At 51.8% G+C, this 56293-nt stretch carries 61 protein-coding genes (2 of these 61 cut by a window edge); 26 read left to right on the plus strand and 35 right to left on the minus strand.

All coding sequences use genetic code 11. The features are described 5' to 3' along the window. From SIB68_RS05055 to ychF, 3 genes are all read right to left on the minus strand, one after another. Window positions 1-126: the 5' portion of a chlorophyll a/b-binding protein gene (locus SIB68_RS05055; protein ID WP_063400238.1), read on the minus strand. Its footprint begins 78 nt before the window's first position; 126 of the gene's 204 nt are visible here — the first part of the coding sequence; its start codon is at window positions 124-126; the stop codon falls past the left edge of the window. An 11-nt stretch (window positions 127-137) separates the two neighbouring features. Continuing rightward, window positions 138-281 (minus strand): high light inducible protein, encoded by a 144-nt coding sequence (locus SIB68_RS05060; RefSeq protein WP_011130525.1) that lies wholly within the window; start codon window positions 279-281, stop codon window positions 138-140. A gap of 941 nt (window positions 282-1222) precedes the next feature. Beyond that, window positions 1223-2314 (minus strand): redox-regulated ATPase YchF, encoded by a 1092-nt coding sequence (gene ychF, locus SIB68_RS05065; protein WP_063400328.1) that lies wholly within the window; start codon window positions 2312-2314, stop codon window positions 1223-1225. A gap of 154 nt (window positions 2315-2468) precedes the next feature. On the opposite strand from ychF, the gene SIB68_RS05070 reads away from it, so the two are divergent. The 4 genes from SIB68_RS05070 (at window position 2469) to cysS (ending at window position 9258) form a co-directional block, all read left to right on the plus strand. Further along, window positions 2469-3647 (plus strand): efflux RND transporter periplasmic adaptor subunit, encoded by a 1179-nt coding sequence (locus SIB68_RS05070; RefSeq protein ID WP_196757110.1) that lies wholly within the window; start codon window positions 2469-2471, stop codon window positions 3645-3647. Between the two features lie 24 nt (window positions 3648-3671). Then, on the plus strand, window positions 3672-6632 hold the full coding sequence (polA, locus tag SIB68_RS05075; RefSeq protein ID WP_063400236.1) for a DNA polymerase I: 2961 nt from the start codon (window positions 3672-3674) through the stop codon (window positions 6630-6632). Window positions 6633-7028: 396 nt separating this feature from the next. After that, window positions 7029-7688, plus strand: a complete 660-nt coding sequence (locus SIB68_RS05080; protein WP_063400235.1) for a Coq4 family protein — start codon at window positions 7029-7031, stop codon at window positions 7686-7688. A gap of 70 nt (window positions 7689-7758) precedes the next feature. Further along, window positions 7759-9258, plus strand: a complete 1500-nt coding sequence (gene cysS, locus SIB68_RS05085; protein ID WP_196757118.1) for a cysteine--tRNA ligase — start codon at window positions 7759-7761, stop codon at window positions 9256-9258. A gap of 157 nt (window positions 9259-9415) precedes the next feature. On the opposite strand, the gene SIB68_RS05090 is transcribed toward cysS, so the two are convergent. Continuing rightward, window positions 9416-10747, minus strand: a complete 1332-nt coding sequence (locus SIB68_RS05090) for a sodium-dependent transporter (protein WP_063400233.1) — start codon at window positions 10745-10747, stop codon at window positions 9416-9418. A 78-nt stretch (window positions 10748-10825) separates the two neighbouring features. Here SIB68_RS05090 and SIB68_RS05095 point away from each other — a divergent pair, with 78 nt between their 5' ends. Next, window positions 10826-12079: a 1-deoxy-D-xylulose-5-phosphate reductoisomerase gene (locus tag SIB68_RS05095; RefSeq protein ID WP_063400232.1), complete on the plus strand. Its 1254-nt coding sequence runs from the start codon at window positions 10826-10828 to the stop codon at window positions 12077-12079. Continuing rightward, the gene (locus SIB68_RS05100) at window positions 12076-12423 is read left to right on the plus strand and encodes a (2Fe-2S) ferredoxin domain-containing protein (RefSeq protein ID WP_063400231.1); all 348 of its coding nucleotides are present in this window, start codon (window positions 12076-12078) and stop codon (window positions 12421-12423) included. The genes SIB68_RS05095 and SIB68_RS05100 overlap by 4 nt, the downstream gene beginning before the upstream one ends. Before the next feature lie 19 nt (window positions 12424-12442). Here the strand turns inward: SIB68_RS05100 and SIB68_RS05105 are convergent, their stop codons facing one another. The 4 genes from SIB68_RS05105 to SIB68_RS05120 are packed head-to-tail and all read right to left on the minus strand — an operon-like array spanning window position 12443 to window position 16422. Continuing rightward, window positions 12443-13504 (minus strand): alpha/beta fold hydrolase, encoded by a 1062-nt coding sequence (locus SIB68_RS05105; protein ID WP_196757117.1) that lies wholly within the window; start codon window positions 13502-13504, stop codon window positions 12443-12445. Window positions 13505-13535: 31 nt separating this feature from the next. After that, window positions 13536-14975, minus strand: coding sequence for an NAD(P)(+) transhydrogenase (Re/Si-specific) subunit beta (locus tag SIB68_RS05110; RefSeq protein ID WP_063400229.1), 1440 nt, complete (start codon window positions 14973-14975; stop codon window positions 13536-13538). Beyond that, complete coding sequence (locus SIB68_RS05115) at window positions 14975-15280, minus strand: NAD(P) transhydrogenase subunit alpha (RefSeq protein WP_011130536.1); 306 nt, start codon at window positions 15278-15280, stop codon at window positions 14975-14977. The genes SIB68_RS05110 and SIB68_RS05115 overlap by 1 nt, the downstream gene beginning before the upstream one ends. Further along, a complete protein-coding gene (locus SIB68_RS05120; protein ID WP_196757109.1) occupies window positions 15280-16422 on the minus strand; it encodes a Re/Si-specific NAD(P)(+) transhydrogenase subunit alpha in 1143 nt (380 codons plus the stop codon). The genes SIB68_RS05115 and SIB68_RS05120 overlap by 1 nt, the downstream gene beginning before the upstream one ends. Before the next feature lie 125 nt (window positions 16423-16547). Between SIB68_RS05120 and SIB68_RS05125 the strand changes: the two genes are divergently transcribed. Next, complete coding sequence (locus SIB68_RS05125; protein WP_063400228.1) at window positions 16548-17126, plus strand: hypothetical protein; 579 nt, start codon at window positions 16548-16550, stop codon at window positions 17124-17126. Window positions 17127-17132: 6 nt separating this feature from the next. Here SIB68_RS05125 and SIB68_RS05130 read toward each other — a convergent pair whose 3' ends face one another. Beyond that, window positions 17133-17309, minus strand: coding sequence for a hypothetical protein (locus tag SIB68_RS05130; RefSeq protein WP_196757108.1), 177 nt, complete (start codon window positions 17307-17309; stop codon window positions 17133-17135). Between the two features lie 124 nt (window positions 17310-17433). Between SIB68_RS05130 and SIB68_RS05135 the strand changes: the two genes are divergently transcribed. Together SIB68_RS05135 and SIB68_RS05140 are read left to right on the plus strand one after the other, a co-directional pair. Beyond that, window positions 17434-18855, plus strand: coding sequence for a DEAD/DEAH box helicase (locus SIB68_RS05135; RefSeq protein ID WP_413682027.1), 1422 nt, complete (start codon window positions 17434-17436; stop codon window positions 18853-18855). Window positions 18856-18949: 94 nt separating this feature from the next. Beyond that, the gene (locus tag SIB68_RS05140) at window positions 18950-19198 is read left to right on the plus strand and encodes a hypothetical protein (protein ID WP_063400326.1); all 249 of its coding nucleotides are present in this window, start codon (window positions 18950-18952) and stop codon (window positions 19196-19198) included. A 348-nt stretch (window positions 19199-19546) separates the two neighbouring features. Here SIB68_RS05140 and infA read toward each other — a convergent pair whose 3' ends face one another. Then, a complete protein-coding gene (gene infA / locus SIB68_RS05145) occupies window positions 19547-19816 on the minus strand; it encodes a translation initiation factor IF-1 (protein WP_006041809.1) in 270 nt (89 codons plus the stop codon). A 267-nt stretch (window positions 19817-20083) separates the two neighbouring features. Here infA and SIB68_RS05150 point away from each other — a divergent pair, with 267 nt between their 5' ends. Further along, on the plus strand, window positions 20084-20695 hold the full coding sequence (locus tag SIB68_RS05150) for a pseudouridine synthase (protein WP_236068923.1): 612 nt from the start codon (window positions 20084-20086) through the stop codon (window positions 20693-20695). Here SIB68_RS05150 and SIB68_RS05155 read toward each other — a convergent pair. The 5 genes from SIB68_RS05155 to SIB68_RS05175 all read right to left on the minus strand — a co-directional run bounded on the left by SIB68_RS05155 (window position 20664) and on the right by SIB68_RS05175 (window position 24258). After that, window positions 20664-21467 carry a methyltransferase domain-containing protein gene (locus SIB68_RS05155; RefSeq protein WP_063400224.1) on the minus strand — a complete coding sequence of 268 codons (804 nt, stop codon included), beginning with the start codon at window positions 21465-21467 and terminating at the stop codon, window positions 20664-20666. The two genes, SIB68_RS05150 and SIB68_RS05155, sit on opposite strands and share 32 nt — an antisense overlap. A gap of 81 nt (window positions 21468-21548) precedes the next feature. After that, complete coding sequence (locus SIB68_RS05160) at window positions 21549-21764, minus strand: hypothetical protein (protein ID WP_063400325.1); 216 nt, start codon at window positions 21762-21764, stop codon at window positions 21549-21551. A gap of 74 nt (window positions 21765-21838) precedes the next feature. Then, window positions 21839-22801, minus strand: a complete 963-nt coding sequence (locus tag SIB68_RS05165; RefSeq protein ID WP_063400223.1) for an NmrA family NAD(P)-binding protein — start codon at window positions 22799-22801, stop codon at window positions 21839-21841. 55 nt (window positions 22802-22856) lie between these two features. Beyond that, window positions 22857-22955 (minus strand): cytochrome b6-f complex subunit PetM, encoded by a 99-nt coding sequence (petM, locus tag SIB68_RS05170; protein ID WP_011130544.1) that lies wholly within the window; start codon window positions 22953-22955, stop codon window positions 22857-22859. 28 nt (window positions 22956-22983) lie between these two features. Continuing rightward, the gene (locus SIB68_RS05175; protein WP_063400222.1) at window positions 22984-24258 is read right to left on the minus strand and encodes a N2,N2-dimethylguanosine tRNA methyltransferase; all 1275 of its coding nucleotides are present in this window, start codon (window positions 24256-24258) and stop codon (window positions 22984-22986) included. On the opposite strand from SIB68_RS05175, the gene SIB68_RS05180 reads away from it, so the two are divergent. Together SIB68_RS05180 and ilvN are read left to right on the plus strand one after the other, a co-directional pair. Beyond that, window positions 24172-25179 carry an alpha/beta fold hydrolase gene (locus tag SIB68_RS05180; protein WP_081215503.1) on the plus strand — a complete coding sequence of 336 codons (1008 nt, stop codon included), beginning with the start codon at window positions 24172-24174 and terminating at the stop codon, window positions 25177-25179. The genes SIB68_RS05175 and SIB68_RS05180 overlap by 87 nt on opposite strands. After that, window positions 25176-25706 (plus strand): acetolactate synthase small subunit, encoded by a 531-nt coding sequence (ilvN, locus tag SIB68_RS05185; protein WP_063400221.1) that lies wholly within the window; start codon window positions 25176-25178, stop codon window positions 25704-25706. Before SIB68_RS05180 ends, ilvN begins: the two co-directional genes overlap by 4 nt. A gap of 25 nt (window positions 25707-25731) precedes the next feature. Here ilvN and SIB68_RS05190 read toward each other — a convergent pair whose 3' ends face one another. Next, window positions 25732-26436, minus strand: coding sequence for a peptidylprolyl isomerase (locus SIB68_RS05190; protein ID WP_063400220.1), 705 nt, complete (start codon window positions 26434-26436; stop codon window positions 25732-25734). 3 nt (window positions 26437-26439) lie between these two features. Then, a complete protein-coding gene (locus tag SIB68_RS05195; RefSeq protein WP_063400219.1) occupies window positions 26440-27015 on the minus strand; it encodes a photosystem I assembly protein Ycf4 in 576 nt (191 codons plus the stop codon). Window positions 27016-27205: 190 nt separating this feature from the next. Here SIB68_RS05195 and psbD point away from each other — a divergent pair, with 190 nt between their 5' ends. Continuing rightward, the gene (gene psbD / locus SIB68_RS05200) at window positions 27206-28261 is read left to right on the plus strand and encodes a photosystem II D2 protein (photosystem q(a) protein) (protein ID WP_011130550.1); all 1056 of its coding nucleotides are present in this window, start codon (window positions 27206-27208) and stop codon (window positions 28259-28261) included. Then, a complete protein-coding gene (gene psbC / locus SIB68_RS05205; protein WP_063396110.1) occupies window positions 28245-29639 on the plus strand; it encodes a photosystem II reaction center protein CP43 in 1395 nt (464 codons plus the stop codon). The genes psbD and psbC overlap by 17 nt, the downstream gene beginning before the upstream one ends. 234 nt (window positions 29640-29873) lie before the next feature. Here psbC and SIB68_RS05210 read toward each other — a convergent pair whose 3' ends face one another. Continuing rightward, on the minus strand, window positions 29874-30434 hold the full coding sequence (locus SIB68_RS05210; RefSeq protein WP_063400218.1) for a nucleoside triphosphate pyrophosphatase: 561 nt from the start codon (window positions 30432-30434) through the stop codon (window positions 29874-29876). A 38-nt stretch (window positions 30435-30472) separates the two neighbouring features. Between SIB68_RS05210 and SIB68_RS05215 the strand changes: the two genes are divergently transcribed. From SIB68_RS05215 to SIB68_RS05225, 3 genes are read left to right on the plus strand one after another with little or no spacing between them, the layout of a single operon-like run. Beyond that, the gene (locus tag SIB68_RS05215; protein WP_081215497.1) at window positions 30473-30883 is read left to right on the plus strand and encodes an Npun_F0494 family protein; all 411 of its coding nucleotides are present in this window, start codon (window positions 30473-30475) and stop codon (window positions 30881-30883) included. 11 nt (window positions 30884-30894) lie between these two features. Then, window positions 30895-32400, plus strand: a complete 1506-nt coding sequence (locus SIB68_RS05220) for a cobyric acid synthase (protein WP_063400323.1) — start codon at window positions 30895-30897, stop codon at window positions 32398-32400. Continuing rightward, window positions 32397-32642: a 2Fe-2S iron-sulfur cluster binding domain-containing protein gene (locus SIB68_RS05225; protein WP_063400217.1), complete on the plus strand. Its 246-nt coding sequence runs from the start codon at window positions 32397-32399 to the stop codon at window positions 32640-32642. Before SIB68_RS05220 ends, SIB68_RS05225 begins: the two co-directional genes overlap by 4 nt. A gap of 179 nt (window positions 32643-32821) precedes the next feature. Here the strand turns inward: SIB68_RS05225 and SIB68_RS05230 are convergent, their stop codons facing one another. From SIB68_RS05230 to dnaA, 3 genes are all read right to left on the minus strand, one after another. Then, window positions 32822-32974, minus strand: a complete 153-nt coding sequence (locus tag SIB68_RS05230) for a hypothetical protein (RefSeq protein ID WP_155724933.1) — start codon at window positions 32972-32974, stop codon at window positions 32822-32824. A 1094-nt stretch (window positions 32975-34068) separates the two neighbouring features. Beyond that, window positions 34069-34641: a peroxiredoxin gene (locus tag SIB68_RS05235; protein WP_063396115.1), complete on the minus strand. Its 573-nt coding sequence runs from the start codon at window positions 34639-34641 to the stop codon at window positions 34069-34071. Between the two features lie 75 nt (window positions 34642-34716). Next, window positions 34717-36114, minus strand: a complete 1398-nt coding sequence (gene dnaA, locus SIB68_RS05240) for a chromosomal replication initiator protein DnaA (RefSeq protein WP_063400322.1) — start codon at window positions 36112-36114, stop codon at window positions 34717-34719. 99 nt (window positions 36115-36213) lie between these two features. Here dnaA and SIB68_RS05245 point away from each other — a divergent pair, with 99 nt between their 5' ends. The 4 genes from SIB68_RS05245 to SIB68_RS05260 all read left to right on the plus strand — a co-directional run bounded on the left by SIB68_RS05245 (window position 36214) and on the right by SIB68_RS05260 (window position 40604). Further along, on the plus strand, window positions 36214-37368 hold the full coding sequence (locus tag SIB68_RS05245) for a trypsin-like peptidase domain-containing protein (RefSeq protein ID WP_063400216.1): 1155 nt from the start codon (window positions 36214-36216) through the stop codon (window positions 37366-37368). A gap of 6 nt (window positions 37369-37374) precedes the next feature. Then, window positions 37375-38061 carry a TIGR04282 family arsenosugar biosynthesis glycosyltransferase gene (locus SIB68_RS05250; protein ID WP_063400215.1) on the plus strand — a complete coding sequence of 229 codons (687 nt, stop codon included), beginning with the start codon at window positions 37375-37377 and terminating at the stop codon, window positions 38059-38061. A 279-nt stretch (window positions 38062-38340) separates the two neighbouring features. Further along, entirely contained in the window at window positions 38341-39342 is a 1002-nt protein-coding gene (locus SIB68_RS05255) for a calcium-binding protein (RefSeq protein WP_063400214.1), read from the plus strand. Window positions 39343-39785: 443 nt separating this feature from the next. Further along, on the plus strand, window positions 39786-40604 hold the full coding sequence (locus SIB68_RS05260) for a TIGR04283 family arsenosugar biosynthesis glycosyltransferase (protein WP_081215496.1): 819 nt from the start codon (window positions 39786-39788) through the stop codon (window positions 40602-40604). Between the two features lie 3 nt (window positions 40605-40607). Here the strand turns inward: SIB68_RS05260 and SIB68_RS05265 are convergent, their stop codons facing one another. The 3 genes from SIB68_RS05265 to hisG all read right to left on the minus strand — a co-directional run bounded on the left by SIB68_RS05265 (window position 40608) and on the right by hisG (window position 43658). Beyond that, window positions 40608-41108 carry a GNAT family N-acetyltransferase gene (locus SIB68_RS05265; protein WP_063400213.1) on the minus strand — a complete coding sequence of 167 codons (501 nt, stop codon included), beginning with the start codon at window positions 41106-41108 and terminating at the stop codon, window positions 40608-40610. Window positions 41109-41208: 100 nt separating this feature from the next. Further along, a complete protein-coding gene (locus SIB68_RS05270) occupies window positions 41209-43005 on the minus strand; it encodes an ABC transporter ATP-binding protein (RefSeq protein ID WP_063400212.1) in 1797 nt (598 codons plus the stop codon). Beyond that, complete coding sequence (hisG, locus tag SIB68_RS05275; RefSeq protein WP_011130564.1) at window positions 43005-43658, minus strand: ATP phosphoribosyltransferase; 654 nt, start codon at window positions 43656-43658, stop codon at window positions 43005-43007. The genes SIB68_RS05270 and hisG overlap by 1 nt, the downstream gene beginning before the upstream one ends. A 29-nt stretch (window positions 43659-43687) precedes the next feature. Here hisG and gloB point away from each other — a divergent pair, with 29 nt between their 5' ends. From gloB to SIB68_RS05290, 3 genes are all read left to right on the plus strand, one after another. Further along, window positions 43688-44470: a hydroxyacylglutathione hydrolase gene (gloB, locus tag SIB68_RS05280; protein WP_063400211.1), complete on the plus strand. Its 783-nt coding sequence runs from the start codon at window positions 43688-43690 to the stop codon at window positions 44468-44470. Between the two features lie 186 nt (window positions 44471-44656). Continuing rightward, on the plus strand, window positions 44657-45055 hold the full coding sequence (locus SIB68_RS05285) for a Rid family detoxifying hydrolase (protein WP_011825483.1): 399 nt from the start codon (window positions 44657-44659) through the stop codon (window positions 45053-45055). A 280-nt stretch (window positions 45056-45335) separates the two neighbouring features. Next, window positions 45336-45557 (plus strand): DUF3136 domain-containing protein, encoded by a 222-nt coding sequence (locus tag SIB68_RS05290; protein ID WP_011130567.1) that lies wholly within the window; start codon window positions 45336-45338, stop codon window positions 45555-45557. Between the two features lie 35 nt (window positions 45558-45592). Here SIB68_RS05290 and cbbX read toward each other — a convergent pair whose 3' ends face one another. From cbbX to SIB68_RS05340, 10 genes are all read right to left on the minus strand, one after another. Next, on the minus strand, window positions 45593-46510 hold the full coding sequence (gene cbbX, locus SIB68_RS05295) for a CbbX protein (protein WP_063400210.1): 918 nt from the start codon (window positions 46508-46510) through the stop codon (window positions 45593-45595). Further along, a complete protein-coding gene (locus SIB68_RS05300) occupies window positions 46494-46745 on the minus strand; it encodes a 4a-hydroxytetrahydrobiopterin dehydratase (RefSeq protein WP_063400209.1) in 252 nt (83 codons plus the stop codon). The genes cbbX and SIB68_RS05300 overlap by 17 nt, the downstream gene beginning before the upstream one ends. Window positions 46746-46888: 143 nt before the next feature. Next, a complete protein-coding gene (locus tag SIB68_RS05305; RefSeq protein ID WP_063400208.1) occupies window positions 46889-47503 on the minus strand; it encodes a BMC domain-containing protein in 615 nt (204 codons plus the stop codon). 56 nt (window positions 47504-47559) lie between these two features. Beyond that, window positions 47560-47811, minus strand: a complete 252-nt coding sequence (locus tag SIB68_RS05310; RefSeq protein ID WP_011825478.1) for a carboxysome peptide B — start codon at window positions 47809-47811, stop codon at window positions 47560-47562. Further along, window positions 47811-48086 (minus strand): carboxysome peptide A, encoded by a 276-nt coding sequence (locus tag SIB68_RS05315; protein ID WP_011130572.1) that lies wholly within the window; start codon window positions 48084-48086, stop codon window positions 47811-47813. The genes SIB68_RS05310 and SIB68_RS05315 overlap by 1 nt, the downstream gene beginning before the upstream one ends. Before the next feature lies 1 nt (window position 48087). Next, window positions 48088-49632 (minus strand): carboxysome shell carbonic anhydrase, encoded by a 1545-nt coding sequence (locus SIB68_RS05320; protein WP_063400207.1) that lies wholly within the window; start codon window positions 49630-49632, stop codon window positions 48088-48090. A gap of 7 nt (window positions 49633-49639) precedes the next feature. Beyond that, window positions 49640-52021, minus strand: coding sequence for a CsoS2 family carboxysome shell protein (locus tag SIB68_RS05325; protein ID WP_063400206.1), 2382 nt, complete (start codon window positions 52019-52021; stop codon window positions 49640-49642). Between the two features lie 109 nt (window positions 52022-52130). Next, on the minus strand, window positions 52131-52472 hold the full coding sequence (locus SIB68_RS05330; RefSeq protein ID WP_011825473.1) for a ribulose bisphosphate carboxylase small subunit: 342 nt from the start codon (window positions 52470-52472) through the stop codon (window positions 52131-52133). A 108-nt stretch (window positions 52473-52580) separates the two neighbouring features. Beyond that, a complete protein-coding gene (locus tag SIB68_RS05335; protein WP_011825472.1) occupies window positions 52581-53993 on the minus strand; it encodes a form I ribulose bisphosphate carboxylase large subunit in 1413 nt (470 codons plus the stop codon). Between the two features lie 69 nt (window positions 53994-54062). Beyond that, entirely contained in the window at window positions 54063-54374 is a 312-nt protein-coding gene (locus SIB68_RS05340; RefSeq protein ID WP_011130577.1) for a BMC domain-containing protein, read from the minus strand. Window positions 54375-54716: 342 nt separating this feature from the next. On the opposite strand from SIB68_RS05340, the gene SIB68_RS05345 reads away from it, so the two are divergent. After that, on the plus strand, window positions 54717-55310 hold the full coding sequence (locus SIB68_RS05345) for a non-canonical purine NTP pyrophosphatase (RefSeq protein WP_041385109.1): 594 nt from the start codon (window positions 54717-54719) through the stop codon (window positions 55308-55310). On the opposite strand, the gene SIB68_RS05350 is transcribed toward SIB68_RS05345, so the two are convergent. Continuing rightward, window positions 55311-56081 (minus strand): hypothetical protein, encoded by a 771-nt coding sequence (locus tag SIB68_RS05350; RefSeq protein WP_011130579.1) that lies wholly within the window; start codon window positions 56079-56081, stop codon window positions 55311-55313. It abuts the gene before it with no gap. Window positions 56082-56182: 101 nt separating this feature from the next. On the opposite strand from SIB68_RS05350, the gene SIB68_RS05355 reads away from it, so the two are divergent. Further along, on the plus strand, window positions 56183-56293 hold the 5' portion of the coding sequence (locus SIB68_RS05355) for a hypothetical protein (protein WP_011130580.1). It continues 291 nt past the right edge of the window; the window shows 111 of its 402 coding nt (coding positions 1-111); it begins with the start codon at window positions 56183-56185; its stop codon lies beyond the right edge, outside the window.

Below are 56293 nucleotides of genomic sequence, written 5' to 3' on the forward strand. Positions count from 1 at the left end.
TCCGTTGGCTAGTTCTGCTTCTTTACTAAAAGCGGTGTATTCAGGATCAATTTGCATGCGAGGTTCGCTTGCATACATGTTCTGACGTCCACCGTCTTCAGTGATGACATTTGTAGAAGAAGTCATGATCTTTCTGCTTAAACCACACCAGGAATAATTTGGCCTGTCGTTAGATACGCTCCGACCGCAGCCCAAAATCCCATCATTGCGGCCATTCCATTAACACGCTCAGCGGTTAACTTCTGATTTTCGACCCTATTGGTCTTGGGTGTTTTTTTCATAAGAAGGAATTTGAGTTCAGGTCCCTTTGATCACGAAGACCAGTGCTCCGGCCTTCGTTACAAAAGCTTAACACAAGAGATTGCGAAGTGTGACGATTTGCCTTTAAGTGAGGTCTCAACCTCAAAATCCCTTTATTCCCAACGCATTTGCGTGCAATAATCTTATTGCTAAATATTTAAATTATTGCATTAAGAAAGAGGTTTCTGCTCTATATAGGGGAATTTATATCACGAAGATGTTTTTTTTGGATGCCTTGGTTCATATGATCTCATTCATTCATGGCAGCCTCAATGCCTCCTTGTCAATACTTAATAATACAAACATAGTCAAGTCTATTGTATTTGAATCCTTCTCACTATTCTTGTAAGAGAGTTTAGAAACTTAAGCCTCTATCAGTTCTCTGTCTAACTCAATATAGAGGCAGACGTCTAATGAATGCTCAAAAAAGCACTCCGTCCATGCTTGCTCAATCCCTCTCTCAATTTTAGGAATTGCATCAAAGCCTCAAAAGACTTGAACTGCACAAGCCTGAATCAAGCAAAATCCCAAGACCCTCAAAGACTTAGGTGTAAACACCTAGGCAGGCCTTGGTATGGGTCGTAATTGGAAGAATTTATTTCAAAGCCCTGCCTAGGCTCTTTAAAGAGCTAATCAATAGATACTGGCATTTGGCTGATGGCGACAAGCTCATCACATTCAACAAACTGGCAAGAAGCTTTCATTGGTGCTCTTACCACCTGTTCAAGTCTTTTAAATTACCGCTTGCCAGGTAGATCATCTATGCGAGTTCAGCTTAGTGAATTCAGAACTCAAGGTGAACTTAATAGAAATTAGATTGAATTGATCAATCAACATACCAAGAGTTTTGCTTACCTTCAGGCCTATTGTTTGGTTTGCTTTTTTCTGGTGAAATAGAAAGTATGCCCCAGAAGAATAAAAACTAGACGTTAAAGAGAAACTCCATAACATCACCCTCCTCTACGACGTAGTCCTTACCCTCACTACGCAGCCAGCCCTTGTTGCGTGCTTCAGCAAAGGAACCGGCCTCAAGCAACTTCTGGTAAGCAATGGTTTGAGCACGTATGAAGCCACGCTCGAAGTCAGTATGGATCACACCAGCTGTCTGCGGCGCCGTCATGCCGGCCTTAAACGTCCAAGCACGGGTTTCCTTCTCCCCTGTGGTGAAGTAAGTACGAAGACCGAGAAGCCGATAGGTCGCCTTGATCAAACTCTTCAACCCCCCCTCACTCACTCCGATGCCTTCAAGGTAATCAATACGCTCTGCTTCGCCGAGTTCAATTAACTCAGCCTCCACCTGGGCTGAAATCCGCACGCATTCAGCATCCTCACGCGTCGCCAAGGTCGTCACCTCCTCACAGTAGGCATTGCCGTCGGCAAGATCATCTTCGCTCACATTGGTGGCATAGATAATCGGCTTCGCTGTCAACAGGCCAAGCGGTTTAATCATCTTTGCTTCTTCATCACTGAGCTCTACAGCACGAGCAGCACCACCTTCCTCAAGCACAGATTGAATCCGCTCAAGCGCAGCATCTTCGAGCTGGGCGTCATTGCTTGTGCGCGTCTGTTTTTTCAAGCGCAAGCGCCGTTTCTCGATCTGACTGAGATCTGCAAAGCCGAGTTCAAGGTTGATGACCTCAGCATCCCTAGAAGGGCCAACTGATCCAGAGACATGGATCACATCCTCGTCTTCAAAGCAACGCACCACATGCACGATGGCGTCAACCTCGCGAATATTGGCAAGAAATTTGTTGCCCAACCCCTCTCCCTCACTAGCCCCCTTGACCAAACCAGCGATATCAACAAACTCCATGCGCGTTGGAATCAGCTCCTTGCTCTTGCTTAGATCGCAAAGCAGCTGCAAGCGCTCATCAGGTACCGCAACGCTGCCCACATTCGGTTCAATGGTGCAGAAGGGAAAGTTGGCAGCTTGAGCCTGCGCGTTGGCCACAAGTGCATTGAAAAGAGTGGACTTACCCACATTTGGTAGTCCAACAATTCCGGCTTTAAGCATGAGGGCAAATCTAGCTGTGCCAATGCCAGAAACCATTGCAAAAGCGAGATAGCACTGCAAAACAACGCTAAAGACACTTACCAGCGACGTAATCGTGCCTTACTGCAGTCAGGCTCGCTGACCAGCGAGACTGCTTGACATCGTTGGTGGGTTGATGGCCAGTACAAAGGCCTCGCCCATATCGGCACATCAGGAGCAGGGATTGGTCCATCTCACACAACTCAAAGGTGCTTTAGGGCAACGCAAACGCTTGATCAGCCTCAGTGCAGCTGTGGTGCTAATCACCGCAGGGGGGATGGCATGGAGGTTCAGCCCCCAGCAGCGCTTGGGTCGCGATCTCAGCAATTACACCGTAGAAACCGAGAGGGGCACCCTTCCTGGGATCGTGAGCGCCAACGGCGAATTGCAGGCGAAGCGGAGCGTGAATGTCAGTCCCAAAAAAGCAGGTTTACTGAAAGAGCTCTATGTCGATCAAGGCGACGAGGTCAAAAAGGGAGAGGTGCTCGCTCGCATGGATAGTGGCGACTACAACGACCGCTTAGATGAAGCGAAGGCCCTTGAAAGAAAAGAGCAAGCTGAATACGAAACGAGAAAAGCAGACCATGAGCGGCGCGACAACCTCTACCAACAAGGAGCCATCTCAGCCGACGACGCGAGCAAATATCGCCGCCTCTACCTGACCAGCCGCGCCAACCTTGCCGCCGCACAAGAGCGTGTTCAACAACGCATTACTGAAGGGAGCGAACTGCTGATCAGAGCACCCTTCAGTGGTGTGATCACAGCCCGTTATGCGGAGCCAGGAGCCTTTGTGACCCCAACAACAGCAGCCTCTGCAACTGCCGGCGCCAGCAGCTCCTCCCTGGTTGAACTCTCAGAAGGAATGGAGGTGAACGCCAAAGTGCCCGAAAGCGACATCGGCCGCATCCGCATCGGCCAAAATGCCAGCGTGCGTGTTGACGCCTTCCCAGAACAACGTTTTATGGCCCGCGTCAGCGAGATCGCCCCGAGGGCAGCAAAAACTGAGAATGTCATCTCTTTCGCAGTCAAGCTCAACCTGATCAAGCCTTCGCCCCAACTGCTGATAGGCATGTCCGCAGACGTGGATTTTCAAACGGGCAAGACTGCACCCAGCACGTTGGTTCCCACCGTGGCGATTGTGACTGAAAAGGGCAAACCTGGAGTGCTTCTGGTGGGCCAAAAAAATCAACCACGCTTTCAAGCGGTGGAACTAGGCACCAGTAGTGGCAGCAAAACAGCCATCCTTAGCGGGCTCAAGCCCGGCACGCGAATTTTTATCGATCTGCCCCCATGGGCCAAACCAAAACGCGACTGATGCCAACCCCCATCAATCGGCCCCATGCCTGAGGCTGCTAACAAGCCACTGTTGCTGCTGGTGGATGGCCACTCGCTGGCCTTCCGCAGCTTTTATGCCTTCAGCAAAGGTGGCGAAGGGGGATTGGCCACAAAAGACGGTACCCCTACCAGCGTTACCTATGGCTTCCTAAAAGCCCTGCTGGACAACTGCAAGGGTCTTAGCCCGCAAGGGATTGTGATCGCCTTTGATACAGCTGAGCCAACCTTCCGCCATCAAGCAGACGTCAACTACAAGGCCAATCGTGATGTTGCGCCAGACATTTTTTTCCAGGACCTCAAACAACTGCAAGAGATCCTTGAAAACAACCTGCAACTTCCCCTTTGCCTTGCCCCTGGCTATGAAGCCGATGATGTGCTCGGCACCCTCGCCAATCAAGCGAGCAGAGATGGTTGGGGTGTACGCATCCTCTCCGGCGACCGTGACCTCTTTCAGCTGGTTGATGATCAGCGCGACATTGCCGTGCTCTATATGGGTGGTGGGCCGTACGCCAAAAACAGTGGTCCCAGCCTGATCGATGAAGCTGGGGTGCTCAGCAAACTTGGAGTCGTCCCAAGCAAGGTGGTTGAGCTCAAGGCCCTCACTGGCGACAGCTCTGACAACATCCCCGGGGTCAAAGGTGTGGGTCCTAAAACAGCCATCACCCTTCTTCAGGAGAATGGCGATCTCGATGGCATCTACAACGCGCTGGCTGAAGTGGAAGTAGAAGGCGAGAAAGCCAGCCGCGGTGCCATTAAAGGAGCACTCAAAAGCAAGCTCAGCAACGATCGTGATAACGCCTATCTGTCGCTCCATCTCGCAGAGATCCTGGTCGATATCCCCCTACCAAAAGCGCCACGCCTAGAGCTAGGCAGCGTTGACAACGATGGACTCACTGACCGCCTGAGCGCCCTGGAACTCAACAGCCTGGTGCGCCAAGTACCAAGTTTCGTGGCCACCTTCTCAAGCGGGGGATTCAAAGCCAATCGCCACGAACTTGAACCATCCAGGTCTGCGACAAGCGCAGCAGAACCTGAATCTTCAACAGAAACAAAAGCTTCAAACAACAACGAACTGCCGGCGCTAGAGCCACAACTGATTACCAATCCAGAAGAGCTGCAAGAGCTTGTCAAACGGCTGATGGGCTGTCGAGATCGCCTCAAGCCAGTGGCAATCGACACAGAAACAACCGCCCTCAATCCCTTTTGCGCTGAACTGGTGGGCTTAGGCGTCTGTTGGGGTGAGGGGCTGCAAGACCTCGCCTACATCCCGATCGGACACCATCCGCCTGCCGCACTACTGGGTGCAGACGCTGCATGCCAACTCCCCCTAGAGGCTGTGCTCAAAGCGATAGCTCCTTGGTTGGCGAGTAACGACCACCCCAAAGCACTGCAGAACGCCAAATACGACAGGCTCATCCTTTTGCGCCATGGACTCGCCCTCGAGGGGGTCGTGATGGACACGTTGCTGGCCGACTACCTCCGTGATGCCGCCGCCAAACACGGCCTGGAAGTGATGGCAGAACGTGAATTCAAGATCACGCCAACCGGCTTCAGCGAGCTGGTTGGCAAGGGCCAAACCTTTGCTGATGTCGCAATCCCAACGGCCAGCCTCTACTGCGGCATGGACGTGCATCTCACCCGACGACTTGCCATCCGACTGAGAGCGCAACTTGAGAACATGGGAGCCAAGCTGCTTCCCCTACTGGAGCAAGTTGAGCAACCCCTAGAACCGGTTTTGGCGCTGATGGAAGCCACCGGTATCCGCATCGACCTGCCTTATTTAAAGGAACTCTCGGTTGAACTTGGCAACACCCTCGAGAAACTTGAGCAACAAGCCCAAGAGGCCGCAGGGGTGAACTTCAATCTGGCCTCCCCCAAGCAATTGGGAGAACTGCTATTCGAAACACTTGGCCTCAATCGCAAAAAATCCAGGCGCACCAAAACGGGCTGGAGCACCGATGCCAACGTGCTGGAAAAACTCGAAGCTGATCATCCCGTGGTGCCGTTGGTGCTGGAGCACAGAGTGCTCAGCAAACTGCGCAGCACCTACGTGGATGCCTTGCCGCAGCTTGTGGAATCAGAAACCGGCAGGGTGCACACCGATTTCAACCAAGCGGTTACGGCAACAGGCCGGCTGAGTAGCAGCAACCCCAACCTGCAAAACATCCCCATCCGCACGGAATTCAGCAGACGAATCCGCAAGGCTTTTCTTCCCCAAGAGAACTGGAAACTGCTCAGTGCGGACTATTCACAGATCGAATTGCGCATCCTCACCCACCTCTCTGGAGAGGAGGTTTTGCAAGAGGCCTTCCGCAATGGCGATGACGTGCACGCTCTCACCGCAAGGCTGCTGCTGGACAAAGATGAAGTCAGCTCTGATGAACGCCGACTCGGCAAAACCATCAACTTCGGCGTGATCTATGGCATGGGCGCCCAACGCTTTTCACGTTCAACCGGCCTTAGCCAAGCGGAGGCCAAAGACTTCCTTAGCCGTTACAAACAGCGCTACGCGAAAGTGTTTACCTTCCTCGAACTGCAAGAGCGGCTTGCACTCAGCAAAGGCTATGTAGAAACCCTGTTAGGGCGGCGGCGGCCCTTCCATTTCGATCGCAACGGATTAGGCCGATTGCTGGGCAAAGATCCAATGGAAATTGATCTCGACGTAGCCCGCCGCGGTGGCATGGAAGCCCAACAGCTCAGGGCGGCAGCCAATGCACCGATCCAGGGTTCCAGTGCAGACATCATCAAAGTGGCGATGGTGCAGTTGCAACAACAGCTAACGGCAGCAGATCTACCGGCACGCCTGCTGCTACAAGTGCACGACGAACTGGTTTTAGAAGTAGACCCCACCGCACTTGAAGATGTTCAGCAGTTGGTGATGCAAACGATGGAAAAGGCTGTTGAACTGAGCGTGCCACTCGTGGTGGAAACAGGCATTGGCGATAACTGGATGGACGCGAAATAAAAACCTCAACAGACAAAAAACTAGACGGCAGTTGACCTCCATCAACAAGGCCAAGCAAACACTTATTTGCATCAATTCAGAGCATGCATTTAAGCAATAAAAAGGCCCGCTAAGCGAGCCTTGCAAGAGATCTAAATCTGTGGGTCTACTAAATCTGTGGATCTAAATTGATGGTTCATCCAAACAATAAAATCGCAAGCCTGAGAGAGAAAGTCTTTGGAACTACAAGCCAAAAAGGCAGCCCAGCAATAGTTTTAGAGTTGACTAGATATTCTTAAATTGAACGAAGAATAGATTTGTTAGAATCAACTCTTCCATAATCCTCATCCGATATGCCTGAAAAGAAGTAGCCATATTCCCTGATTCAATAAAACCCTCCACAAGGCAATCCTGCTGATGAATCTCAACCTGCGCAAACGACTGCAAAACCTAAAACTTGTAGCCAGTCTGGCCAACTTTTTAAAAGATCCTGGCCTAGACAACGTGTTTGCAGTTGCAGGCAGTCTTCAAGACAGCCCCCTAGCCGAGAAGATGGAACGCCACCTGATGGCGAATGCACGCTTTAAGGCCATCGTTGACGAGAGTTGGCGGCCAAAACCGATAGACCTCAACGATCTGCAGAAGCTTCCGCAAGGAAGCCTTGGCCGCAGCTACGCCGATCAACTCCTCAGCCAAGGCATCGATCCAAATGCGCTGATTGATCCAACACCTGTGACTTCCCCCAAGGAGTTCATCGTGCATCGCCTCAAGGAAACGCACGACATCGTTCACGTGCTAACAGGCTTCGGTATCGATGGGGTCAGTGAGCTTGGCCTGCAAGGGTTCAACCTTGCTCAGAACCATTCACCCCTGGCCGTGATGTTGATCTTTGGCGGCATGCTCAACGCACTGCAAGACGATGAGCCGCTTGGCCCGCTGCTTCAGGCTCTAAGCCAAGGCTTCCAGATGGGACTGGATGCTGATTTAGTTATTGCTCACAAACTTGAAGAAGGCTGGGAGCGGCCACTTGTGCAATGGCGCGAAGAACTAATGCTGCCTCACCCCAACGCGAGCTAAGAATCAGCCCGAGCCGAACGCAGGTTCAGAACGCGTGGCCCTAGCCTCAAAGCAAGCTCCAGCCCTGCCAGTGTCCCTGCGGCTCACAAACACCCTCACCCGCCGCACGGAACCCTTCACTCCGCTCAAGGACGGACACGTCAGCATCTACTGCTGCGGCGTCACGGTCTACGACCTCTGCCATCTCGGCCATGCCCGCAGCTACATCGCCTGGGATGTGCTGCGTCGCTATTTGATCTGGCGTGGTTACACAGTCACCTTCGTGCAGAACTTCACTGATATCGACGACAAAATCCTCAAGCGTGCCGCTGAAAAGAAATGCTCCATGCAGGAGATCAGCGAGCAAAACATCGAAGCCTTCCATCAAGACATGGATTCCCTAGGCATCCTGCGTCCCGATCGCATGCCCCGTGCCACCCAATGCCTAGATGGGATACGCAGCTTGATCGGAGAATTGGAAGCTAGTGGGGCTGCCTACTCTGTCGATGGCGATGTCTACTTCGCCGTGATGAAACATCACGACTATGGCAAGCTCAGTGGTCGTGACCTCAATGAGCAGCAGCAAAACGCCGATGGTCGTGTGGCCGATGCCGAAGAGGCGCGCAAGCAACACTCCTTTGATTTCGCACTATGGAAGGGAGCTAAAAGCGGAGAGCCAAGCTTTCCCTCACCCTGGGGAGCAGGGCGCCCGGGCTGGCATATCGAGTGTTCCGCCATGGTGCGCGAGGAGTTGGGCGAAACAATCGACATCCACCTAGGGGGAGCTGACCTGATCTTCCCTCATCACGAAAACGAGATTGCTCAATCTGAGGCAGCTACCGGCAAGCAGCTTGCTCGCTATTGGCTACACAACGGCATGGTGAATGTCGGCGGTCAGAAAATGAGCAAGTCACTCGGAAACTTCACCACGATCAGAGCCCTACTAGAAAGCGGCGTCTCCCCAATGACGCTACGCCTGTTCATTCTGCAGGCCCATTACCGCAAACCGCTCGACTTCACAGCCAATGCCATCAACGCTGCAGCCACCGGATGGAAAGGTCTTAACGCAGCCCTTGGCGTCGGGAACATCTATGGCGAAACCCTGAGCTGGCCTGAATGCAAACCTATACCACAAGGAGTCATTCAACCCGCCCATTCCTCCAATCAGGAGCAATACAACGAAATACGTCAACACTTCATCGATGCACTGGACGATGACCTCAATAGTTCAGGGGCCATCGCCGTGCTGTTCGATCTTGCCCGCCCCCTGCGTGCCCTTGCGAACCGCTTGGAGCGTGGTGACACAAAGGCAATTCAAGAAACAGCGCAGCTGAACTTGCTCCCACGTTGGCACCTGCTGGTGGAGCTGGCCAATGTGCTCGGGCTTGAGGCCGAAAAAGCCGCGCAACCGGCCCCCGAGAGAAACAACAGGGTTGATGAAAACCATATCCAACGCGCCATTGCCGCTCGCAAAGAGGCAAAAGCTGCCCGTGATTTCGCCAAAGCCGATCGCATCCGCGACGAGCTGCGCGCCCAAGGCATCGAACTGATCGATAAACCAGGGGGCCGCACAGACTGGATCAGCAGCTAATCATCATCCGCGGAACGTTCTAGTTTTCAACCATCAGCGCCACGATGAGCGACTTCGGCTTCACCAGCTCTGGGGATACAAACGCTTCAGCCAAATCGACAATACCCACCTCTGCTTTAGAGAACTGAGTCCATAAGCCCCAACCGTGAATACTTGATCAGGTCCCAGTCCATGTCTGCAGCAGATCCACGACGCTAACGATCAAACCAAAGGCCACAACAGGTGGTGACACCCAACGCAGCATGAACAGCAACAAGCGACTTAACCCAAATGGTGTCTCACAACCAGCGAGATCCTCCTTGAAGCGACGGGGCACCACCCAACCCAACAAAAGAGCCAGCAGTAATCCGCCAAGAATTAACAATAGATTCAGCAAAGAATCCATCCAGCCGAGAACATCCGTTGATGTAGCCGCCGGCAGACCGAGCACAAAAATCACTGCTACAGAAAGCCATACCGCCCGAATACGGCTGCAACCAAGGCGATCGATCAAGCAAGCCACTGGCACCTCAAGCAAAGACACCGCAGAGGTGATCGCAGCGATGTAAGCAAGCGCGAAAAAAAGCACAGCCACAACACGACCAGTGTCTCCGAGAGAAGCCAACCCCGTAGGGATAGAAATGAATAAGGCTCCAACGGTGGAATCGCTGATCACATCCTTGAGAGCAAACGTCATCACCACTGGGAAGGTGATCATCCCTGCCAACAAACCCACGGCTGTATCCATGCTCACCACGGCTACCGCTTCGCGAGGCAGGTGATTGCGGCGATCCAAATAGGCTGCATAGGCAAGGATGCAGCCAATACCAGTGCCAATTGAAAAGAAGGCTTGGTTAAAGGCGTTGCGCACCGTCGTGGTATTGAACAACTGATCAGCGTCCCAGCGGAACAGGAAGGTGTGATAACCCTGCAAGGCTCCCTCGAGAGTGGACGCCCAACACGCCAGTGCAATCAGCAACAAAAAAAGCAAAGGCAGCCCCCAGCGAGAGAGGCGCTCAATACCACCACGAACACCGGCTGCCACAACCAAAGCAGTAAGCACCAAGCTGACCATCTGACCCCATAGGGCATTGCTGCCCTTGCTCACGACGCCGAAGAAGCTCTCCGCCTCTGTCATGTCAGCGGGCAAACCCACCAACAGGGCATGAAACAGGGTGTGACCGGTCCAACCCATCAACACGGCATAAAAAGCCAAAATTCCGCAAGGGGCAATCACAAACAGCCAGCCCATCGGTTGCCAGCGGGCCCCAGCTGCTGCAACCGGTGCTAGCAGAGGGCTTTTGCCCGTACTGCGGCCAAGCACCATCTCGGCAATCAACACCGGCAGGCAAACCACCAACACAATCACGACATAGAGGAGCAGAAAAGCCGCCCCACCCCCCTGAGAGGATCGATAGGCGAAGCCCCAGAGATTGCCAAGCCCCACTGCACTGCCTGCAGCGGCAAGCACAAAGCCCACGCCCGATCGCCAATGTTCCCGAACTGCCATGACTGGAGCTCCTTGTTAAGACAAGCTTGCCAGTGTCTGGCCATCTAGTGGGAGACTGGCTTCAACTGCCGGAACAGTGTGAAAGCCATCAGCGTGCTGGGCTCCACAGGTTCGATCGGTACTCAAACCCTCGAGATTGCCGAAGAATTCCCTGAGCGCTTCAGGGTGGTTGCACTCACGGCCGGCACGAACGTCTCTCTTGTCGTGGAGCAGATCCAACGACATCATCCCGAGGTTGTAGCGCTCGCCGACGCGTCGCTACTGCCAGAGCTGAAGCAACAACTCAACGCACTGCCAAGCGAGCAACAACCACCTCACTTACCCCAGTTGTTAGCGGGCCCAGAAGGGCTCAATGTGGCCGCCTCATGGGATAGCGCTGATCTCGTGGTCAGCGGCATCGTCGGCTGTGCTGGGCTACTGCCAACACTGGCAGCAATCAAAGCCGGCAAGGATCTTGCCCTCGCCAACAAAGAAACCCTGATCGCTGCAGCACCTGTCGTGCTGCCGGAATTAAAACGCAGCGGCAGCAGGCTGCTTCCAGCAGATTCCGAACACTCGGCCATTTTCCAGTGCCTGCAAGGAACACCCTGGGCTGAGAACGCACGTCTCTCCACAGGAGTTCCTACCCCTGGACTGCGCCACATCCAGCTCACAGCATCTGGAGGTGCCTTCCGCGACTGGTCAGCAAAAGACCTTGAGAAAGCCACCATTTCCGATGCAACCAGCCACCCCAACTGGAGCATGGGACGCAAAATCACCGTGGATTCAGCCACCTTGATGAATAAAGGGCTAGAGGTCATCGAAGCCCATTACCTCTTTGGCATCGACTACGACCAAATCGAGATCGTGATCCATCCTCAAAGCATCATCCACTCGATGATCGAGCTGGCTGATTCCTCCGTGCTGGCGCAGCTCGGCTGGCCAGACATGAAACTACCTATCCTCTACTGCCTGAGCTGGCCGGAGCGGCTCGAAACTCCTTGGCGGCGACTGAATCTCGCCGAAGTAGGCGAACTCACCTTCCGCGCCCCTGATACCAAAAAATACCCCTGCATGAAACTTGCCTACGCCGCAGGACGGGCCGGCGGAACCATGCCAGCCGTCCTCAATGCTGCCAATGAAGAAGCAGTGGCCCAGTTCCTTGAGGAGCGCATCCATTTTCTTGACATCCCGGAAGTGATCGAGGCTGCCTGTGAACTCCACAAGCCCGACCTGCAGACACAACCCCAGCTTGATGACGTGCTTGCCGTCGATGCATGGGCACGCAAGGCCGTACAAGAGCAGGTGAAACGGGGCACCCGTCGCCTACCACTGCCAGCCTTGACAGCATGAATTTCAAGGTGAGTCATCACCTACTTCTTTGCGCCACAGCCAACAAGGCGGCCTGTTGTCGTGCAGATGTCGGCAACGCCAGCTGGACCAATCTCAAAAAACTAATCAAACAGCTTGATCTCGAAAACATTGATCGCCCAGAAGGTGTGGTTCTGCGTAGCAAGGTTGACTGTCTTCGCATCTGCAACGACGGACCAATCCTGCTGATCTGGCCAGACGGGATCTGGTATGGCGGAGTGACACCAGAACGAATCGAATCAATCGTGAAAGAGCATGTGCTTGGCGGCCAACCAATCGAAGCCTGGATCATCCGCCGGACCCCTCAGCAGCAGAGACATCCCTGAGTTTTTACTGGGTTTTTAGTCAAGCTCCAAACTTTGACAGCCAACGGGCCACCACCTGATCCCCCCAGCAGCCTCCGATGGCATGGAAACCATTGTGGCCGCCGTGAGCTGTCAACAACACTTGGATTCGCTGCTCACTGGATGGAGACATGTTCTCTGCCAACTGTTGAGCGGCTTCTGCTGGCACCCAGGGATCATCTAGCGCTTGCAGGAGCAGTGTTGGCGGCAGGCGGCTGGGGTTCTCAAGCAAGGCGATCAACGGTGAGGCGCCAGCGTAGTAAGCATCAACATCGCAATAACCCCAGCGCGGTGCTGTGATGGCAGCATCAAACTCTCGGATCGTTGCTGGCGGGCTCTGACCCTTCTCCCCATTGAGCACTTCCCTTTCCTGCACAGTCACGCCGAAGGGATCCGCCAAGGTTTGACGGATCAATCGCTGCAGCAACCAACGCTGATAAACCCTATTGCGGGGACGCTCGATTGAGGCACTGCAAGCCGCTAAATCAAGGGGACTACTGGTACAAACCAATCCATCCAAAACCGCTTGGCCATGCGCGCGCGCGTGGCTTGGCTCAAGACAGGCATTGAGAAGCATCGTGCCCCCAAGGGAAATGCCTGTCCCAAGCAGAGGGACTGCCCCTCTCGAAGCAACATCCTCGCGCCCCAGCTGATCACAGAGCTGCCGGGCCCGTAACAACACCGGGCCAAGATCGCTGTTGCACTCAGCGGCATAGGTCCCTGCTGAGAGATGCCGGCCAGGGTCTGCACCACGCAAATTCAAACGCAGCACAGCGAAACCAGCCGCCTGAAGAGCGCAGGCCATGCGTCGTAGACCTTCACGTCGACTGGAGCCCCCCAATCCATGCAGCAGCAAAACCAAGCCACGCGCCTGGCGGGTGTTTTGAGGGCGATCAAACAAAGCCAACAAATGCCCCGAACCCGCCATGCCGCTCGGCAAGGCAGGTACTGCAATTTCAATCGCTTCGCCTCGATCACTCGGCAAGCGCACCGGTCTCAGGGTGTCCCTGAGGGTCTGCAAATCACCGCCCAGCCAAGGCAATCTCTGTCTAAAAGAAGGCATCCCGAGCTGCTTAAGCAGCTCGGGATGGGGTTCACCCCTTCTTGCCAACACCAAGCTCCTTTAATTCAACCAAAAGATCACCCAACACCTTCTTGGCATCACCAAAGACCATGGAAGTATTGGCAAGTTCAAACAGATCATTCTTAATCCCTGAGTAGCCCGCACTCATGCCCCTCTTCACCACGAACACCGTGCGAGCTTCCTGCACATCAAGCACAGGCATGCCATAAAGAGGTGAACTTGTATCGGTCTTGGCCTGAGGATTCACAACATCGTTCGCCCCTAGCACCAGCACCACGTCAGTGGCTGGGAACTCAGGATTAATCACATCCATCTCCTTGAGCTGCTCATAAGGAACATCAGCCTCAGCCAAGAGAACGTTCATATGACCAGGCATCCGACCAGCAACCGGATGGATGGCATAGGTGACCTCAATCCCAGCCACCTCCAAAGCACGGGTGACTTCCCTAAGCGTGTGCTGGGCCTGTGCTACAGCCAGGCCGTAACCGGGAACGATGACAACCCGCTCTGCTGCCTCAAGGGTGAGCGCACATTCTTCAGCGCTGCAACTGGTGATGTTTTTATATTCACCACCGCCGCCAGAAGCAGCGCTTGCTCCTAACGCTCCACCAAACAACACGGATACCAACGAGCGATTCATGCCGTTGCACATCACCTGAGTAAGGATCAGACCAGCAGCTCCAACCATGGCGCCAGCCACAATCAGCAACTGACTGCCAACAACGAAACCTGCCGCCGCCGCCGCAACACCCGAATAACTGTTCAAAAGTGAGATCACCACTGGCATATCAGCGCCGCCGATCGGTAGCGTTACGCCGATTCCCAACAAACCAGACCCGATCACCAGCAACCAAAGCGCACTGACGTTGTCGCCACGGCGGCCAAGTTCGATGGCAGCCACTAAAGACATCACAGCAAGCGCAATGTTCACGGCATGCCGAACCCTGCTCTTCATCCAAGGGGGTGTTGACAGCCAGCCCTGCAGCTTTGCCATCGCCACGATGGATCCTGAAAAGGTGATCGAGCCAACAAAAACAGACACCACAATCGAGATGTCTTCAACGACTGCGCTGCCTGCTTCGCCAGCACCAGCGGCTGTCGGGAAGATTGCAACGCCGAGAGCCACCAACAACGACGACATGCCTCCGCAGCCGTTAAACAGAGCAACGGTCTCCGGCATGGAGGTCATCGGCACTCGCTGCGCTGTGATCGCACCGAGACATCCACCGACCACCGTGCCGAAGATGATCCAAATCCAAGCTTCAGCAGCGATACCGCTGGTGCCGAGATAGTTCACGATCAAGCCCACCACGGCAAGCGCCATGGCAAAAGCTGCAAGGAGATTGGCCTCACGAGCAGAGCGCACCTTCGAAAGGCCCTTGATCCCAAGGGCAAGGAGTAAAACCGCGACCAGATCAATCGCGAACTTGAGGATCTCAGCAATATTCATCAGTGGTTGTCCTTACGGCGAGCGGACTTGCGGCTGAACATGGCCAGCATCCGATCAGTAACGAGAAATCCGCCAATCACGTTGAACAAGGCGAAACCAAGAGCAACAGCACCCATCGCCAGCAGAGGGATGTTGTTACCGGCCTTGATGATCAGGGTGAGAGCGGCCAACATCGTGATCCCCGAGATCGCATTGGCACCACTCATCAAAGGCGTATGCAAAGTGGGGGGCACCTTGCCGATCAGTTCAAGGCCAAGCAAGCTGCCAAGCAGCAGCACCCAAAGGGCCTCACTCAAGAACGACATCAGTTGGACCCTCCCATGTTGAACAAATTGTTATGGCGAATCTCACCGTTGTGACTGATCAGGCATCCGGCAATTAACTCATCCTCAATGTTGAGACTGAGCTGGCCGTCCTTCAAAACGGGCTCCAACAGAGCCACCAAATTGCGGGAGTAAAGAGCACTAGCGTGATTGGGCACACTGCAAGGGAGATCAGAGGCACCGATCAACTTCACGCCGTTGCGATCGACTGTTTCACCAGGACGCGTATTCGCACAATTTCCACCATGTTCAACGGCAAGATCGACCACCACAGCTCCTGGGCGCATGCGATCGAGCATGAGATCACTGATCAATCTGGGAGCTTTTCTCCCAGGCACCTGAGCAGTACAGATCACCACATCGGCCTCCGCTAACTGATTGGAGAGCTGCTCACGCTGAGCCGCCAGGAAAGCCTCAGAAGCCTGCTTGGCATAGCCACCAGACTCATCTGGCCTCTGCTCAATCTCAGGGGGATCGATAAAGCGTGCTCCAAGTGACTCCACCTGCTCCTTCACGGCAGAGCGAACATCACTGACGTAGACCACCGCACCCAGCCGCTTTGCCGTAGCAACTGCCTGCAATCCAGCCACACCAGCACCCAATACCACGACCCGTGCTGGCTGCACTGTGCCAGCTGCCGTCATTAACATCGGGAAGTAACGATCAAGGGCAGCTGCAGCCAACAGCACCGCCTTGTAGCCAGCAATATTGGCCTGAGAGGAAAGAGCATCCGCAGACTGTGCCCGACTAATTCTCGGCAGTAGCTCTAGGGCCATCGCTGAGAGCTTGGCCGATTTCAGCGCCGCCGCCAAAGCAGAATTGCTGTAAGGGGCCAGCAAGCCAACAATGGTGGCTCCAGGCCGCAGCTTCTGCAATGAGATTTCAGACGGTGCATGCACACAGAGGAGTAAATCCGTCTGACCCCAGAACTGTTCATCCCCAGGGGTGACCAGCTCAGCACCAACGTTTCCATAAGCAGCATCAACAAAACCTGCGGCAAGGCCGGCTCCTCGCTCAATGGCAACCTTGCTGCCCAGAGAAAGAAACTTTTTCACCGTGTCCGGCGAAGCCGCAACACGGGTTTCTCCCATCGCCGATTCCAGCTGAATTAAGAGTCTGGGCAAGAGAGAAAACTGGTTTAACCAGGCGAGATTACGGGGTCGACCTCCCGATACCGGGAGCTTTCCTGAAGAAAAGTTTTTTTAGCTGAACTTTTAGCTATGAAGGAGTGTTGACTCCAACTGCCTCAATGGGCCTAACCGCAATCGAATGTCCAGATGGTGTTTGCCATAGCCATCACGGAGGCCATGCCGTGGAGCGCTCCACAATGCAGAACAACCTCCAGGGACACGGGAGAGAATGGTGTGAACGCCTGGCAGAACGAATCTACGAGATTTCGGTGGATACCTTCTCCCAAACAGTGATGCCGAGCCTCCATTCCGCAGGATGGCAGCGACGCCATTTGGATTGGGAATTCAAGCTCGACAAACAGGAGTCGGAGCCTGACAAAGCTTTGGTAGACGGGATTATCAACGCCACCGAGAGTTTCCTCCGCAGCAGTGAAGTCCACCGACTGTTCATTCAAGAACTGGTTCAGGGAACCTTTGCTGAAGCCGGTTCAGACACCCTGAGGGCATCAGCCGTTCAAAAGCTGATCGAAAACGAATTGCTAACGATGCTCAAGGAGAAAAAGGAGCAATTGCTCGATCGCTTAGCTGGTCAACTCATGGATGAGGCTCAGGGCAACTTCGAGATCGCACACACTGCCGCAAACGAAGGCCTCAATGAGGTTGAGCACCTGCTCGTAAACCACACCGAAGCGCTCTGAACTCAGTCAGACAATTGGCAACAACTCCTGTTCCATAGCCAAGGCCTCAAGCCTCAACCCTTGGCTATGGAGCCAGCGTGCTCTCAGAATCAGCGGATCAATGTCAAATTCATGGAGCCAGCACTGCTCCAGGTTGCGGCGTTGCTGAAAAATAAACTGTGATGAATGGCGGCGGTTAGCCATGGTGCCAGGGAGCCGAAAACCCCAGAAGCTCTTGGCCAGAAGCTAAAGATGCCAGCAGCGAAAGAAATGGTTAGAAAGACCTATCTTCTCGTGCAATGCCATCTCCAAGCCTTCCTTTGAACTGCTGGGAGAGTCCTGCCAGCCCAAAATCCGACCCCGGATTTGGCAGCAACAGCTGATTCAGCTCCTTCGTCGCAGACTGTCTCCACAGGCAATCCAAGGGCGAGATGTGCTTGTGCATGCGGGCCCAGGTGCAGGCAAAACCCTCGGCGCCCTCCTCAGCTTTGAGGCCATGCAGCGAGGGGGTGGCTTAACGCGATTCATAGTTTTTTGCCACCGCAACTCGATCCTGAATCAATGGCACCAAGCATCTAAACAACTAGGCCTCAACTTGCAGGACTGGGAAGCCTGCCCAGAACAACCCGAGATCCTCAAACAAGCAGACGGCTGGGCAGTGACCTATCAAGGTGCCGGTCTTCAGTTAGAGACCCTGATAGCAGAACTAAAAGACTGGGCCGGTGACGGCTTACTCGCTATTGCCGATGAAGCCCACCACCTCGGGATGAATCCAGATGAACCTCAGGGCCCAGCCTGGGGACGCACCTTTGTTGCTCTCACTGGCAGCAGCAAAATACGGCTTGGTCTGACTGGCACGCCCTTCCGCGCCGACAATCTGGCCTTCTGTGCAGCCCGAAGAGTGCGCGTAGAAGCCGAGGGGGCTCTGGTGGAGCAGATCAGCCCAGATCTCTGCGTGGAACCCAGTGAGCTGATTCATGCTGGAGATGTGCGCCCCCTCGAATTCCGCTTCCAGGATGGCTGGGTGGAACACAGCCGTCCTGGACAGCCCGATCGAGATGTCTCACCCCTCTCTGCTGAAGTGCGTGAAAGCTGGCGAGCACGCAATCTACGTAGGGCTATTCGGATCTCAGACTCAAGCAGTATTGCCTTGCAACTGTTACTACGGGCACGACGTCAACTTGAGAAGGTACGTCGCCACCATCACGATGCAGCAGGCCTTGTGATCGCTAGAGATATCGAACACGCTGGTGGCATCGCCCAGCTCCTGCAAGAGGAAGGCGATCGTGTCGAGCTGGTGCACTCCCAAGACCGTGATGCCAGTGCTCGCCTGGCAGCCTTCCAAACAAGTAAAGCCGACTGGTTAGTCAGCATCGACATGTGTGCCGAGGGATTCGATGCCCCAAGACTTCGCGTGGTTGCTTATCTCACAACGGTGGTAACGCGCAGCAGATTCATACAGGGAATCACTCGCGCGGTAAGGATCTCCACAGCAAGAGCATCGTTAGAGCCGGTACCTCGTCACCCTTCCTATGTCTTTGCACCTGCAGATCCCTTACTGATGGGCCATGCCCGAAGCTGGTCGAAGACAGAGCCATATCTCATCAGAGACAGCGAAGCGAAAGCAGAGGAAAACACAACGATGGGTCACTGGCGAGGCCCAAGCCTGCCACTCGAAGCAGTCAACGATGGAGCAGGTGCTGTCATCCGACTACGCACACCAAATCTGCCCAGTTTTTTGCAGCGTTGACGACAACTTTTCCAAAAGAAAAATGCGACGTTCTATAAAATCAAACCAAATACAGACCACTTACATGCAATTCTCTGGCCAATGGGGACCAATCATGAACACAGCTATTCGACGACGTATAAGCGTTTCAACGTGTTGGGCATCCGCCAGAATCGCTTTACTAGACAGCAAAGAGAGCTACGAAGACAGTTACGCCATCACCCAAGAATTCCGCGAGTGGATCACATGTCCAGGTGGACATCACGAACTACTTGAGGCCTCAGTTCTTGAGGTGCCGAACCTTTCCAGCAAAAGCCATTCCTACGACAAAACAAGCGACGCAGACGAGGCCCTAGAGATCTAGGCAAATTTAACCAGGGATTTCTGCTGACTGGAAATATTTTACGCGCAAAAGTCAAGCTGTCAGAGAAGCAATGAAAACCTCATCTCATGAGAACATAAATTATCACTTCTCAGATATCATTACCAGAGTTGTTGTCAACAATAACATCATCACCTAGGCTATTTAATTGATCAAGGCAACAAGAAATTCTTTAGTACAAAACTGGGATCAAGCAACAAAGATTTGCCTACCAGTAAAAAACAGCTTGTATCATTATCACATGAAAGTTGCAGTGGCAAAATCTAACAAAGCAGTACTTTCAATCCTTACAAGGATTCAAGCCCAGCCCATCTATTCTTATGAAGCTGATTAACGTCGTCGTGGGCCACCAGGGCGATTTCCACCCGGGCGCCCCCCTGGGGCTCCAGCATTTCGCTCTCGATAAGTGATTCTGCCTCGAGTGAGGTCATAGGGACTGATCTCCACCAGCACCTTGTCACCAGCGAGCAATTTGATGCGGAACTTGGTGAGCTTGCCGGCGGCACGACATAAACACTGATGACCGGCGGGCTGCTCAAGGGTGACCAGATAGAACCCGTTGCCTTGTTCCTTCTCAATCACACCCGAAGTTTCGATCATGCGGTTGTGCCGTGGCTCATTGGTTCAATCGGAGTTTAGGTTGCGGCCCCTGCAAACATGGCAGAGTCAAAAAGTCTCTAGGGCCGATTGTCATTTCGCCACGCTCCATGATGGTCAACCGTTAAGACTCAGGCTTAAACGATGACTCATTTCTATTGAAGCAATCAAGCGCTGACGATCCCTACAACGATTTATCTATGCTGATACTGCTCGCGTCTACTGACTGATCAGCTGACCACCCAAGCAGACGACTTCACGACCCTTCTGTTGAACAAGCCCTACGGCTTCCTAAGCCAGTTCACCCCAGAACCAGGCAGCCAGTGGAGGTGCTTAGCAGACTTGATCCCCATACCAATGGTGTATGCGGCAGGCCGCCTAGATGCTGACAGCGAAGGCCTCTTGGTTCTCACTTCCCATGGGCGCCTGCAGCATCGACTCACCATTCCCCATTTGAGCCACTGGCGGGTTTATTGGGTGCAAGTAGAAGGTTCTCCTAGTGAAAGTCAACTACAAAAACTTGCCTCAGGAGTGATCATTCAGGGAAAGAGAACCCGTCCTGCCCTAGCGAGCTGGCTGAAGGGAAACGCTGCTCCGATCGTGAGAGAGCGTGAACCACCCATCCGTGTGCGGCAAAGCATCCCCACTAGCTGGCTTGAATTGAAGTTAAAAGAAGGGAGAAACAGACAGGTTCGACGGATGACAGCAGCCGTAGGGCTGCCAACCCTTCGCTTGATCCGTCATCGCATCGAGCTTTTGGATGGCGAGCCACCCCTCAGCATTGAAGGGATGGATCCTGGCCAATGGAGGCAGGTCTCATCAAGAGAGACCAACCTCCTGCTGTCCCTCCTCAATCGTCCGGCAGCTGACCCACAAGCGTGACGGCGCGAAATTCAATGTCTTCAACCACCTGCCAGGGTTGATCAGAACGATCGGCATAGCTCACCTTCTCAAAGCCCAAAGCACGAAAATCCTGCAGGAAGGCCTCTTCCTGCCAGGCACCACTAATGCAGCCACTCCAGAGTTCCGGATCCTGCTGAAGAGCAAGGGGTACTGGCTTATCACAGACGATATCGCTAACAGCAAGCCGTCCTCCTGGCCGCAAAACTCTGCGAATGTTGGCCAGCAGATTCTGACGATCTGCAGGATTCACCAAATTGAGCACACAGTTGCTCAACACCACATCAATCGACCGATTGGCAATAAGCGGAGCCCCATCAACCTGAGGGGCTTCAAGCGCTTCGATAGCGCCCTCCACAAAGCGCACATTGGCAAAGCCAATCCGCTCCGCCACAACTGGTGCGGCCTGTCGAGCCAGGTTGAGCATCTCAACATTGCGATCCACTCCAATCACGGCCCCCGCCGAACCGATCAGCTGGGCACAAATGAAAGCGTTCTTGCCACTGCCACTGCCAAGATCAAGCACAGTGTCACCAGGCTTAACCCAGCGAGTTGGGTCACCGCAGCCGTAATCGCGCTCCACAACTTCACGAGGGATGGCCTTAAGCAGGCTGAGGTCGAAAGCCACCGGGGTACACAAACAAGCTTCCTGGGCATGCGCTGCAGCTCCATAGCGCTCCTCTACAGCCTGCGTCTGATCTAACGCATCAGCTCCAGGGCCTGAAGCAGAGGGACTACAGCAGCTACTGCTCATGAAAAAAGCCCTTCAAGAAAGATCAATCCATTGTGGTCGGTAGGGAAAGAATCGATGGCTAAACCTGGATGACCCAAGGCATTAGCCCAAGGCCTCCAACAGCTCATTCACTGTCTGCAACTGGCCGTAGTAGTAATTGGCCCTAGCCCGGCGCTCAGCATCCTCGAGGCCGTCAAAGGCATCGAATCCAAGGTTGCGCCAAAGCTCATGCCCACAAGCCCGATCGAGCTCCTGAGTAGCCTCACAAGACAAATTGTCTAGTCGGCGCTGCAGGTTTTTAACTTGAACAACAGACATGCAAGCAGGAGGAAAACAGATACGCGAATAGTACAAATAAACCATCCTCGCGCCAGTGTCGGATGGAGGATTCCTTAAAAAGGCAGCTTTTTCCTGCTTTCCTCGTCGAGATCTGCCTCCATCTCACGCAGACGCTTGAGGATCGTGTCGTAGTACTCGGAGATATAACTTTCAAGAGGGGTGGTTTCCGAAGGATCCAAGCCAAAGCAGGAATAGGTGTCATCCATCGGTGCATCCAAAGCAATTCCCCCTCCAGTGACCTCTGCAAAAGCAAGCCTTTCAGCCATATTCACTGACTGTTCAAAGAATGAGACCACTCTCTGGCTCAATCCGATCAGAAAAGGTGACACACGAATCACCTTGGCTGTTTTACTGCTGGACTTTTCGCAAAATTGCACAATTTCTTCGGAGGTCCAAGCCTTCGGACCCACGACAGGAAAGCTGCGGCGGATCGTTTCAGGACGCTCCAAAGCAGCCACAGCAAAACGTGCGACGTCTTGGGTATTCATGTATGCAACTGCTGTAGGCGTTTCACTCACCCAAACCGTCTGGTTTTCAAGAACAGGTATGGCGATTTGACCGATCAACCCCTGCATAAAGGCCACACCCTGCAAAATCGTGTAATCGAATGACGAATCTGCCAACAGCCTCTCGGTGCAGAATTTGATGTCCATCAGTGGCACGTTGGGATGCTTCTCAGCTGCCAACAAAGAAAGAAAGACGTAGCGCTTCACTCCTGCTTTCTCACAAGCCCTCAGCAGATTGAGCTTTCCATCCCAATCGGTTGTGTAGACACTCGCAGAATCATCGGGACGGCTCGTGGCCGCATCAATGACAGCATCGATGCCATCAAGAGCGTAATCAATAGTCTCCGGATCAAGCAGATCACCGCAGGTGAGCTCGCAACCCCACTCCTGCAGGAAAGCCCCTTTACGAGGTTTACGGACCATGCAGCGGACCTGATGGCCAGCATCAATGGCACGACGAGCTATCTGCCGCCCAAGGGTGCCAGTTCCACCAACCACCAGAACCTGCATAGGGCCCTTCAATACAAGCAAGGAGCCTATATCGAGCGACTCCAGTCTGCGAACTTCAGTCCCCCTGAAGCTTCAACAAGAGAGCACCACCTGCAAGACCAACTGGGATCAATACCCAGAAGACGGCAGCAATCCCGAAAATCTCCGAAGCCATGAATGGGCATGTGAATCACGCACACCATTTAACGCCCTTCCTGACACATCTCGTGGCAAATCCGCAAAAGCTCGGTCACTGTCGCATCGGTTCGCAGTTGTCCTGCCATCACGGCACTGCCGCAAGCCTCATGGCCAGCAAAACGCAAAGCCCTGACCAATGCCAAAACAGACGGCGGGCCAGACAAAACCAGACGCTTGGCCAGTTCAGCTGTGGACCAGCAATAGACCGGCAAGCCGATATCAGACTGCAAGCGATGCAACAGCCGAAGTGTGGCGGATGCGATCGGAACGATCGACTGTTCTGCTAACACCAACAAATCGGCCAACACAACTGGCGACTGAAGGGGGCCCAACCAAAGGGGACCGCTCACCGCCCAGCGGCCACCTCCTTGAGAACACATACACCCTGACCATCCCTTTAGGGAGAGCAGTGGTTGAGCAAGCTGAGCACCACAAGCCTCACAGCGAGCTAAAAGCCCAAGCTGGCTCTCCTCACCAGCAGCAAGTCGACGCTTGATCCTTACCGCAACACGAAAAGTACGACCTTCACTAAAGCTGATCAGAGGCTCCAAGCCACGCCCTAGCAGCCAGGCATGTCGTGCAAGAACCCCAAGCTGCAGCCTCAAAGCGATCTCCCAGCTGGCTGGGTGCACCCGAGCCGCAGCAGCCAAACTGCGAATTGCCCCTGGCCGGTCATGACCTGTGGGAGAGCGACCATCACTGCTTGCAAGCAGCAACAACCCCTCAGAAGCGAGAACCTGCAACACAGGTTGCAGAAACGCATTCGGACAACCAAAACAATCGAGATCAATCAGATCAAAACGACGCTGATCGAGGTAGGCACGGCTCAGCAGGACTTCAGCGGGCTGATGAAAAAGCTTTAGCGAGATTTGCTCTTGGCGCAGAGGGGCCAGATTCCTCTCCAAAAGAGAAGCGCGCTCAAGATCGGCATCATTCACCCACAGCTCTGGCAGCTGCTCTACTCCTGACGCCAACAATGAGGGCTTAACAGCCTCCAACCCCCAGCGCAAAGCACGAATACCGCAACCAGCCATAAGGTCCAACCAGCGCAAAGCAGGCGAAAACTTCTCTCTCCTCTGCTGCTGAAAAGCAGCCAATAAAACCGAAAGATCACGGGAAGGACGAGACTCTGGGCGGAAGAAACCACCTCCTGGCTCCAAAACGACTGAGCCTTCGCGATAGTGGGTGGTGGGTTGGTTCAAGCCGCTTTGTTTGCAACTGACTTCCAGACTGCCGAGCGGGCCATTCAAGAGACAGGTGCTGACTGGGGCGAATCCCATGATTGGTATTGGCAAGGCCTACGTTGTCACTGGCGTGTACTGGGAGCAGAGGATGCACGGCCACTCGTGCTCATCCACGGATTCGGTGCCAGCAGCGCTCATTGGCGACACAATGCTGCACCCCTAAAAGCGGCAGGATTCCGGGTCTACAGCCTTGATCTGATCGGTTTTGGAGCTTCAGCCCAGCCAGGACTGAAGCAATTTCGACGCCTCGACAATCGACAGTGGGGCAAACAATTAGCAGCCTTTCTTGAGCAAATTGTCCAGGCCAGCCCCTCTCAACAAGCAGTACTAATAGGCAATTCTCTAGGAGCACTAACGGCTCTCACCACAGCCGCATTCCGCCCAGACCTTGTTGGAGCTGTGGTAGCAGCTCCATTACCGGATCCTGCATTGGTTGAACCATTGGGCTTCCGCCCCACCCGCTGGTGGCGCCGGTTGAAGAACAAGTTGATCGCAATCATCTTCCGCCTCTTGCCTCTGGAACTGATTGTTCCTCTCATCGCACGAACGCCACTCCTTAAAGCAGCTCTTCAAATGGGCTACCACCACTCCATCCAGTTAGACCATGAGCTACTTCACCTGATCGCCCAACCTGCAAGGCGACCCTCGGCAGCTCGCGCCCTACGAGCGATGTGCGTTGGCATGACACTTCGGCCAGTTGGCTGCACAGCTCCTCACTTGCTAAAACGCCTTGCTAGCAGGCCCGATCGCCCCCCCATATTGCTTCTCTGGGGACGAGAGGACCGTTTTGTGCCATTAAAAATTGGCCATCGACTGCAGCATCAATACCCATGGATCACGCTTTCAGTACTTGATGAAACTGGCCATTGCCCCCATGACGAATCCACCCAGGCTTTTGATCAAGCCGTGTTCAGCTGGCTGAACCTTAATTTAGGGAATGATCAACAAAGGGCATGAAGCACACCCTTTCAGTGCTAGTCGAAGACCAATCCGGAGCTCTAAGCCGGATCGCAGGACTTTTTGCACGCCGTGGTTTCAACATCGACAGCCTTGCGGTGGGCCCAGCCGAAACGCCTGGACAATCTCGACTGACGATGGTTGTAGAGGGAGACGATCATGCCCTTCAACAGATGAGCAAACAGCTCGACAAACTCGTCAACGTCTTGCAGGTGCTTGATCTAACCAGGCAACCTGCAGTCGAACGAGAACTGATGCTGCTCAAAGTTTCCGCACCCGCTCACCAGCGCAGCTCCATTTTCGATCTCGTTCAGGTCTTCCGAGCGAAAGTGGTTGATGTGGCCGATGGCGCGCTTACCCTTGAGGTGGTGGGTGACCCAGGCAAGCTGGTGGCGCTCGAAAGCTTGCTGACCCCTTACGGGATCATCGAAATCGCCCGCACCGGCAAGGTCGCTCTGGTAAGGGCCTCAGGGGTAAACACCGAACTCTTAAAGGTCTCTCCGAGCGGAAGCCGAATACCGGCCTAAGTGATTGGCAATGTCTTAGGGCTTTTTATTTCGCCATTACCAGGCTGGCTTTAAAAATACGATCACCCTGCTGAATCGAATCCACCACCTCCAACCCCTTGATCACCCTGCCAAAAACGGCATAACGGCCATCAAGTTCGGGCAAAGGGCGCAAAGCAATGTAAAACTGAGCACTGGCTGAATCCGGCGCCGGAGAACGAGCCATAGCCAGAGCCCCTTTCTTATGAGTCAATTGCAATTGCAGCAACTCTCTGGGATTGGTGATCAACTTTCCATAGCGAGGCTGATCATCTGTTTTCAACTTCACTTCAAAAGGAATGAAGCGGGCCTGAGCACTGGCGGGATCGATGAAACTACCCTTCCCGTAATTGGTCTTGAGCGTTTTAGGATCCTTTGAAGCAGGATCACCGCCCTGAATAACAAAGGAAACGGGCTCTTTCACGACCCGATGAAAAACGGTGCCGTTATAGACACCACGTTTAACAAGATCGACGAAATTACCTGCGGTAACAGGAGCAGCATCACCATCCACCTCAAGGGTGATTGCGCCTCGATTCGTACTCATCAGCACATTGGCTTTGCCTTGCAAGCAGGGGCTAGTCAGCGAGGAACAAACCGCCTTGATCGATGCCGTAGTGGACTTGCTGCAGCCAACCAATAAAGGCACACAAAGCAAAATTCCCCAGCTGTTTTGACCCCGAATCAAACGCGCAAGGGATGAGAGCAACACAATTCAGAGCCCTTCAAGATTCACGTCAAGAAAACGCGCTAGCTCAGCACCATCCTGTTCTAACTGTGCGAGGGGGAGAGGCTGACCGACGCGGGTAAGAGTGATGTCTCGCCGACCTTGAACCCGCAAGGACAAGCGGCGAAGGGGATTGAAACCATCACGTACCTCAACCTTGACGGCTTTGACATCCTTGAGGGGGAACTCCGCGCTGATCAGCTTGAAATATCCGCGACGGCAAATTTTCACCATCCCGGAAGACTTGTCAAAGTTGTTGCTACCTGCACCCAAATTGATGTTGATCATTGCCCAGAGGTAACTCGCAAGCAGCAAACCTGCTATGCCATAGAGACCCATCACCAAGCCCTGAGGCACGAATAGGAGAGTCGAAGGACTGCCTATGGGAAGAAGATCTCGCCCCAAATAACTAGACAGACAAGTCAGTGTGAAGCCAAGGCCGCCGATTGTGACGATGACGGCCAAGAGCTGATTGGAGAGCCGTCGAAAACCGAGAACCGATTGCTCAAGCCGCTCCAGAGAAGCATCTCCGGCCTTAGGGGTTTCCTGGAGATCAGCTGACATGACTACCCAATATGAATCTCCATTCTGGACTGCTACAGCCCACAACGGGCAGATTTGAAGCAAGCCAAAGGAGCAACACCACTACAAGGGGTTTCAGCTCAAGGCAACTCTCTCCCAAAGGCCCCTTGGGGATTGTTAAAGTCTTCGGGTATCCCACAGCTTGCGGCAGAACCGCACCGTTTTTTTTCCCATGACGATCGCTGTAGGACGCGCGCCTCAGCGGGGATGGTTTGACGTCCTCGATGATTGGCTCAAGCGCGACCGCTTCGTTTTTGTTGGCTGGTCTGGCCTTCTCTTATTCCCTACGGCCTACTTGGCCCTAGGAGGCTGGTTTACCGGCACCACCTTCGTTACCTCCTGGTACACCCACGGCATTGCAAGTTCCTATCTGGAAGGCTGCAATTTCCTTAGCGCCGCTGTAAGCACCCCCGCAGATGCGATGGGTCATAGCTTGCTGCTGCTATGGGGCCCTGAAGCTCAGGGTGATTTCGTGCGCTGGTGTCAGCTTGGTGGCCTCTGGACCTTCGTAGCCCTTCACGGGTCCTTCTCTCTGATCGGCTTCATGCTGAGACAGTTCGAGATTGCCCGTTTGGTTGGCATCCGCCCCTACAACGCACTTGCCTTCTCAGGCCCAGTCGTTGTCTTCCTGGCGTGTTTCCTCATTTACCCCCTAGGACAACACAGCTGGTTCTTTGCTCCCTCGTTTGGGGTTGCAGCAATCTTCCGCTTCATTCTCTTCCTCCAGGGCTTCCATAACTGGACTCTGAATCCCTTCCACATGATGGGAGTAGCAGGAATCCTCGGTGGTGCCTTGCTCTGTGGCATCCATGGCGCAACGGTGCAGAACACCTTGTTCGAGGATGGAGCTATGTCAAACACCTTTAAAGGGTTTGATCCCACCCAGGAAGAAGAGACCTATTCAATGGTCACCGCCAACCGTTTCTGGAGCCAGATTTTCGGAATCGCCTTCTCCAACAAACGCTGGCTGCACTTCTTCATGCTGTTCGTGCCTGTCATGGGCATGTGGACGCCTTCGGTTGGCATCGTTGGCTTAGCAGTCAACCTGCGTGCCTACGACTTCGTGTCGCAGGAAGTCCGCGCAGCTGAAGACCCCGAATTCGAGACCTTCTACACCAAGAACGTTCTTCTTAACGAAGGTATCCGAGCCTGGATGTCCGTTGCGGACCAACCTCACGAAAACTTTGTATTCCCTGAAGAGGTAATGCCACGTGGAAACGCCCTTTAAATCTTCCATACTGCAGAATGCCGGGGGATACAGCCTTGAATCCACCGGTTACGCATGGTGGGCAGGTAATGCCCGGTTCATCAACCTTTCTGGACGCCTACTTGGCGCCCACGTTGCCCATGCAGGTCTGATGACTTTCTGGGCAGGAGCCATGCTCCTGTTCGAAGTCAGTCACTTCACCTTCGACAAGCCAATTTTCGAGCAAGGCCTGATCTTGATGCCACATGTGGCAGCGCTTGGTTATGGCGTTGGTACAGGTGGCGAAATCGTAGACATCTACCCGTTCTTCCATTGCGGGGTGATGCACTTAATCATCTCTGCTGTGTTCGGCTTGGGTGGGGTCTATCACTCCTTGGCCGGCCCTGAAAAACTTCAGGATTACAGCTCTCCATTTTTCAGGCTTGATTGGAAAGACAAAAATCAGATGACCAACATTCTTGGTTACAACCTGATTTTTCTAGGCTGGGGAGCTCTTGCTCTGATCCTCAAGGCCTGCTTCTTTGGCGGCATCTATGACACCTGGGCTCCAGGTGGTGGCGACGTGAGATTAATCACCAGCCCCACACTTGATCCAGGCGTGATCTTTGGATACGTGTTCAGTTCTCCCTGGGGAGGTACCGGTTGGATCACTGGTGTCAACTCAATGGAAGACCTCATTGGCGGCCACATTTACGTTGCTGCTCTTCTATTCGTTGGCGGCCATTTCCACATTGCCACCAAGCCATGGGGATGGGTTCGTAGAGCCTTCATCTGGAACGGAGAGGCCTACCTCAGCTACGCCCTTGCTGGTCTGAGCTGTTGTGGTTTCATTGCCACGGCCTACATATGGTTCAACGTCACCGCCTATCCATCAGAGTTCTACGGTCCATCGAACGCCGAAGCCTCTCAAGCCCAGAGCTTCACCTTCCTCGTTCGTGACCAACGCCTTGGAGCAAATATTGGTACTGCCATGGGGCCAACAGGCCTTGGTAAGTACCTGATGCGTTCTCCTACTGGTGAAATCATCTTTGGTGGAGAAACGATGCGCTTCTGGGACTTCCGTGGTCCTTGGTTAGAACCACTGCGTGGACCTAACGGCCTGAGCCTTGACAAGCTTCAGAACGATGTTCAGCCATGGCAAGTTCGCCGTGCTGCTGAATACATGACCCACGCCCCCAACGCCTCCATCAATTCAGTAGGTGGCATCATCACCGAGCCCAACTCGGTTAACTTCGTGAACCTTCGCCAGTGGTTAGCTGGTCATGCGTTCTTCCTAGCTTGGTTCACCATCGTGGGGCACTGGTTCCACGCTGGTCGCGCCAGGGCTGTTGCAGCAGGGTTTGAAAAAGGCATCGATCGTAAGACCGAACCAGCCTTGTCAATGCCTGATCTGGACTGATTCTCAACATCAAGCATCGATCTTGTTAATCGGGAAAACCTTCAACCCTCGCCATTGCGGCGAGGGTTTTTTTTCATGAAGCCAAAGCACATAAAAAAAACACAGCGCAACAATCACATGCTCAATAGAACCTGAAGAACAACAACTTGCCTCAAAAAACCACAGCAATGATCAACCTTAACAATTGAAAAATCAACGCCAAGCTTTCAATAACTCACTATCAGTTAATCCAACTTATTCATTAATAACTAGCAACCATCGCCGCAACAGGGGCAAACTCAAGCCAATCACATTGCTAAAACAACCCTCAAGGCGCTCCACCATCAAGCCACCCTGACCCTCAAGAGCAAAGCCACCCGCGCATAACAATGGTTCACCAGTAGCCACATAAGCCTCGATCTCAGAATCACTCAAGGCAGCAAACAGCACACGTGTCGTTACTGTTTCGCTGAGGCGCTCACCATTAACACTGAGCAAACAGTGACCGGTATGCAAAAGCCCCCACGCCCCAGCCATTCGCTGCCAACGGCTACTGGCTTCCAGCGCCGTGGCTGGCTTGCCAAACACTGTGCCATCAAACTCCAACACTGAATCGCAGCCAAGCACCGGCAAAGCCGCCTTAATTTGTTCATGCACCACCCCAGCCTTCGCCTCCGCTAAATGCTGGACAAGCCGCACTGGATCAAGATGGTGGATAGTCTCTTCATCAACCCCACTCACCATCACTTGATGGGGAATCGCGGCCTGTTGAAGCAGTCGACGGCGGGCTGGAGAAGCCGAGGCAAGCATCAACACAATTACAGCAGCGAGAACAAGTTCTTAGGCTGCCATTAATGGTCGACCTTGCCTCCGTTGCCATGACAAGCGAGATGGAATTGCTTGACATGCGCAGCAAAAAACGTGCTGCCCAAGCCATGCGTTGTCTACGGTTTGACACCAGGTTTTATACCGATGCCCAAGCAACAGGGCTCAATGCTGAGAGCGTTTGGCAGCAAGCCCGGCAATACTGCTTGCCTGGATGCAGCTGGTTTCAGCGTGCTGATGCTGTTGAAGCCGATTTTCGCTGGTTGATTACCGTTGGTGTGTTGCGCCGTGAAGTCGATGGGCAGGGGTTGACAGCGAAAATCCGTCTCACCCCCTTGGGCCGCCAGCTACTTGAACAGTCACCAGGGTTACCAACACAACGAGCTGGGATTTTCGAACGACTGCAACACAATCTGCGTCGACTTTGGCCCAGACAATGAGCACCGATGGGATGTCGACCCCCCTGATGGTGTTAGGCACATCCAGTGGCGCTGGTAAATCATTAATGTCTGCCGCTCTCTGCAGGCTGCTGCTTCGTCGAGGCGAAACTCCCATACCCTTCAAAGGGCAAAACATGAGCAACAACGCCTGGGTTGATGAGAGCGGCGGAGAGATGGCCTATTCACAAGCCCTGCAAGCTTGGGCGGCAGGACTCAAGCCCCAATGCGCCATGAACCCTGTGCTGCTCAAACCCCAGGGAGACAGCACCAGTGAAGTCATCCATCTGGGTCAAAGCGTTGGCACGGCGCGTGCCGAGACCTACTACGAGCAATGGTTCCGTCCTGGATGGAGCGTCATCCGTGAGGCGCTAAAAAACCTTCAATGCTCTTATACCCATGGCCGGCTTGTCTTGGAAGGTGCAGGCAGCCCAGTGGAAGTCAACCTGCAACGGCGAGACCTCACCAACCTGCGATTGGCTCAGTTCCTGCGTGCCCGCTGTTTGCTCGTTGCCGATATCGAACGCGGTGGTGTTTTTGCCCAGATCATGGGAACCCTGTCTTTACTGAAGCCGGTAGAAAAGCAGTTGATACGCGGGCTACTCATCAATCGTTTCCGTGGCCGACGCGAACTTTTTGATGAAGGGCGCGATTGGCTAGAAGCCGAAACCGGAATTCCCGTCATCGGTGTAATGCCATGGCTGGAAGAGCTCTTCCCGCCCGAAGACTCCCTTGATCTACTGGAGAGAAGAGGCAAAAAAAATGATGCCGAGATCGAAATCGCTGTCTTGAAATTGCCATCCCTAAGTAATTTTTCCGATCTCGATCCATTAGAAGCAGAACCCACAGTTCAGCTGCGATGGGTTGAACCCGGCACATTCCTCGGGATACCAGATGCTGTCATCATTCCCGGCAGCAAGCAGACACTGCGCGATCTAAATTCGCTAAACCGCAGTGGTTTAGGACGTCAGTTGCAAACCTACGCCCAAAGCGGTGGGCATGTGTTTGGCATCTGTGGCGGCATGCAAATGCTTGGGCGAACTCTGGCAGATCCACTAGGTCTGGAAGGCGTCACAACAACAGAACCATCAAGCAGCATGGCAGGACTCAATCTGCTGCCTGTAGATACCGTTTTTAAACGCAGCAAGGCTCTAAGACAATGCCAAAGGATTACCCAGTGGCCAGACAATGCCAAGGTGAAGGGGTTTGAATTACACCATGGCAATAGCCAACTCATTCAAGGGAGCCATGAGTCTGTCCTCCCTATGGCTGACGATCCCTCAATGGGTTGGGTCAGTAAAAAGGAGAGCTGCGGCCAAGTCGCGGGAACTTACCTGCACGGGATTTTCGAGAATGGTCGCTGGCGAAGGCTGTGGCTCAATCTGATACGGAAGCAAAAGGGTTTAGCAGACTTGCCGACCGATATATCCAACCATGAGCAACAAAGAGAACAACTACTCAATCGTCTCGCAAATGTTTTCGAAGAACATGTCAACATCAACCCACTGCTGGGAACATGACAATCTCTAAGATTGAGATTCAATGGCCCAATGGCACAAGATCCCTTACAGAACCAGGGATTGATTGGCTCCAGGTTGCTCGAGACGCAGGAATCATCATTCCCACAGGTTGCTTACAAGGGAGCTGTGGTGCTTGTGAGATTGAAGTGAATGGAGAAGTGGTGAGAGCCTGCATCGCCATCGTTCCCAGAACGAAGTCATGCCAACTCAAGGTGGAGTTCGCCGATGATCCTTTCTGGTGATCTATCGCAGACCTATCAATCCTTTTTAAACAGCATTTGCCTTACAGCTTTTGCAGGAAGCAACGGGGGGTTAGCACTGATGACTTTCTACCGGGAGAAATAAATGCAGCGACTAATAGTCAGCAAGCAGCAATTAATGCCTGCTCTACTCATTATTTCTGATGCAAGCCCATTCCTACTTATGGTTTTTTCCCTAGAGACAGCCTGGCTTGGTGGCCACTTTGAAAGCAATTCTCTCTAGTTGTGACATCGGCATTGCCTACATCGACTCCTGCCATGTCTAGGCCTCCAAGCTTGCTGGTATGGCGACGTTGTAGGAGGCAGCCCCTCAAGCCTGCTTAAGCCACCTCTTGTCGGATTGAATCCTTGGCAAACACTTTTACAAGGGCATCGAGCAGCCGCTCTACTTTTGAGCCTGCTAATCAGCAAGCTGCGCTGTCCATAGCTTCTCCTTCCTCAAGCATCTCTTGATGACTCTGATGCCATGAAAGATCAACAGCTCGCTAAAGTGATTGCAACAAATAAAAGAACGTGCTTCCTGAAGTAGGCGCCTCAGCGCATGTGGTGAATTGCTTTAGGGCAAAATATACCAACATTAGCCTCGACAACTTTGCACATTTATGGGTCACCAAACCAGCTGAGAAGCTTGCGAATCGATACCTTAAGGAGGTAGGTGAATCCGAAGATATTGCCCACTGCCTCAGACATCGATTTTTCCTAGAAAGGCTTCGAGAGTTCCACATTCAAGCAACAAATGGAGTGTTTATCAATATTGGCGCCGGGTTCACCAATTACCCCTATCTAATCAACACTCCCATAGCATCCTGCGAAGTAGACAAGCCCAACCTGATCAAGTCAAAGCAGCAAAGAATATAGAAGCTTCAATCATCTCGGCAGCTCCCAGAAAGAGACATTCTATTCCTCTGTACAACAGACCTCAACAACAGCAGCGAAAACAAAAAACTATTCGACTCATTACGCCAATGGATAGGATCACGCCAATCATTTATCCTCATGGAAGGGCTTTTATACTGACTTTCGCAAGACTCAGTTAATTCACTTTTTAAACATCTACAGCAAACACAAATAGCCGGAAGCCTTCTCGCACTGAATGCATTCAAACCAAGCGAAACTTCTAAGGCAATGTTTCAAAGACCAAGGAAATTCAGCGAGAAAGACTACGGGATAGGAAACTTTCCCCCAATACACTCAGCGAAACATTCCACGAGAATCTCTTAGGCTACAAATTGATCGACCAAGCAAATTACATCAGCCTCTCAAAGCAACTTGACGAAATCAAAGAGCTTGGCGATAAAGACTCAGTACTAGAAGAGGATTGCTACTTGTTACGTAAGCTATAGAGGGGAGTAGGAAAACAGATGATCAATTTTATATGTAATAAACAGGCAAGAGAAAAGTGAGGGGTTTAGCCCTCAAACTCACGGCGCGGGGAACTAACACCAGCTGGTTGCACACCCTTCATGTAAGCGAGCATCGTATCGGCATCAGAGACCTCAAACGGGTCACCATCAGCATTATCACTAAAGCCTGGCTCGACAAACATTTTTTCAATATTACAATCATTCACTAGCATCGAATAGCGCCAGGAACGCAAACCAAAGCCTAGGTTGGATTTCTCAACAAGCATACCCATTTTACGAGTGAACTCTCCATTTCCATCAGGGAGCATAAAGATATTCTTAGTGCCCAAATGTTTGCTCCACTGGAACATTACAAATGCATCATTCACTGAAAGACAGACAATCTGATCAACACCTTGGGCAACAAGTTCTGCATGCAACTCCTCATAACGTGGCAAATGATTGGATGAGCACGTAGGTGTAAAAGCTCCTGGTAGGGCTAACACCACCACCTTGCGCCCCTTAAAGATTTCAGCACTAGTCAGGTCTTGCCAGCGGAATGGATTAGACCCGGGCACAGATTCATCGCGCACGCGAGTCTTGAAGGTGACATCTGGAACGCTTTGAGGGAAAGGCATTGCAAGGCTGATGTTGATGCAAACAAAATCTCATACACCTCATCTAATCTTGTCAAATAATCAAATTGTTGAAACCTATCGCCCACGGCGTGAATCGATCTGCAGCAGATCTCTCACACGCCGAACCTGACTAGCCAACTGAGGATCACTGGACAACCTTTTCTCCACTTGCTCGATGGCATACATCACTGTGGTGTGGTCCTTTCCCCCAAAAGTCTCACCGATGCGAGGCAAGCTCAAATCCGTGCCCTGACGCATCAGGTACATGCCCACCTGCCGAGCATGGCTAACGGCCCGCCTTCGACTGCTGCTACGCATGTCTTGAGGAGTCACGTCAAAAACCTCAGAGACCTTATCAATCACTTGTTGTGGGGTAACGTCCACACCTTGACCATTAGGGTCAAGCATTGGCGCTACCGATTCAACTGTCATCGGCAGCCCCGTGATCGAAGCAAAGGCAACTGCCCTGGTCAAAGCCCCCTCAAGTTCACGGATATTGGAGGTGAAGCGCCCAGCGATGTACTGAATTAAATCGCGAGGCAGCATCATGCGTTCCTGTTCCGCCTTCTTCTGCAAAATTGCCATGCGAGTCTCAAGGTCAGGCGACTGAATATCAGCGATCAAGCCCATGGAGAATCGAGAGATTAGGCGTTCTTGAAGCTTTGGAATCTGACTTGGAGGTCTATCACTAGCGATCACAATCTGCCTACCTGCTTCATGGAGAGCATTAAAGGTATGAAAGAACTCTTCCTGGGTGTATTCCTTGCCTTCAATAAACTGAATATCGTCAACCAAAATCAAATCAGTGGCCCGATATCGATCTCGGAAAGCTTGCATACCATCCTTCCGAATAGCTTGAATTAAGTCATTCGTGAAGGTCTCAGTAGAAACATAAGCCACCTTTGCTTCAGGATTGATCTCAAGCCTGTAGTGACCAATAGCCTGCATCAGATGAGTCTTGCCCAGGCCAACACCGCCGCAAATGAATAAAGGATTGAACTCTCGCCCAGGAGCTTCTGCAACGGCTAGCGCAGCAGCATGAGCCATGCGACTGTTCGGCCCCACGACGAACCGATTGAAGACATAGCGCAGGTTCAGGCCTGGAAGAATCCGCCGAGGGCCACTAGAAGGGGCTACAGAGGCAGTGGTTGTTTCTGCAGTAGGCAAAGGTGAAGGGATCGGAGCCGATGTCATTGGTGGCAACACCCTCTCAGCAGAGTCTTCCTCCTGAGCCTGAACGGACACCCTCACTGACTGGCCGTAAATCTTGGCCGCAGCCGCCTCGATTGTCTGAACGTAATTCTTGCGAAGCCAGTTACTTGCAAAGCTATTTGGAGCAATCAGAGTCAACTCCCCGTCCCGAAAACCACTACAAATGGCAGGACGAATCCATGTCTCAAACGTAGGTTTGCTGAGATTGTGCTGAAGGGCCTGCTGCACCTTGGACCACAGCTCATTGCCCGTTAGCACCACATCCTTTCCTCTGCGATGGCTGAATCTACGCAACTTCTATCGAGCAAGCCGTCTTTAATAAGACCCTGATGTTCTCGTTCCCTGGCACCTGCGTTTGTCATGCCCCTTGCCCTATCTGCCCACAGGCTGCATCCGCTCAGATGGCTTGGCTTAATCCTCATCAGCATCAACCTAAGTGGCTGCAACGAAGGGTTACGTCAACGCATCGGCATTGGTTCTAAGACAAGTCCAGACAACACCCCTGTCGTCAGTGATCCACCCAAGTCAGCGCCTCTGCAGCCTGGCACCAATGTGATCGTGATTGCGGTGGAACAAGTTGGTCCGGCAGTGGTGCGCATCGACACGGTGAAACGGATCGCAAACCCCCTTGGCAACTTTTTCGGCGGCGGACCTCCCATCCAACGGCAAGCCGGCCAAGGGTCAGGTTTCATCACACGCTCTGACGGGCTGATCTTCACCAATGCTCATGTGGTTGATGGGGCAGAACAGGTATCAGTAACCCTTCCAGATGGACGCAGTTACAGCGGCAAAGTGCTTGGTGGTGATCCCCTTACAGATGTAGCCGTGGTCAAAGTCGTAGCGAAGAAACTTCCCGTAGCCCCACTCGGCAATTCCAACAACATCAAGCCTGGGCAATGGGCAATCGCGATCGGCAATCCTCTTGGACTCAACAACACCGTTACTGCAGGCATCATCAGCTCCGTCGACCGCACCAACGCCTTAGGGGGGGGGCAACGAGTTCCTTACATCCAAACGGACGCCGCCGTAAACCCTGGCAATAGCGGAGGACCACTCATCAATGCCTCAGGACAGGTGATCGGAATCAATACTGCCATCAAAGTTGCGCCGGGAGGCGGGCTGAGTTTTGCAGTACCGATCAACCTGGCCAAACGAATTGCCCAACAAATCGTGGGGAGAGGGCAAGCTTCTCATCCCTATATCGGGGTAAGGCTGCAGAGCCTTACCCCCCAGCTAGCCAAAGAAATCAACGCAACAGGAGGGGCATGCCAAGTACCTGAAGTTAATGCTGTTCTCGTTGTTGAAGTGATGTCTCGCAGCCCTGCAGACAAAGCCGGCGTGCGCCAATGCGACTTAATTCGTGAAGTCAATGGTGAGGTCGTCCGCGACCCTTCACAAGTACAACTTGCCGTTGATCGTGGGGAGGTTGGCAAGTCCATGCCGCTCACCCTTGAGCGAAACAACAAGACGATCGAATTAATCGTGAAACCAGCAGAGCTACCCCGGCAGGGGTGAATTGAAATGGCAAAACCTGCACTGGTGGTGATGGCCCGCTGGCCGGCAGCAGGCAGATGCAAACGAAGACTGGCCGACACTCTTGGAATAGTGCGTGCAGCATCAATCCAGGCCAGGCTTACCAAACACACTCTGAGCGTGGCCAATCATCTGGCCAATAGAGGCCTGGTCGAGCTGCAATTCGCGATCACTGGCCTCGCTCCCAAGGCAGCCAAGCGCTGGGCACACGATCAAGGTGTGAGCACAGTGGAGCCTCAAGGCAAGGGAAGCCTGGGTGAACGGATGCGCCGACAGGTTTTGCGAGTGCAGCAACGACACCATCCACAAATCACAATGGGCCGCACCACATTGCTGATCGGCACGGACCTGCCAAATCTCTGTGATCGAGATCTCCTTCAGGCCCTAGAAGCTTTGCAAGAGCATGAGTTCGTACTTGGACCCGCTACTGATGGGGGCTATTGGTTACTTGGACTCTCAGGGCGCTTGGTAAAGCCCGTGACACGCTGGCCCTTCTGCGGCATTCCTTGGGGTAGCAATCAAGTGAAGCAAGTCACACTGCAGAAAGCAGCGGATGCAGGAGTAAGGCCTTGCTTACTTGGTCAACAAAACGATCTCGATTGCCTTGAAGATCTTTCACCATGGCAAGTATGCGAGAAGTCTGTCCTAGAAACTAGACTATCACTGGGATTATAAGGTTAGAGCTTGACTATCCAATTCAATGCTCAATAAGTAAGAGAGCAAAAGCTTTGAATGTCTGTAGCGATAAATATTTGCCTAGGTGAAATTGATAAAAAGGTGGATTTTCGCTGCTTCATAGCTATGAATATTCTAAAAGCCTATCCCATGGCTACCTATTATCATGCTTCTCTATATGAACCTAACGTCTGGGTACAAATGAGACGTATGCTTTTGTGTCAGTCCAGTTCTACAGCCTAAAACTATATAAAATATAATTTCATACATAAAATAAAGATGGCTAATTTAGGCATATTTGCGCCCGGAGGCGGGAACCTTTGGGACGATTCTGGTTATTATGGAAAGACATTAATAGGCGTGGAACAACATTCTCAGCGACATTATGGCGCACTATCTAACGATGTTTCTGTCAACACTAACCTTGATAGTGTAGGGGCATGGCGTAATGTCAACCCTTGGGAATCCTGGTATAGCGGCTTGACTGGAGACAATGTTGACGTCCAATTGGATATAGGTTTTTTTGGAAATATAGCGGCAAATCCTCAACAAGTACAGAATTCGACCTATTTTAAAATAATTACAAACAAAAATGGTGGCATTCCCTATTCATCATTGAGTGATGTATGGATTAATGGTAGAGAATGGTATCACAGTCTGTGCTCATGGCAGCCAAGTTCATATTCGATTCATAAAGCTATTTACGCAGGGAATGATACGATCAATGCCTCAGAAGTAGAACCACTTTCTGATGGTTTAGGAAATAGACTGGCTGGGTATGACGGTAACGATGTGATAACGGGTAGCAAAGGTAATGATATTATTTATGGGATGATTGGAAGTGATTATATACATGCAGGTGGAGGTGATGACGTTATTTTTGGTGGCAGTGGGCATGATTTTATAGATGGTAATACTGGATCTGATTTGATCAGGGGAGGTATAGGATATAATATGATCAAATGTGGAGCTGACAATGCTAGAGATACAATCTATATTTCTGCAGATAGTGTTAAAAACAACTGGCAGGGGAAATCATGGAGTGGAGTAAATGCTGATATAATAGCAGAAATAGATAAAAACGACCAACTATATATTTATGGTGTTGAGGATTCAACCCTTACTTACGTTGACAATGTCTCGCATCCGAAGGCAGGTCAATTTCATCCACACAGCTATTCAGGAGTAGGAATTTACTCCAATGGAACGCTGGAAGCAATTGTAACTACAGTGGGCGCTACAAGTAGCAGCGTAGATCAATTCACTACAGGAATTATCTAATATTAATTAGATAGCTGATATTCACTCCCTCTAAATCAATTTAATTGATCATTTGTCGATAACTAATATGAGATTATCGCCGACCAAAAGTCTTCCATTATTTGTTGTCGATTGATTTGGCTGAACTTCTCATTCTTCTGGCTTCTTTCTGATACGGATTGATAGTGGGGATTACTGGTGTTTCTCTGCCTTTAAAACTACTTACTGCTCTAATCTATGCTCGTGCGCATGTCGCATCTGTGTCTTGTGCATCGGGTGAGGCTCAAAGCATCCAATAGAGCTAGAATCATTACAGGGCAGAGACAACACCTTTGTCCTGATGATTGGACCAGTATAAACATACTATTCCAACTTCATCTAACTTTTCTATCCTCCACATCCCAGTCATAGCCTCATCCTTTCTCCATGGCAAGCATGCGAGGAAGGATTGATATGACAAGGATATGAACCAGGAAAAAACTCGTTTAAGGCAAGAAAAACGGGTCGAGAAAGAACAAGATGACCTCTTTCAAAAAGGAAGCAATGCCGCTCAAAACTTCTCATCAATGAGCAACATCTCAGCTCTAAGTGAGGTGGGACATCACCTCAGCGTGATTGTGCCGAGCCTCAATGAAGCCAGCCGTCTACCACTGCTGTTGGCCGATCTCCAACGCTGGCCGACACCCCTTGACCTTTGGATCGTTGATGCTGGCAGCTGTGATGACACAGAACTCGCTGCCCAACTCACAGGAGCTCAAGTACTGCGAGTAGCCAATCCCAATCGGGGTGCTCAACTCAGCCATGGAGCATGCCATTCCAAAGGAACTTGGCTGATGTTCCTGCATGCCGACAGCCGACTCCCCCCCCAATGGCCCGCTGTCGTTGAAGCAGTGATTACTGAGCCAGCAAGAGAGCTGAATGCTTGGTTTTTCGACTACAAAATCCAAGGGAAGGGAACAAAACTGCGTCTATTGGAACTAGCTGTGGCCCTTCGCAGTCATTGGCTGCAAAGGCCCTATGGCGATCAAGGCTTGCTCATCAGCAAAAGGCTCTACCAACGCATCGGGGGATACAAACCCATCCCTTTGATGGAAGATCTCGATTTGGTGCAGCGACTCTCTTGCCAAGTCAAGTTGCTGAGCCTGGGATTACCCCTTTACACCGATGGCCGCCGTTTGCAACGGCTAGGTCTACTCAATCAAGCCTGGCAAAACGCCCAATTGCGTAGACGCTGGCGCAGAGGAGAGGCAGCCAAGCAGCTGTCAAAGGACTATTACCAATAATCCTTAGGCATACCAGAAAGCACATTTGTGGCCATCAGGCTCCAGCGTCCAACCTTGTCGCTCATAGAAATCGACAACACCTGGATCAGCAAAGAGCGTGACTCGTTTAACACCCATCTCCTTAAGAGATTCAAGGGTGTAATCCATTAGATGCTTACCCAATCCCACCCCCTGATAAATGGGGTGAATCGCCACATCCCACACTGTGGCTTCAAGAACTCCATCACCTGTACATCGAGCAAAACCAACCAAACGAGGCAACAGGGGATCATGGCGCCAAAGGCCCACTTTCAAGAGCGTGTGATCAAGTGCAAGACGCACTCGACGCATCGGCCGGCGACTCCAACCCACAGCCTCCAGCAATTGTTCAAGCTCAACAAGATCGAATGAACGGTCTTGACTGAAGACAAGCTTGATCTGCTCATTCGAAGACGGGCACTCTCGTGCTCCATGCCCATAGGCCTGCTCAAGAAACTCCGGCGTTAGCGAACAGGAGCTGATCACACGGCAGTGCTGAACTGTATTGATCCTGCTTCACCAAGGCCCATAGCCATTAAGCGTGAAGCTGAAATCAAGATCCAATCGCTGAAAGCAAAAACTAAATTCAAAGTTTCGCCAGTCCCCTTTCCTGTAGTTCCGCTAACTGAGAATAAAGGCCTCCCTTGGCACGAAGCTCAAGGTGGGTTCCCTGCTCAATCAGCTTGCCCCGCCGAAGCACCATGATTCGATCGGCTGCTTCCACAGTGGCCAAGCGATGGGCAATAACAACCGCGGTGCGACGTTCAAGCAAGCGATCTAGATCCCTTTGCAATGTCGCTTCCGTAGAAGGGTCCATGAAAGCGGTCGCCTCATCCATAACCAGCACAGTGGGGTTGCGAATGGCCACCCTTGCAACTGCTAAGAGCTGTCTCTCTCCCGATGACAAATTGCCGCCACGCTCCCTGAGCTCAGTCTCCAAGCCGTTGGGTAGCCGATTGAGCAAAGGATCAAGGCCAAGATCTCTACAGATCGCCCGCAAACGGTCATCCTCAATCGAGGAATCCAATCGGAGGTTATCTGCAACATTGCCGCTAAATAGAAAGGTGTCCTGAAGCACAACCCCCAGTTGTTTGCGTAGCTGCCAAAGAGGGATTGTTTTGATGTCAACACCATCAAGCATGATCCGCCCGACTTGAGGCTCGTAAAGACGACAAAGCAAGCGGATCAGGGTCGTCTTGCCTGAACCGGTTGGTCCTACCAGGGCAACATGTTCACCAGCAGAAATGCGAAAACTAAGGTCCTGGAGAATCGGCTCGTCTGGCCGATAGGCAAAGCTCACCCCCTCAAACACCACCTCACCGCAAGCAGCAGAAGCCGAGGGCCTAACAACGCTGGGTTCGTCTTTAACAGGCTTTGCATCGACAATGTCCAGTGGCTGCTCCAGCAACTCGCCAATCCGTTCAACAGCAGTCAGGCCCCCCTGAATCTGAGTGAAGCGATCAGCAAGTTGACGCAGGGGATCAAACAAACGCTGGGAATAAAGGATGAATGTTGTCAAGGTGCCAAGGCCCATTGTCTCGGCAGTTACCATCCATCCCCCAAGCGCCAGCACCACAGCCACGGCTGCCAGGGCCACCCATTCGATAAAAGCTGAAATGCTGCTGTCATAAAAGATCGTTCCATTCACGGCTTGCCTGTAGGCCGAGCCAGTGCGATCAAATAGCTGCCCATTAAACGTTTCTCGACGAAACATCTGGACAACCTCAAGCCCCTGAAGGTTTTCCTGAAAATCGGCATTGAGCTGAGAGAGTTCCTCCCTCACGCGGTAATTGGCTTTCCGGTATCGGCGTTGCAACCAAAGGATCACCAAGGTGACTGGTACCTGCGTCACCAGCAGCAACCCCCCCAGGCGCCAATCAATCAAAATCATGGTGACTGCAATCACCACAAGGCTGACGAGATCCCCCAAAACTCCTACTGCCCCACTGCCAAAAACCTCCGATAGTGCATTCACATCACTGGTCAGCCGAGTCAACAACTTGCCCACAGGCATTCGATCGTGAAAGCGCAGCGAAAGGGCCATGGCGTGGCCAAAGAGATCGTTACGAATACGCGCCGTTAGCCGTTGCCCTAAGGCCTCGATATTGAAAGACTGAAAGCCCTGCAGACCCAAGCGCAGAAGCACAGAAATCAGCAGAATCCCCACCAAAACTCTTATTGCTGAGCTCACTGGCAGATCACTGAGCCAAGGGAAGGTTGACTCTTGCTTCAAAACACTGATTGCCTGGCCAACCAAGAAGGGTTGAATCGCACCAGCAAGAGCTACCGGCACCAAGAGGACAAGCACCATCCATAGACGCCGGCGGTCCTCACGGAGATAACGCCCCAGACGCCGAACCCGCTGAAAATCAGTAACAGACATCAAGCTGGATTTTTAGGTAATGATTCCTGAATGCGCATAGCCTCCACAATCAACTGAAGATCTCCACGGTCCAACCTCAAGGCCAATGGATGGCCGATCAAGCGAGCCGAAGACTGAAATAGCTCCTCAATGGCCACTAAGCCATTGTCGCGAAGGGTACGGCCTGTCGCGACCAGATCGACAATCGCTTCAGCAATGCCTGTTAAAGGGCCAAGTTCCACCGAACCGGTCAGGTGAACAAGCTCTACAGGCAGATCGAGAGCATCGAAAAATTCTCGAGCACAATGGGTAAACTTGCTAGCAACTCGACAATGGGGAGGCAGATCAGCTGCGTGCTGATAGCCACTGCTGGCCTTCACTGCCACAGCCATACGGCAGCCCCCGAAGCCAAGATCAACCAGCTGAGCAACGGGCATCTGATGCTCCCGCAGCACGTCGTAACCAACAACTCCCAACTGGGCCTGACCATAGGCAACATAAACGGGCACATCCCCGTTGCGCACCAACAGTGCCCGGGCCCGGCCACAATGGGAAGGCACCATTAACTGACGATTGCCTGGATCAAGTACAGCTGAAAAATCCAACCCAGCAGATTGAAAACGAGCAACCGAATCATTCAGCAAAGCTCCTTTTGCAAGCGCGACAGTGATCATGGAGCGATGCGTCGACCTGGACTTTAACGATGGAGGCAACCTCAACAGCTGCGACTAGCGATAAACAACGTTCATCGATCCATGCCCTTCCTGTTCTTCAAGACAACATCATCTGGATCTGGATTAAAGGCAACCAGGCTGTCGTTGTGGATCCAGCAATCGCAGAACCAGTCAAGACATGGCTGCAAACTCGAGAGCTCTCACTCGCAGCAGTACTTCAAACCCATCACCATGCTGATCACATTGGTGGCACCCTTGAGCTGCTTAGGGACTGGCCTAACGCAGCCGTGGTAGCAGCCGCTGAAGACCGTGATCGCATTCCCTTCCAGACGATCTCCGTTCGCGATAGGGACAAGGTTTCTCTTCTCAACAGCAGTGTTGAAGTGCTCGCTGTTGCGGGTCATACCAGAGCACACATTGCTTATTACCTGCCCACAAACAAGGAAGATCTTGAAGATCCAGCAGTGTTCTGTGGTGACACCCTTTTCGGAGCTGGATGTGGCCGACTGTTTGAAGGAACTGCCGAAGACATGTTCAAGGCTCTTCAACGTCTCAGTTGCCTGCCAGCGAAGACCCGTGTGTATTGCGCTCACGAATACACCGAAGCAAATCTGCGCTGGGCCTCCGCCCTGCATCCAGAAGATGTTGCTATCAGCGAACGACTGGCAGACGTTTCAAGTCGTCGCCAGAGGGGTGCCCTGAGCCTGCCTAGCAGCATTTCAGAAGAACAACGTACCAACCTCTTCGTGCGTGCTCAGAACAGCAAAGAGCTAGCAGAACTTCGCCACCACAAGGATCAATGGCGAAACTAAGCACAAATATCTGACTCAGCAACAAGGCAGTCCTGTTGCAATGGAACAGGACCAACAGCTAGTGAGATTGCAATCCATTGAGATCAAGGCCGCTGGAACATCAACGAAGCGGCCTCACACCCAGAGGATTTTCAACAGAAACCAAAGCTGACAGCGATGATGCAACATTCATGCTCAGAGCAGACCATGAACGCCCCTTCTGTGCAAGCAATCACCACAGCATCAGCTCCAGCACCAGTCGGGCCCTATAACCAGGCTGTACTAGCAGGAGGATGGCTGTACTGCTCTGGTCAAATTGCCCTTGATCCAACCAACGGGGTGATGGTTGGGCAAGGTGATGTGGAAGCTGAAACCCGCCAAGTCCTTAGCAATCTGATGGCTGTGCTCACAGCAGCCGGTGCTGAGCCAAGGCAAGTGATTCGTACCACGGTTTACCTCACGGATCTGGCGGACTTTCAAAGGGTTAATGCTCTCTATGGCGAGATCTTCGGGGATGGCATCAGCCCAGCAAGAGCATGTGTTCAAGTAGCCGCCCTTCCAAAAGGTGGGCGAGTGGAAATCGATTGCGTTGCTTGGCTCGGCTGAAAACAACCAGTGGAAACCTGAAGCGCTTTGATCAAGCGTGTAGCGACTCAAGAAAAAAATCTTGTCCCTGAGCTAGCAGGAGTTCTGAGATCCGATCATCCCTAATCATTTTGATTTACGGCTGAAGAGGGGTTACTGCTAACTCCTGTGACTTTCCCTAACGTTGAAAGGATCAAAAACGATTGGCCGAACCAGAAAGCAAAAGCCGGATCCGCCAAGACGGACAGTCCGCTGAGTAGTCTGAAGATTGCATAGGTTTAGAGGCGTACTGCGAGAAACCATGGCCGAAGCCAAGTTGACCATTGGCGAACTCGAGGCGGGTTATCCCCTTTACTGCAAGGCCCTAAGGCGACTGCTGCAGGAAGGTCGTAGCACCCAAGAGATAGAGCGCACAGTTTGTTGGAGCCATCTTGAGACCCTCAATCGTTGCCTCCCCAGCCGTTACAAGGCACCGTCTTATTTGCTTGTGCTGATCAGAAGGGATCTGGAACAACCAAAGTAGAGAAAGGTTTTCATCCAAAAAGCCATCTTCAATCCTCATTCAGACGATTCCATGATGGGTTGAGTCGGATGCCGACCTTCCACCTCCCCTTGGAATACACGACTCGCCAAGATATCAGCAGGTTCGATCGTCATCAGTTCATCACGACTGAGCGGTTCTCCCATGCGTGCAAACAATCGGTTCGCCTGCCTCAAACGGGTACGGTCCAGAGCATTGCGAATTGAGCGAGCATTAGCAAAGAAAGGAAGCTGACGGCGACGTTCGATGTAATCCTCGAAAATGCCCTCAGCTTCATCGCCAAAGTAATAGTTCTGCTGGACCAGGAATAACTGAGCGATAGCCAACAACTCCTGATTGCTGTAATCCGGGAAATCAATATGGTGAGCAACCCTCGAAGAAAGGCCCGGATTAGATTGATAGAAAGCATCCATCTTATCTTTATAACCAGCAAAAATAACAACAAAATCACCTCGCCGACCCTCCATATCCTGTAGCAATATTTCGATTGCTTCTCCTCCATAATCTCTTTCATTACCTGGTTTATAAAGGTAATATGCCTCATCTATGAACAACACACCTCCCTGCGCACGTTTAATCATCTCCCGAGTTTTTGGTGCCGTGTGGCCAACGTACTGACCAACTAAGTCGTCACGGGTGACAGTTACAACATGTCCTTTGCGCAGGTATCCAAGGCGATGAAGAATCTGAGAAATTCTGATTGCAACAGTTGTCTTTCCAGTGCCAGGTCGTCCAGTAAAAGACATATGAAGGCTTGGCATCGTGCTAGCAAGATCGAGATCTTTCCTGGCCCGATCAACTAACAACAAAGCGGCAATTTCTCGAATCCTCGTCTTCACCGGCTTCAAGCCAATCAGCTCACAATCCAACTGATCTAGTACCTCTCCAACACCGGAATCGGCATAAGCCAAAGAGAGATCAATTGAGGAGTCCATCTATCTCAGCTGCAAATTTGTAATCATCATCATTTAACTCAACCTCTTCTTCTTCATCCTCCGGCCGCAAAGTGATATTGACATAGGTACGTCCAAAACTTATATCAGGGAAGCGCTTTGCGGCTTCAGTGTGCTCGCCAAGACGGTCTAAAAAATCCCTGGTTTCTGCATAGGTTCCGAATTCAAATCGCCGTTCGAGTCGTATTGGACGAGAGCGCTTCTGCCATTGATTCATCACAACAGTTGGGAGATGGATTGTTCGAAGTTAAAGAATAACCTTAATGCTTGTCATCAAAGTTGATCAAACCAGATTTCCGAATAACTTCGCCACAGAAGAAACCCGCAAATTAGAAAGCTAAAAATTAGGGTGTACCCAACTTAGCTGCGGCGCTTTGCATGAGTGGGTCTTAATGCTGGCTCAACTTCCTGATGAGGACGAGCAATAATATGGGCTGCAACAAGGCCATCACCAACCCTTTCACAGGCATCTGCACCAGCACGAACGGCTGCATTCACAGCTCCTGTTTCGCCACGCACCATCACAGTGACATAACCACCACCAACATATTCCCTAGAGATGAGATTAACCTCAGCAGCTTTTGTCATTGCATCAGCCGCTTCAATGGCAGGAACCATGCCACGAGTTTCAATCATTCCGAGTGCAATCCCCTGAACAAAAGAAGGCACGGAGGAAGAGGCGGGTGGCTTGATAGCACCACCAGACGCAGAACCACTGCCACTGGAACCCGCAGCACTCTTACCGCCCCTTGATGCAGGCGTCGCAGCCGTTGCTCGGCTGGCGGATGTACGCCCTGTGGCAGCGCTTCTGCTCGTAGTCGACTTTGAACTTGATGAGGACGATGTTGAAGCAGAAACATCAACAGTTTGTGTTGCCTTGGCAGGAAGAACTTTTTTGGCAACTTCAGAGCCAGCAGATTTCGCTGTCGTCAACGAGGGGCTGTCTGAAGAACTAGAGGAAGAAGGTTTTGGCATGGATAAAAGGTTTAAGAAGAAGAGAATAAATGGATCGAATCCGAATCATTTATTAGCTATCCATCAGGCAGCCAGTAATCAATAATTCCTCCAATTGTCAGATCTGTTTGAGTGTTGGGATCTGGACATGCAAAACGTGCAGCTGATCCACTGGAGGTGAACACCCAATTGCCCTCTCGAGCACCAACAGGATCAACAGCCACCAACTGCTTACCAGCGTTATTACGCAGGATACGCAGATGCATATGACCAAGACCGTCAACCCTTTGCGTACAAACCAAACGGCCCATCACCTGCATGATTTCCATCAAGCTGAGCCCCCTGAAACTGGCTTCGGGGCGCCTGGATCCCAATGGTCAATAATGCCTACAATCGTAAGATCACTAGGATAGGATTTACTTCCTGCAGCCTCTCTCGCTGCTGAGCTGCCAACACAAATTACCCAGTCATCTGGCTTACAACCCACAGCATCGACTGCAACCTTCTTAGAACTTCCATCAAGAACAACTTGAAGGTGTTTGTGTTCGAATCCAGGAATTCGATTGGTGGAAACAAGCGGCTTAAGAACCTTGCAGATCAACATGTCAGTGTGCCTCCTGATGAACAGGCTCCAAGGAGGAACCGACGACCTCTGAAGTGTCTTTTTTATCACGATCACGAATGGTCAAGAATGTATGAAGAAGACCCTGATCGAAAAGATCTGAATAACGCTCAGCAATAGCTTGATTTACGCGATAGCAATCAGTCACAGCCCGATCCCTTGCCCCTGGGACTTGGCCAGAATAATCAAAACGAACAACAACAGGAATTGGTAGATCTCGAGAAACATTCAACCCTTTAAAAATTTTCACTCCTACATCTAAATCTGGGGCACCTACTTCGACAGTATCCAAATGGGCGAAATAAGTTAGGTTGCGAAGATGCACTTCCTTAAAACCTATTCCAACTCCAATAAAACGCTCTGCATGCCCAGCATCTGGGTAGGGTCCAGCATGTGATTGCTTCACGTAGTCAATCTGAGAAAAGTTGTTTGCAATCAATTTCACAATGAATGCCACCATCCCCTCGTCGGGTTTCTTAGGCGCACTGGCTTCAACACGTTCAGCAATATGTTGCATCGCCTCATCTGAAGTTAGAGAAAGCGTCTCGTTATAAAGATCTTCCGCTGAAAGCCACTCGTCTAAAACAATTGAACCATCTGCCGCAGGAACATGGACGCGAATGGCATCAGTATCGGTATCAAGCCCGATCAAAAGAAGGTCTACTGATGCTCCACAACAGAAACTATTTTCGACGGATTCACGAAAATCAAGCAGGCGCTGTTGACCAGCAGAAGCTGCCAAGGCATCATCACTCCCATGAGCCGCACATCCTTGATGAGATGGATCAAGGGAACTAAAATGATAGGTGACAACCTTGAGATAACGCGTTGGAGAGTCGGCTGAATTTGGAACACCTTCTCGATAACGTCTATGTTCTGTCTTAATCCAACGGTTTACGGTTTTCTCAACATCAAATAGAGCGCCTGCATGGGAGCGACGTCTTACTGAACTAAATGGAATCCGTAAGGCATAAGCAATCGTATGTGCCAAGCGTCCATCAGCGCAGGGGGATACATCAAGGAGATGAAAACCACAATCAACAAGGAATGATTGGAAATGCTTTGCTTGAATGCTGCCTTCTCCTCCTTGCAGAGGGTCTTCTTGAAAAAAGCGGTCACTCACCTGCTGATGAGACTGAAACACACACCAAGCAAATAAGGCCCTCATATCTAATGCTCGTACCCAAGCCTGTTCCAAAAGGTGGCTAGGCAAATCAAAACCAAGTTCAGAGCGAGAAAGACTTTGAGACTTTGAGACAAAATCCTGATCATGCTGAAGTGCTGAGATCCTTTTAAGCAAAGGAACAATCAGCTCAAAAGAGCCTTTGACATTGGCTTCATAAGTCTGCAGATGCTGATTTGCAGCTCTGTCTGTGAGAGGGTGGCAAGGTCCTGAACCAACATTGACAAACCCTCTTAGCCTTGAGCGATCAGAGATCTGAGGTGTTACCACAGGCCTCCTCCTTGGAGCAGTCGGCGCCAAGGGTCTTTGCGTTTGAGAGGCCAAATTGCGATTGCGATAGGCCATCAATCAATCAACCCCTTGCGCCGCCAGAGACTGTGATCAAGGAGCCTTGATCAGTGTTACCACTTGACCCTGTTACTCGACTCATTGGTTGAGAAAGTTCCTCATTACGCTTTAAATCAGCGGCAGGCATCGCAGACATCGGGCCAGGCCGAGTTGGATTACGGCGACGGGCAGAAGCTCCTTCGGTACCAGTCACCCTTTCACTGCGATCCCAATCATCACCAGTGATATTGAGGCCGGCAGATTGGCCTTCTCCTGTAACTCGTGATTCTGGGCGTGTTTGACTTACATCATTGGGGGTTGCTTCAACAGGAACTGACTTGAAATGACGTTGTTTCCGGTCAAAACGGAACTGCTCAGTGCCAGTAATTTTATCAACCGCCATATTAAAAGGACCCGTAATCTGAGAGCCCTGCTCATAACTTGTTCCTGTCACACCAGAGCGAGGATCACGCTGTAGCTGCATCGCTCTCGCAGGAGACTGAACACTAAAGTGAGTCCAAGGAGATGATTCTGATGAACCCTGGTAATCATTACTACCAGCGGGAGCATCACTTCCACATGCTTGAACAAGTTGATCTCCACCTACATATGGGGTGCCAGTTAAAGGTTCACAAGCACCTTTCTCTGCTCCTGTCATCACTCCACCTACTCCAGGCTGAAGACCTGTCATCACAGCGCCAGGTGTACCCAACAATTTTGGAGTTCTATCCTGAATTTCTCTTACAGAATTTGTATCACACCAACCTGAAGCCTGTTCAACACCGCTATAGGGAGTTCCAGTTACCGCTTTACAAGTTCCAGGCTCATCTCCTGTTACAAGTTCCGAGCGACCTGTAAGAGTTCCACTAACAGTTTGAGATTTATTTGTGAGGCTTAAACCTACCTTTGCGGCCTCAGGATTTGGCTTGCCACCGCAAAATGTTTTGTATTGCTGAGTACCAACATATTCATCACCGGTCACTCTTTTACAACTACCTGGTTCATTGCCTGTAACGTACTCAGAGCGAGCAACATTGGTACCAGTTACACCTGCTCCACGCAGAGTATGAAATGAACCAACTTTTTCAGCAGGTCTTCCTTCAGGGAGTGGGTCAGCTCCAAGATACTGATCACCAGTCAGTTGCCGATTGGAACCAGCTTCGTCTCCAGTAACCCTCTCGGAACGTCCCACCATCACACCGCTAACCTTGCGACCATCTTCTGTAATGCTCTGGCCAACTTTTCTTGGGGAAGGTTGGCTAGCTCCACAATATTGATTGGCCTGATTAGCTGAAATATATTCAGTGCCGGTCAAAGTCTTACAAGTCCCAGGTTCATCACCAGTCACTTTTTCGGAGCGACCAACTTCATTACCGGTCACCCGATTTCCATGGCTAGTATTTGTAACTGCAACTTTTAAAGGCTGACCTGGTTGCGGAGATGACTGACAAAAAGCATCAAACACCTCTGAACCTAAATATTGAGTACCTGTAATTGAACGACAAGTACTCGCTTCGTTGCCAGTGGTTTTAGAAGAGCGATTTGCTTGAGTTCCAGTAACAAACTGGCCTGTATTTGTTTCACTTAAACCAACTTTCCAATGAGCATCTGCCGCAACAGCCTGCTTGGAACCATTACGATTAGGGCCACAGGGACGACAAGCACCTGAACGCTTTTTATCGGTAGATCCACTTTTACTACGCAATTCACGCACTCTCTGTGAAATCTCTCGACTTGACAAGTCAGGGTCTCCCTGACGCGCCACTGATGCGGCAGAGGTCGGTTGATTGGCTGCTGTTTTTCCGTGTTTCGATTGTGCTTCACGGCGTGCAAGAACCAATGCTCGACTTGGATTTTGTATTGAGCGGCGTTTCGAAGTAGGGCGGCTTGAAGATGAGTGTTTAGGACTTAATCTTGAGATGGAATCAGAAGTCCTCAAAGAATTAGCAGCAGATTCATCAAAACTTTTTTGATTAGAGGCTAAATCCTTAACCTCATTCTTTGCAGCAACTTGCTGGCTAAGCTTTGAAGATAGTTTCTCAACTTCTGCACGGGTTCTATCTTTACTTTTTGCCGCTGGCTGACCACGGCGAGAAAGCTGATCACGACGAGCCAAAACCAACTCTCGACTAGGATTAGCTATGGATTTGACTTGACGACGGGAAGCGCCAGAGGATTCTCTTGAAGCAACAAAAGACGTATCTAATAGCTCTTTCTTAGGAGCGGTTATCTGCGGAGATGTTTTTCCAGTCTTGAGGAAAGATTGATCAGTCCTAGTTACACGTGCATCAGAAGCATTGCGGGTGCGATTAGGGCTTGATCCATTTAATGAAGTGGATTTCTTGCCTGAGTTGCTCTGGGCCCTACGGCGTTCAAGCGCTAGCTCTCGACTGGATTGTTTTGCCATGTCCAACCAATAAAAACGTCGTAAGGAGGAATGAGGCTCGTCGCCTCTGATGAGAATTAATAGCCCCGAAAAAACTCGAGGCTATTAAGGAATAGATGCTGAAACTAAATCAACGGCCTTCAAATACTACGAATGCAGTTCCTTGGCTTTGGGTGTAAGCGTCGTAACCGACCATGCGCACATGGTGGTCTGGGTATGCACGATGACAAGCCTCAAGCTCACTAACGACCGCATTCAGATCCTTCTCGCCAAAGAAAGGTAACTTCCAATAGGACCAATAGGTCTGCATGGAACCGCTTGGATGAACGTGCTCAATAACAGGGCTCCATCCCTGAGCAATGATGTAGGCAATTTGATCGTAAATTTCGTCCTGGGTCATCGGCGGTAAAAAGCCGAAGGTTTCCAGGGTGGCGACTGTTTGATAGTCACCAACTGTGCTCTGGAAAGGCATGGTGAACCTTGGAATGTGGATATTGGGGGGCCAATACGATTAAGTGTTGGCCTAACTAAATCTGAGAACAAGTTTTGAGGAGACAGGTGTCTCCTCGATTAAGCCGATCTACTGAACGTCGAGCTTGTCGACAGTATCGAACTCGAACTTGATTTCTTTCCAAGTCTCAAGTGCGATGGCCAGCTCAGGGCTATGCTTCGCCGCTTCCATAAGGATGTCGCGACTTTCCTTCTCGATCTCACGACCGGCATTGCGTGCTTTCACACAGGCTTCAAGTGCGACTCGGTTAGCAGCAGCACCTGCAGCAGACCCCCATGGATGACCATGAGTACCACCACCAAACTGTAGGCAGGAGTCGTCTCCAAAAATTGCCAACAATGCTGGCATGTGCCAAACGTGGATACCACCAGAGGCAACAGCAAAGACTCCAGGCATGGAACCCCAGTCTTGGTCAAAGAAGTTACCGCGATTGCGGTCTTCTGGAACAAAAGACTCACGCAGATTGTCGATGAAGCCGAGGGTGGTCTGACGATCACCTTCTAGCTTGCCAACCACAGTTCCTGTATGGAGTTGGTCACCACCGGAAAGGCGCAAGCACTTAGCAAGCACACGGAAGTGAATTCCGTGCTTGGGATGACGGTCAATTACCGCATGCATGGCGCGGTGGATATGCAACAGCATGCCGTTTTTACGGCACCAATTCGCCAAACCTGTGTTGGCGGTAAATCCACCAGTGATGTAGTCATGCATGATGATTGGCATGTCGAGTTCTTTGGCGAACTCAGCACGCTCATACATCTCTTCAGGAGTTGTCGCAGTGCAATTGAGATAATGACCTTTGACTTCTCCAGTTTCTTGCTGTGCAAGCTTGACAGCCTCAGCAACAAATTCAAAACGCTCGCGCCAACGCTGGAAAGGCTGAGAGTTGATGTTTTCGTCGTCTTTGGTTAAGTCAAGACCACCACGCAGACACTCATAAACAACCCGTCCATAGTTTTTACCAGAAAGGCCAAGCTTTGGCTTAATGGTGCAACCAAGCAAGGGGCGACCGTACTTATTCAAACGATCGCGTTCTACGACAATGCCATTAGGAGGACCACCGCATGTCTTGATGAAGGCCATCGGGAAGCGGATGTCTTCTAAACGCAGATGGCGCAATGCTTTGAAGCCAAAAACATTACCGACCAAAGAGGTCAGAACGTTAGTGATTGAACCTTCTTCAAAAAGGTCTAGAGGGTAAGCAATAAAAGCGTAAAAGGACTCCTTGTCTCCAGGGACATCTTCAATGCGATAGCAACGGCCCTTGTAAAACTCAAGGTCAGTTAATAGCTCTGACCAAACTGTGGACCAAGTACCTGTTGAAGATTCAGCAGCTACAGCCGCAGCAACTTCCTCTCTGGGTACTCCTTCCTGGCCAGTGACCTTGAAGCAGGCCAGCAGGTCAGTGTCTAGGGGTACATAATCGGGAGTCCAGTAGGTGTCTCTGTACTCCTTAACCCCTGCGTCATACTTCTTGCTCATGGAATAGCTCCTTTTAAGTCGGTATAGAAGGTTGAGATAGCGCGGCTCTTAGAGCCATCGCAGAAGGCCTCAGTCCTTCTGACCTAAGAAATTGCCGTTGCCTAGCGCAGGCTCAACTTCGCGATGAGGGCGAGCAATGATGTGCGCTGCCACAAGGCCGTCACCAACACGCTCACAAGCATCAGCGCCAGCACGAACGGCGGCGTTCACAGCGCCTGTTTCGCCACGCACGAGCACGGTGACATATCCACCACCGACAAACTCACGACCAATCAGGCGCACTTCAGCTGCCTTGGTCATGGCGTCAGCAGCTTCAATTGCTGGCACGAGGCCGCGGGTTTCGATCATGCCTAGGGCGATGCCCATGGTTTCGCTAGCCATTGCTTACCTGTAGTAGGAGATTGAATGTTCGGGAAGGAGAATGCTCTGCGCAGGCAACTTCCGTCAAGCAAATTCAGCCGAAACGGAGATCACCATCCGTAGCCCCTTTCATAAGCTCGGCTAATCACCCTTGCTACGACTGTTTTAAACGACTGTTCGTTTTTCTGTCAGCGCTTGGCCACATTTGGTTGCCAAGCCGCGCGAAAGTCTCAATTGATCGACTCCAGAAGCTTCTATCGCTTGTCCAAGGGGAGCAGAAACAATCAAAAATCATGCCTCAGATCTTCCCAAGAGAGAACTTCCACCCCCTAAAGCAGAATAAGAGCGATAGATTTTTTGATTTTGGCTAAACCACTGCTAACCATTGCGAGTGGAAACCCTCGCAAGGTCGCCGAGATCGAAGCAATGCTTGGTCCACTCCCAATCGATGTGCAGAGGCAACCGCAAGATCTAGATGTCGAGGAAACGGGCTCCACTTATCTAGACAATGCCCTACTCAAAGCTCGAGCAGTCGCAAAACGAGTTGGAAACTGGACCATTGCTGACGACTCCGGATTAGAAGTTGATGCCCTGGATGGAGCCCCGGGGCTTTATTCGGCCCGCTTTGCTGCCAGCAATCAAGAAAAAATCAAGAAAATCCTTGCGGCCCTTGAAAACAACCCATATCGGAGTGCTCGCTTCCGCAGTGTGATGGTTCTATGCAATTCCAAGGGGAAGCTTCTTAAAGCAGCAGAGGGGATTTGCTGGGGAGAACTACTTAGATCGCCTGCCTATGAAGGAGGCGAGTTCGAATCGCTGTTTTGGGTTCGCGAAGCGAACTGCACCTACGGAGAACTCAATAATCAACAGCTTTCAAGGCTTGGTAGTCGAGGAAAAGCGGCTAGAGCACTAGCCCCTTGCCTGCGAGAACAACTAGGACTTGATCAGATTGTTTAGCTAGCGATTGATTTGATCGATGGCTCGCATTGCAGCAGCAGCAGCCTCCTCTACATCACCTTCTTTCCCCGCCAATGTGAGCCTGCCAAAGGCTCCCACGCCTTTCACGTCAACGATGGTGATATTGGATGCCTTCTCAGCTTCATTGGCAGCAATTAATACATAACCAGCCGGTTCGGTTTCAAGAATGAACATGCTCATTCCAGCTTCAATCATCGAACCACGACGATTTTGGCGATTAATCAAAACAGCGTGATCTGGGGTTATCGCACGGATCACCTCGGTCCAGCTCACATCACAAGAACTTCTCTGGCTAACAGTGCTGCCAATGGCATCCAAAACAACATCACCGGAATGGAGCACAGTGCTCTGATCACGGTGGTATAGGGCCAAAGAACCAAAAGCCCTTTCAACGACCATCTGGCCTAATCGCACATTGCTGGCCTTAAGGGCAATATCAGTCACTCGATGGACAGCCATGCCTGGTGAGACCTCCATCCACAGGCAAGCATCACCAGGAATCGGTAAAAAGCCTTGACTCACCGTGCCCATGTAGGCAGCTAGCTGAGGCTGAAGTGAATCGAGGAAAACATACGTGCGCAATTCAATTTGCTGCACATGACTATTTTGACGGCCAACCCTTGCTGTCTCCGAATCAGTCGTAATGACGCAGCTTGCCCCTGAGGCCTGAGGCAAAACCTCAGTTCCTGTCACCAGCGAGCTTCCACCTTGACGCCGCTCCCGAATTTCTAAACCCGCAAATCGCTGCATGGCGGGGATAATACCTTGTGATTGAACATATCTTTCAAATGCACTGCTCTTGCAAGTGGCCTTAGAGCCGATACCGTCCAAATCAATGATTGGGATGGACTATGGCCACCATGCAAGAAAAAAAATCTGAATCTACAAACCTTCCAACAGACCTAAAAGCAGAGCAAGCCTTGGGTTTAATTGGTTTGGGCCTGATGCAAAAAATGCGGGAA

The organism is Prochlorococcus sp. MIT 1323 (genome assembly GCF_047304905.1).
GTDB lineage: Bacteria > Cyanobacteriota > Cyanobacteriia > PCC-6307 > Cyanobiaceae > Prochlorococcus > Prochlorococcus marinus_D.

Bases quoted from the DNA above. Each gene is read 5' to 3' on its own strand.
- SIB68_RS05125 (WP_063400228.1), top strand. From the start codon at position 16,548: ATGGGCCTAACCGCAATCGAATGTCCAGATGGTGTTTGCCATAGCCAT.
- SIB68_RS05310 (WP_011825478.1), bottom strand. From the start codon at position 47,811: ATGGAAATCATGCAGGTGATGGGCCGTTTGGTTTGTACGCAAAGGGTT.
- SIB68_RS05290 (WP_011130567.1), top strand. From the start codon at position 45,336: ATGGCCGAAGCCAAGTTGACCATTGGCGAACTCGAGGCGGGTTATCCC.
- SIB68_RS05330 (WP_011825473.1), bottom strand. From the start codon at position 52,472: ATGCCTTTCCAGAGCACAGTTGGTGACTATCAAACAGTCGCCACCCTG.
- SIB68_RS05335 (WP_011825472.1), bottom strand. From the start codon at position 53,993: ATGAGCAAGAAGTATGACGCAGGGGTTAAGGAGTACAGAGACACCTAC.
- SIB68_RS05195 (WP_063400219.1), bottom strand. From the start codon at position 27,015: ATGTCAGCTGATCTCCAGGAAACCCCTAAGGCCGGAGATGCTTCTCTG.
- SIB68_RS05215 (WP_081215497.1), top strand. From the start codon at position 30,473: ATGGTCGACCTTGCCTCCGTTGCCATGACAAGCGAGATGGAATTGCTT.
- SIB68_RS05260 (WP_081215496.1), top strand. From the start codon at position 39,786: ATGAACCAGGAAAAAACTCGTTTAAGGCAAGAAAAACGGGTCGAGAAA.
- SIB68_RS05080 (WP_063400235.1), top strand. From the start codon at position 7,029: ATGAATCTCAACCTGCGCAAACGACTGCAAAACCTAAAACTTGTAGCC.
- SIB68_RS05325 (WP_063400206.1), bottom strand. From the start codon at position 52,021: ATGGCAAAACAATCCAGTCGAGAGCTAGCGCTTGAACGCCGTAGGGCC.
- SIB68_RS05110 (WP_063400229.1), bottom strand. From the start codon at position 14,975: ATGAATATTGCTGAGATCCTCAAGTTCGCGATTGATCTGGTCGCGGTT.
- SIB68_RS05250 (WP_063400215.1), top strand. From the start codon at position 37,375: ATGGCAAAACCTGCACTGGTGGTGATGGCCCGCTGGCCGGCAGCAGGC.
- SIB68_RS05160 (WP_063400325.1), bottom strand. From the start codon at position 21,764: ATGTCTGTTGTTCAAGTTAAAAACCTGCAGCGCCGACTAGACAATTTG.
- SIB68_RS05100 (WP_063400231.1), top strand. From the start codon at position 12,076: ATGAATTTCAAGGTGAGTCATCACCTACTTCTTTGCGCCACAGCCAAC.
- petM (WP_011130544.1), bottom strand. From the start codon at position 22,955: ATGGCTTCGGAGATTTTCGGGATTGCTGCCGTCTTCTGGGTATTGATC.
- SIB68_RS05070 (WP_196757110.1), top strand. From the start codon at position 2,469: ATGGCCAGTACAAAGGCCTCGCCCATATCGGCACATCAGGAGCAGGGA.
- SIB68_RS05130 (WP_196757108.1), bottom strand. From the start codon at position 17,309: ATGGCTAACCGCCGCCATTCATCACAGTTTATTTTTCAGCAACGCCGC.
- SIB68_RS05155 (WP_063400224.1), bottom strand. From the start codon at position 21,467: ATGAGCAGTAGCTGCTGTAGTCCCTCTGCTTCAGGCCCTGGAGCTGAT.
- SIB68_RS05340 (WP_011130577.1), bottom strand. From the start codon at position 54,374: ATGGCTAGCGAAACCATGGGCATCGCCCTAGGCATGATCGAAACCCGC.
- ychF (WP_063400328.1), bottom strand. From the start codon at position 2,314: ATGCTTAAAGCCGGAATTGTTGGACTACCAAATGTGGGTAAGTCCACT.
- SIB68_RS05320 (WP_063400207.1), bottom strand. From the start codon at position 49,632: ATGGCCTATCGCAATCGCAATTTGGCCTCTCAAACGCAAAGACCCTTG.
- psbD (WP_011130550.1), top strand. From the start codon at position 27,206: ATGACGATCGCTGTAGGACGCGCGCCTCAGCGGGGATGGTTTGACGTC.
- SIB68_RS05115 (WP_011130536.1), bottom strand. From the start codon at position 15,280: ATGTCGTTCTTGAGTGAGGCCCTTTGGGTGCTGCTGCTTGGCAGCTTG.
- SIB68_RS05235 (WP_063396115.1), bottom strand. From the start codon at position 34,641: ATGCCTTTCCCTCAAAGCGTTCCAGATGTCACCTTCAAGACTCGCGTG.
- SIB68_RS05060 (WP_011130525.1), bottom strand. From the start codon at position 281: ATGAAAAAAACACCCAAGACCAATAGGGTCGAAAATCAGAAGTTAACC.
- SIB68_RS05350 (WP_011130579.1), bottom strand. From the start codon at position 56,081: ATGCAGCGATTTGCGGGTTTAGAAATTCGGGAGCGGCGTCAAGGTGGA.
- SIB68_RS05220 (WP_063400323.1), top strand. From the start codon at position 30,895: ATGTCGACCCCCCTGATGGTGTTAGGCACATCCAGTGGCGCTGGTAAA.
- SIB68_RS05175 (WP_063400222.1), bottom strand. From the start codon at position 24,258: ATGGGATTCGCCCCAGTCAGCACCTGTCTCTTGAATGGCCCGCTCGGC.
- SIB68_RS05225 (WP_063400217.1), top strand. From the start codon at position 32,397: ATGACAATCTCTAAGATTGAGATTCAATGGCCCAATGGCACAAGATCC.
- gloB (WP_063400211.1), top strand. From the start codon at position 43,688: ATGGAGGCAACCTCAACAGCTGCGACTAGCGATAAACAACGTTCATCG.
- SIB68_RS05315 (WP_011130572.1), bottom strand. From the start codon at position 48,086: ATGTTGATCTGCAAGGTTCTTAAGCCGCTTGTTTCCACCAATCGAATT.
- cbbX (WP_063400210.1), bottom strand. From the start codon at position 46,510: ATGGACTCCTCAATTGATCTCTCTTTGGCTTATGCCGATTCCGGTGTT.
- SIB68_RS05165 (WP_063400223.1), bottom strand. From the start codon at position 22,801: ATGCAGGTTCTGGTGGTTGGTGGAACTGGCACCCTTGGGCGGCAGATA.
- SIB68_RS05140 (WP_063400326.1), top strand. From the start codon at position 18,950: ATGAACACAGCTATTCGACGACGTATAAGCGTTTCAACGTGTTGGGCA.
- SIB68_RS05300 (WP_063400209.1), bottom strand. From the start codon at position 46,745: ATGAATCAATGGCAGAAGCGCTCTCGTCCAATACGACTCGAACGGCGA.
- SIB68_RS05245 (WP_063400216.1), top strand. From the start codon at position 36,214: ATGCCCCTTGCCCTATCTGCCCACAGGCTGCATCCGCTCAGATGGCTT.
- ilvN (WP_063400221.1), top strand. From the start codon at position 25,176: ATGAAGCACACCCTTTCAGTGCTAGTCGAAGACCAATCCGGAGCTCTA.
- polA (WP_063400236.1), top strand. From the start codon at position 3,672: ATGCCTGAGGCTGCTAACAAGCCACTGTTGCTGCTGGTGGATGGCCAC.
- SIB68_RS05090 (WP_063400233.1), bottom strand. From the start codon at position 10,747: ATGGCAGTTCGGGAACATTGGCGATCGGGCGTGGGCTTTGTGCTTGCC.
- infA (WP_006041809.1), bottom strand. From the start codon at position 19,816: ATGATCGAAACTTCGGGTGTGATTGAGAAGGAACAAGGCAACGGGTTC.
- SIB68_RS05270 (WP_063400212.1), bottom strand. From the start codon at position 43,005: ATGTCTGTTACTGATTTTCAGCGGGTTCGGCGTCTGGGGCGTTATCTC.
- SIB68_RS05305 (WP_063400208.1), bottom strand. From the start codon at position 47,503: ATGCCAAAACCTTCTTCCTCTAGTTCTTCAGACAGCCCCTCGTTGACG.
- hisG (WP_011130564.1), bottom strand. From the start codon at position 43,658: ATGATCACTGTCGCGCTTGCAAAAGGAGCTTTGCTGAATGATTCGGTT.
- SIB68_RS05285 (WP_011825483.1), top strand. From the start codon at position 44,657: ATGAACGCCCCTTCTGTGCAAGCAATCACCACAGCATCAGCTCCAGCA.
- SIB68_RS05255 (WP_063400214.1), top strand. From the start codon at position 38,341: ATGGCTAATTTAGGCATATTTGCGCCCGGAGGCGGGAACCTTTGGGAC.
- SIB68_RS05105 (WP_196757117.1), bottom strand. From the start codon at position 13,504: ATGCCTTCTTTTAGACAGAGATTGCCTTGGCTGGGCGGTGATTTGCAG.